Genomic DNA, 57671 nt, shown 5'->3' on the forward strand with positions numbered 1-57671 from the left:
GGTAGCGCCGGGGCCGGACGTTACGAGGCAAACGCCGACCTTGCCTGTGGCGCGGGCATACCCGTCGGCGGCATGAATGGCGCCCTGTTCATGGCGCACGAGGATGTGCTTGATGTCGTTATGACGAGACAACTCATCGTAGATGTCCATGACGGCCCCGCCCGGATAACCGAAAATGGTATCCACGTTTTCCTGTTCCAATATCTTGAAAAGTACCTGCGATCCTGTCAGCATGTGAAGTTCTCCCTTATAATTCTCTGTGTAAAAACAAAAAAGCCGCAAACATACTTGCGGCTTTCCTAAAGCAAAAGAGCCGCGGGTTAACGGGGCCCGCGGCTCTTGGTTTCTTGTCTAAATCCGGCAAAGAAACGGAGCGGCGGTCCCCCTTCGTACCGCTACTACGGCGATCCCGCTCTTTACAACCAGCTTGTTGTTCTCTTTGCTTTGCGAATCCATAATCTCAGCCCACTACTTTCAAACTTATCCCAACTTTTGGAGCATGCTATATATTTTTTTTGTCGTTGTCAATAGCATTTTATTCGGCTATTGAGGTCAGGCAGGCTGATAAAACCCGCAAGGCCCGGCGGTAAACTTAACTAATAAATCCAAAAGTCAATCGCAATTCCCCATTTCTTTCCTTTCGGAATTACACGGGCAACCTTTCCCTTCACAGATATCATCCCCCGATTCTCCAAGTTAATAGCTATGTTAACTGATTCACCCACAGTAAAAGATTTTTTTGAAAGAAAAAACACGCCACCTAACGAGTAGTCCACTAAACGCATGGGCATGTCTTCAACAAGGCATTCTACCTGAGCCGCATCACCTCCGGTTTGGTTTACATCAAAACGCTCATATTTGCGGTTTCCTCTCATTTTATGGAACCCCTTCCCTATAAAAATACTCTTTTAAGATGCTATTTTACGATTCGCGATACAATAAAAAATACAACTATAAGAAAGCCGATGCCTATGAGCATGATGAGAACCCCATACTGGTACATTAGCTCCAAGCCACCATACCAAGCCATGACCTGATCAAAATATTGATAGTATAGATCCTTGATTTTCTCCATCATCTCATCTTTTGGATAGAATTGTTATGATAACTGTTTAAGGCCATTTGCCGGATATGGATAGCAGAATTTACGATCATGTCAAGGAGTATCTGGATTTTTTAATGAAATTATTGCCTTGACAATATGAGTCGCCTTAGGCGAAAATATCACCAAAGGAGAACGGTGATGAGAAAACTTATCTTCCTGTTTTTGATGCTTGCCTTATATATGATCTTTCCTGCGCCCGCCCGGAGTGAGTTCTACGTCATCCGGCTAAAAAATGGCGGCTCTCTGGCGACTCCCATGCACTGGTCCGATGGCGGGCTGATCTATTTTTTCTACGTCGGCGGAACAGTGGGCGTGGAAAAACAGATTATCGAAAGAGTGGAAAAATATAAGGGAGAAAGAAACTTTTCGGTGAGTTCCACCACACCTGATACCAAAGAAACGAAGGGATTGCCCACCTTGTCTTCGGCAGCAGAAAAACTCCCTGCAGAAGCTGACCAGAAGGCTGAAAAAAACCTTTCACCCCAAATACCTCCCGTAAAAATTGATTTGAAGGCTTACCAGGATAAAATGGCCAAGCTCAAGGCTGACATAAACAAGACTCTGACCCGCATCAGGAAAGCCGACACAAGCAAGGATCTGATTGCAAAGGATGAAGCAACAGCAGATAACCGCCATATCTCTGCCGAGATGTGGAAGCTCACTGAAGAACTACAGGAAAAGAACAACGGCAAGCTGCCCGCCGATTGGTGGGAAGGAGTAGGAAGGGAGGAACCTGAAATACCGTAAAACGTGAAAAACCAAGCTGTTAAAACCATTAGAAAACATCTCGCCAAGCCGTTTGTTTAGTCGTATTGAGTGAATTGATATTGGCGAGATTTGCAATGGCTGCGGAACTGTAATTTAGGTCGACGCCACCGGACAGGTCTATAAGCTTGGCCGAATGGCCGATCGTTATGAGCGAACCGAAGAGATTGGCTGTACCGGTACCGAAAACCCTGCCGGTCCCCCTCAGTATGATAATCCCCTCGAATTCGAAGGTACCATTAAGATTAAGCGAGCCGCCATCATCAACGATAATGATGCCCGCCCCGTTTCCATTACCATTCAGCGTGGTTCCGTTCGGAACAAGCGTGATGGCAGGAGCGGCCCGCGTGCCGAGGGTAGACTGGTAAAGGTTGTTTGTTAGAACATAGTTTACGAGGTCCTGATATGCCGTTTCATGGCTGGTTCCTATCGCTTGCGTTGGAGTCCCCGTAAGATGAGCACCAACATTTCCTGAGAGGGTCGGCGCCATGGTGGTGAACAGACCCGCCGTGGCAGGTAGTGCGGTCGCCGTCGTCGCGCAGGCAGAGCCATTGCAGGTTGGGCTGGCGGGCACAGGATAATCACGACCGTCCACGGCATAGCCGCCACCGACGCCCGTTTTAAATTGCACCGCAGGGCCGCCGCCATACATAGCCACCGCACCATCCGTGCCTGCGGGTACTTTGGTTGTATATCCAATATGGGCCTCAATAGTCTTTGAAGCATTATTGGCCCCCGTGCCGGTCATTTGAAACTTGTATTTGTTCGGCGCAACATAGTAAATCACCACCGAGGTGTTAAAGTTGAAGCCTGTCGGACAGCTTACCGTAATCGTCGTTGTGGGAGTGCTGGTAGTGGGATAGGTCACCGTATTCGCACGCAAGTACGCAATGACCTGCCCCACCCCCGCCTCGGCATTGAACAGGGCCTTCTGGCCCTCCCGATAATTGGCGGCAATCTTCATGTCCGTGGTCACGGTCATGACAGCGGTCGTTCCCAGGAGAACCAGAACGGCAATCATTATCAGCGTGACGACCAGAACCATTCCCTTTTCATTCCCAATAATACTTTTATGACCGATTTGCCTTGGCATACAGTACCTCGCGTTTCATAATCTTACTTCCGCTGTATTAGAAATGTGCAACCCTGCACACGCCGTTTAAGGGCTCAACGCCAAATTCCGCGGAAAGGCAAAGGCGGAAAGGGTATAACGGCGATAGTGATCCCCATAAGTCGGATCGGTATAGTTCGGATCCACATTGGCGGCGCGGGTGACAATCGTAATTTTGACCATCCGGATATTTGCCAAAATGGCCGTGGTGGCTGGTGGTGTGGCACCGTCATAGTATTCGAAAAGCAGGGAGTGTACGTATTCCACCACAGGTTGATATGAACTGCCAGATTTCGTGTATTTGCTGTTTCGCCTTAGAGACATAATACTCATTGACAGGTTTATATCGTATGCTACGTTCTCATTATCATTGTCGCCAGTAGTTGGGTCATCGGGCGTAATGCTTCCGCTGCCGTCTCTATCCGCCGTGAATTTAATGGTGTCGCCTCCAGCATAAGTAATTCCAACACAGCTAGTCCCAGCTGTGACCAAGGCATTGGTACAGCGGGGTACCTCGGGAGTGGCCGCGGCAATGGTAGCCGCATTTCTCTGGTTGTATCCAGCCATGCTGATCTCGCGGACCATCATGTCCATGGCCACCCGGGCGTTTTGATGAAGCTCGGCAAGCTGCTCCTGATTGGCAAGATGCTTGCTTTGCACGGTAAATAACGCGTAGACAGCGCCTAGGACAACCAGCCCGACGGTCATGGCAATCATCAATTCAACGAGCGTAAAGCCTCTATCGTTTGTATTCATCTCTAATCACTCGCCCTGATGGTTTGCAAAACTACTGGCTGATTAGGAGGCCGGGTCACGGTAACGGTTATTGTCTTCGTACTCGTTCCCGGCGCAGTCCACGACCGGGTGTAATATGAACCGGCGGCAGACGCCTGGACCGTACCATTGGCGGCCGCGTAATCCGTCCCTGTCCACATGGAGGCGGCCTGTGTAGCAGTGGTATAAGGAGCGGCCTTGAGTTCCTCCATCTTATCCTTGGCCAGGGTTGTGGCCGTAGTCAATGTTTGACTGAAAGAGTTACTCTTGATAACCGACGTGGTCACCGACGCCGCACCGACAAGGGCGACGGTCAATAAAAATGCCGCTATCAAAACTTCAAGCAGGGTAAACCCCTTCTGACCAGACATGGATTTCTTCTCCATAGCTTTAATTCATCCTGATTCGACCATTGCTGCTCATCGTAATGCTTTTCGATCCCGTTGATCCTGTAAGAGAAAGGGTTCCTGTGCTTCCCGTCCCGTTGCTATAGAAGGTGATAATCGTTCCCGCAGACGTCGAAAAGGCAACGTCGTAGTAAGTGGGATGGATATCTCTCGTCGTGATCAATTCTCCTGTATCTGCGGTCCCATTTTTATTATCGTCGTGAAACATGGCGTACTGATGATTATTGCCTATTTTCAAGGCAACCCATTTGTTCAGAGTGATCGCCTGCGTACGTGTGGCGGCCAGATCACCGTATAGCACTCTTGCCGCACCATTCAATCGCCTCTGGGCCATATAGGTATTAAAGTTCGGCGTTGCGATGGCCGCCAATATTCCTATGATCGCAATAACGGTCATAAGTTCTATGAGGGTAAAACCTTTATGCGAGGTAATTTTCATTGAGTAATCTCCACGCATGAGAGATGCAAAGTGCATGCCACAAACACGGTCAATTTCTTTTACAACAAAAAAACAGTAATTAATAATTGATTCAATGTATCGCACCGGTCTTGGCAGCATAAATAAGAAAGAATTGAAAAAATCCGGCTCTTTTTCTGGCGAAAACCCGGTAATTTTCCCGTTGCCCTTGTTATTTTCGCCATCTTATCACCATTCATCTCCGCAGGTTCGATCGGGGAAATCCATTTTGCCCGACTCTTTTTTAAAGAACTCCGCTTCTCGCAGTATGATAAGAGCAAGGCAGGCCTATTGTCAATAGATAACTTTGGGTTCGCGTGAACTGCTTCACACTTTCCGTGTGATTTTCTTCACATAGTAATTTATCTTGCCTATCGGATAAAGATGGGAAAAAATACGGGGACACCACACCAGTTATTATAGAAACCAGTATGATGTCCCCCGATTTGCTTTGATTAGCTTTTCTTTAACATCTTATCCAGCAGCGGTTCCACGGATGGGCATTGCCGGCAGGCAACCAGCCCTTCCTTGTCTATTAGAGTGAAGTTGGGCACGCCCTGGACATCGTAGTTGCTGGCCACTGCCGCCGTTTCATCGAGCAGCACCCGGTACGGAAGCTTGTGCTTGTCCGCGAAGCGCGCCACCTTGGCCCGTGATTCCTGGATGTCAATATTGACGATTGCAACGCCCTGGGGGGCGTACTTGGCGAAAATATCCTTCAAACGCGGAATTTCCTGCACACAGTAGGGGCACCAGGTAGCGCCAAACATCAGCAGCACGGGCTTCCCCCGGTTCTCACTCAACTTGAAGGTGCGACCCTGTAAATCCTTCAAGGTAAAATCCGGCGCCCGGTCTATAATTGCCTCACCGGCCGTTCCCATTCCACGATTATTCTTTACTTCATTCCGCTCTTTCTGCAAGTCCTCGCAGGCAGCCAAGGAGATGAACAGCAAACTCAACACCCCCCAGAGAGTGTTTTCCCATTTTTTCGTCATCACATCTCCTTCAAAACCACAGCATCCCGGCATTGATCAGTAGATACTCGCCCATCGCCAGCAATATCCATCCCGCCAGACGACTGATTCTTTCCATCCACGGCCCCGACCGGGGCAAAGAAGAAAGCAGCCCGGCGAAAGTACCCATTAAGATGAGCAAAGTCCCCATCCCCAGGGAAAAAACAAACAGCAGGCTCATACCCAAAATCATATTCTGGCGCGAGGCAACGTAGGACAGCAGTATCGCCAGCACGGGCGCCGTACAGGGACCAACCACGAGCCCGGACATGACGCCGACCAGAAAACTTCCCAGGACGTCGGTTGTTTTTCCCCGGCGTTGCATGTTAGCCAAACACCGCGGCGTCTGCCAGGGCAATGATAAGGCGCCCAACTGGAACAATCCAATCAGGATGCAGACGTTGGCCAGCAAAAAATAGGTCCAGGGATTTGTTTGGATCTGCACGAATATCTTGCCCGAGAGGGCAGCAATGCCGCCCAGCAAAGTGTAGGTGACAGCCATGCCCAGCACATAGATCAGAGAGAGCCTGAAGCCCTTCCACCGGGAGCCGGCGCTGTGCGCGCCGATAAAGCCGATGGTGATCGGCGCCACGGGATAGACGCAAGGCGTGAAACTAATCAGGAGGCCGCCCACATAAACCGCCGGAAAAGCCAGCCAGGAGGCCTCGGCAATATATAAGGAGAAGCTCGGGAGCAAATTTTCCATCATTATATCAGTTATCAGTGGCCGGGGGGACCGACGGGGCGTCCTTTTTCCCCGCGCAGGGGAGGCAGTAAAAAACTTGCGACCCAGCCTCCACCAAGCGGGTGGCCATGGTCATTTCTCCGCACCGGGCACAGGCCGCCGAAGGCGCCAGCGGCGCATAAGGCTGTTCCGGCGGCGGTATTTCTTCCGTGGCAAAGACGGCGGAAAAATCCTTGTTTAAAAGATCATGGGCTTTCATCTGCCGGTACCGGGTATTTTCCTCCGGAGTGGCAGTTTTGGCTGCAATCTTTTTCCCGAGCAGCTCAAACTCGGCCCCATCTTCCCCGCCATAACCATACTCGGTCTTGCGGGAAAAGCGAAACGCCCGGCGCGCTTTCCGTTTTAAAACAGTATAAGCATTTTTCCCGTAATCCCGAAAGATCAGATTCCCTTTGCCAGCCGTCGTCCCCAGCATAACCTGGAGGGCATCCACGGCGCAGGAGTCGTTTTCCGGAAAGGCCACCACCTCCTCATCCTCGGAACGGCCAAGAGCCAGCAGCCGGACCGCCTCTCTGGCCACCAGATAACCATAAACCAGGCCAGGACAGAGATGTCCATGAAATTCAATACAGCGCCTGAGGTCGTCAGGCAGCGCTATCGTTTTATCATCCAAGTTACCCACCCCCCTTTTCATCCATCGAGAAAACTTTGTTTACACAACAATTATCATTATTGGCATGTTTAGCGGCGGTAGATTTCCTTTGCGGTTGAAGTCTTGGCCAGCTCAATCACGCCTCCGGCGCCGAAGCGGTTGATTTTGAGGCCGCCGCCCAAGCGCGGGAAGTCCGGGAGCACCAATAGCTCGTCCGGAAGCTTGTAGGGGGCGATCTTCCCGTCCAGGAAGGCCCTCAGGTCCGCCAGCGTCAGTTGGGGAGCTCCTGCGTTTGTTTTTACACAGACGCAGATTGATTCGCCGAGAACCGGGTTGGGGGTGCCCACGACGCAAGCTTCGGCGACGCAGGGATGCCTGACGACCAGCCCCTCCAACTCGGAAGGTATAACCTTGAAACCGCCGCGGTTGATGCACTCCTTCATACGCCCAAGGATCTGGACGGGGCCATTTCCCTCGCGCACCACCAGGTCTCCCGTGTAAAGCCAGCCATTTTTCAACTGATTGGCGGTCTCCGCGGGGTTGTCCCAGTAGCCGCTCATCACGTGCCAGCCGGACAAGAGTAGTTCGCCTGGCTCTCCGCTCCGGCGGTCCTCCCCCGTCTCCGGGGCGATAATTCTTATCCGGGTGCCATAGATCGGGTAGCCGATATAACGCTCCCTGGTGGCCATGTCGGTGCCGTAGGGCAGAATGATCGAGAGTCCGGGGCCGACCTCGGAGGCGCCCAGGAAAGAGGAGATGTAGATCCCCATCTCCTCTTGTACGCGGGAAATCAGGCCTTCCGGCGCGATCTGCCCGGCGATGAGGCCCGCCCGTACCGAGGAGAGGTCGTATTCACCCCTCTGGGGATCGTTTAGCTCCATTATGTAGTGGGCCGGGGCTGCCAGTTGGATCGTAACCTTTTCCTCCTGGATCAGGCGGAAGGCTTCCCTGGGGTTGAACGCCTCCATGAGTACCAGCGTCGCGCCCAGGAGCAGCGGCTGTACGAGCAGCGCACCACAGCCATAGGAGTGGGCCATGGGCAGAAAGGCCAGGAATATGTCATCCTCGGTTGCATCGGTTCCCAGGGAGTAGGAAAAACCGGCGCGGACCACCTGGGATTGGCTGAGCATTGCTCCCTTCGGTTTTCCGGTGGTGCCCGAGGTGTAGATGAGCATCGAGAGGTCGTGGGGCTCTAGTGCGGGGGGAGGCACCGTTGCTCCAACAGGAGTCAGCTCCTCGAATCTTCTTATCCCCTCCAGACCAGCACCGGCTTTGGCTTCCATACCCGCGACCACCACCAGCTCAAGTTTTGGCAGTTCCGGTTTGAGGGTGGAAATCGCCTCCAGGTAGTCGAAGCCCTGCCACTTTTCAAAGATGAACACCGCACGCGCGCCGGAATTTTGTATAATAAAGCGCGCCTCCGATTCCCGGTAGCTGGCGTTTAGCCAGGCCACAACTACTCCCAGCCTCTGGAGCGCGTAGAAAAGCTCCACGAATTCGATGGAGTTTTTCATGTACATCGCAACGTGGTCGCCCTTATTCAGCCCCGCCTCGGTCAGCGCGGTGGAGAGCGCCTCCACGTCTTGGGCCAGTTCCGCGTAGGTGAGGCGCCGCCCACCCTGGACAAGGGCAAGTTTATGCGGCAGGCGTTGCGAGCTTTCCGCTATGATTTGCCAGACAGTGTAACCGCTCAAGCGACCGTATAACTCTTGAACTTTAGAAGCATCCATGGCTACTCGTCATTTCACTATTATTTCATTTTTCTTCTTGAGTTACATATAGCATCAGAGAGTGACCTCGTCAATAGCCCGGAATTTAATCCACAATAACAGTGCCAGTGGCAATTTCTCTTGACACACAAGCCGCTTTTTCTTAGAGTCGCAATGGAAAAATCAGCTCTTAGCAGTTAAACACGACCCTAAGGCGCTGAGGGGGGACATTCAGCGAAAGTTGTGTGACGAACAATTGTAACCCCGCCAAGCGGGATAAGTGCGTTAACGTAATTGTTTCCCGCAGGGAAACAATTACTAACTTACTAATGCGTTAACGTAATTGTTTCCCGCAGGGAAACAATTACTAACTTACCAAGGAGGTCCACGAGAAAAATGGCGAAAGACGTGAAGGAGATATTTACCGACTGTACGCTCTGTTACCACAGTTGCGGGACAGTCGTCACGGTGGAAGACGGTAAAGCCGTAAAGATCGAGGGACTGAAATCGCACCCCTTGAACAAAGGGAAACTGTGCCCGAAAGGAGAAGCAGCCCTCGAACACATCTATGCCCCGCACCGGCTGAAATATCCGCTAAAAAAGGTCAATGGAAATTGGGAGCGGGTGAGCTGGGATCAGGCCCTCGACGAGATAGCAGGGAAGCTCTTGCAGTTGAAAAAGGAATTCGGCCCCTCGGTGCTGGGCGTCTTCAGCGGCTCGATCGGCGTGGAAAATCTCGAGATGGCCGGTCTGACCCAGAGGTTTAAAGCTGCCTTCGGTTCGCCGAACTTTTTTTCCGTAGAGAGCATCTGCTATCGCATGAGAATCCGCACCCGGCAGATTACCTTCGGCAAGTATCCCACGGAGGAACTTGATTCCAATCTCTACATCCTCTGGGGTCACAACCCCGATGAGTCGGACTTTCCTTTACAGCTCGCCCTCGAGGAGAATTTGAAAAAGGGGGCCAAGCTGGTCGTTATTGATCCCAAGAAGATTCCCCTGGCCGATCGCGCCGACATGTATCTCCGGATCAGGCCGGGCACCGATGGCGCCATGGCGCTTGCCATGATAAACGTCATTATCAACGAGAATCTTTACGATCGTGATTTCATCGAGAAGTACACGATCGGATTTGACAAGCTTGTTCCGCACATACAAAAATATACGCCCGAGTGGGCGGAGAAGATCACCTGGGTCGCCGCCGCAGATATCCGCAAACTGGCCCGCCTTTTTGCCAAGACCCGAGGAGCGGGCATATATCAGGGAACAAACACCCAGGACCAAACGGCAAATGGCACGCAGAACAGCCGCGCGTTCTCCATTCTCCAGATCATCACGGGGAATATCAATATCCCGGGGGGCTGGGTGGTCAGCCCGCGCCTGGCCTTGGGCAATGTGGGTTTGAGCGTGACCGGAGAACCCCTGGGGGCCGACCAATATCCGCTCTTCTATGAAGTATGGGGCAGAAAGAGCCCCTACGGTATCGTGACCTGCGTTCCAGAAAGTGTACCGGACAAGATCAAGGCCTTCATGGTAATCGGTGGAGATCCCGCAATCTCGATGGCCGATTCGAATGCCTTCAAGGATGCGTTCAAGAGGCTGGAGCTCCTGGTCGTCCACGATCTCTTCCTGACGGAGACGGCAGCACTGGCCCATTATGTCCTTCCGGCCTGTTCCCACCTCGAGAAATGGGGGGTGGCTTATACCTATAATGTCTGCCACTGTCTGCCCTATCTCATGTTGAGGAAAAAGGCCATCGAACCGCTTCATGAGTGCTGGTCGGAATGGAAATTATACACCGAACTGGCAAAAAAGCTGGGGATGGGAGATCAATTCCCCTGGCAGTCGGAGGAAGAGCTGGTCACCTTTGAGTTGGGACCATCGGGAATTACCTTCAACCAACTTCTGCAGGAAAAACCGGAAGGCGCCTTTTATCAGCAGAAGGCCTACGGGATGAAAGAGACGTCTTTCTCAACCCCGACCAAACATATTGAGATCTACAGCGATGCCCTGGCAAACGTGGGTTTTGATCCCCTGCCCACCTACCTGGAGCCGCACCGCAGTCCTTTAAGTACCCCTGAATTATTGGAAAAGTATCCCCTCATTCTTTCCACGGGGAATAGAAATCGCTACTATACGCACGGACAATTCAGGAAGGTAAAATCCCTGCAAGAGGAAAACCCTCAACCGCTGGCGGAAATAGGCCCGCAAACAGCCCGGCGCTTCGGGATCAGCGACGGGGATAACATCACGATTGAAACAAACAAGGGCGTGGTCCGCATGAAAGCCAAGGTTGAGGAACGGGTGGCGGAAGGCGTGGTCCTCATACCCCACGGGTGGCCCGGGGAGGCCAACGCCAATCTGCTTACGGACACGGAGTGCCGGGAGCCCATTATGGGTTACCCCGACATGAAATCGCTCCTGTGTGCCATCAAGATCGCATAGAATGATGATCGAATTGCATAAGAACCAGGGCATACTGCTTGTGAACGGCAAGGAGACCGTCCATTATTCAGAAGGAATAACGCCGGCGGATGTGCAGAGAATAATCCCTTCCTTTCGGGGGACGGAACGGATGCTCAGGAAAAAAGAGGCCCGGAGGGCCACGATGGCCTTCGGCATCCTCGCCGCGCATCAGCAGGGAACGGAGGGCAAAGGTCTGAGAATCCGTTTCGACGCCCTGGCTTCCCACGACATTACCTATGTCGGCATTGTTCAGACGGCGCGAGCCAGCGGGTTGAAGAACTTCCCCGTTCCCTACGCGCTGACCAATTGCCACAACAGCCTCTGTGCGGTCGGCGGCACCATCAACGAGGATGATCACCTCTTCGGCCTCTCGGCGGCGCAGAAGTACGGCGGGATCTATGTCCCGGCCCACCAGGCGGTTATCCACCAGTACGTGCGGGAACGGATGGCCGGCTGTGGCAAGATGATCATGGGTTCGGACAGCCACACCCGCTACGGCGCGCTGGGCGCCATGGGGATCGGCGAGGGCGGTCCGGAGCTCGTGAAACAGGTTATCGGCCGGACCTACGACACGGTCTGGCCGGAGGTGGTCGCCGTCTTTCTGGAAGGTAAGCCCCGTGACGGCGTGGGACCACAGGATGTGGCGCTCGCAATTATCCGGGCCGTCTTCAGGAACGGCTTCGTGCAGAACAGGGTCATGGAATTCGTCGGCCCGGGGATCGGGAATCTTTCCGTTGACTTCCGTAACGGCATAGACGTTATGACCACGGAGACGACCTGCCTTTCCACGATCTGGCGCACCGATGAAAAAGTGGCGGACTACTACCGCACGCATGGCCGGGAAGAAGAGTACCGGAAACTCGATCCGGGGGGCGTGGCCTATTACGACGGACTAATCTGGGTGGACCTCTCCCGGATGGAGCCGATGATCGCCCTCCCGTTTCACCCGAGCAATGCCTTCGCCATCCGGGAGCTGAAGACGGACCTGACGGACATCCTGCGGGAAACTGAAAAGCAGGCGCTGAAACAGCTCGAAAACCGGGATCTGAAATATTGTCTCACCGACAAGGTCGTCGCAGGAAAACTCAAGGTGGATCAGGGGGTTATAGCCGGCTGCGCGGGAGGAACCTTCGAAAACATCGTTTACGCCGCGGCCCTCTTGCAGGGCCATTCCATCGGTAATGAGGAATTCTCCCTGAGCTTTTATCCGGCGAGTCAGCCGATCCTGATCGAGCTGACGCGCAAAGGGATGCTGACCTCCCTTCTGGAAAGCGGGGCCACCATGCGGACGGCCTTCTGCGGCCCCTGTTTCGGCGCGGGGGATGTGCCGCCGAACCAGGGTCTCAGCATTCGTCACACGACGCGCAACTTCCCGAACCGCGAGGGATCCAGCCCCCAGGATGGCCAAATCGCCTCCGTCGCATTGATGGACGCCCGCTCCATCGCGGCAACCGCGCTGAACCGGGGCTTTCTGACCGGCGCCGATGAAATCTCCTTTCATCCCCGCCGCACGCGCTACCATTTTTTGGCAGGCGTTTACGAAAACCGGGTCTATCAGGGCTACGGCAAAGCGAAACCTGATATCCCCCTGCGCTTTGGGCCAAATATCGTGGATTGGCCCGCCATGTCCGCCCTGCCGGATCAACTCTGCCTGATCGTCGCCGCCGTGATTACGGATCCGGTAACCACGACGGACGAGCTGATCCCGTCGGGGGAGACCTCCTCCTACCGGTCCAACCCGCTGAAGCTGGCCTCCTTCACGCTCTCCCGGAAGGATCCGCAGTATGTGAGGCGCGCCGGTGAAGCCCACGCGTTGGAGAAAATGAGGCTCTCTTTCCTGAAAGACGGCAAGACGGATGCCCGGTTGCTTACGGCCGTCAAACCCTGGGCAACCGCATTCGCCCCCGGAATCTCCTCCAAGGAGTTCCTCCGGACAACTGGCCTCGGCAGCCTCGTCTTCATGCGGAAACCGGGGGACGGTTCGGCGCGGGAGCAGGCGGCCTCCTGTCAGAAGGTTTTGGGAGGCTGGGTCAATATCGCCAACGCGTACGCCACCAAGAGGTACCGGAGCAACCTTATCAACTGGGGGATGCTGCCGTTCACCACGGCGGAGAACGGCGCAGAAAAGCTGGCGGTCCAGGATGCGGTGTTTTTTCCATCTCTGCGCAAGGCGGTTCAGGACGGGGCGGAAATTATCGCAGCGCTGATTCTGAAGGAGGACGGCCGGATCATCCCGCTGGCCCTGGAGCTCAAGAAACTGCCCCAGGTGGATCGGGAAATCCTGCTGGCCGGCAGTCTGATCAATTTTTATAAACTCTTTCCTGACTGGTCATAAAACGCTGGTCATCGAACATATCAAATCCTCCGGCAGCCGGGGCCGCTCAGGCTGCTGCGGCCGCCTGCCTCGGGAATGACCTGTATCTGGGCGCCGATACGTTCCTTCAGCGCCGCGACGTGAGAGATGACGCCGATCAACTTGCCGTCCTGACGTAGTCCCGCCAGGGTCTCAAGTGCCGTTTCCAGGGAGTCTTCATCGAGGGTGCCGAATCCTTCATCGAGAAAGAGGGAGTCAACCCGGACATTCCGGCTGGCCATCTGAGACAGGCCGAGGGCCAGGGCGAGACTCACGATAAAACTCTCGCCGCCCGAGAGATTCTTCGTGGAACGGATCTCCCCGGCCTGATAATTGTCAATTACATTCAGTTCCAAGGGCTGCACGGCGTCACGGATGAGGAGATAGCGATCCGTCATCTTCCGGAGCTGCCGGTTGGCATGCGCGGTCATCATCTCAAAGGTCAGCCCCTGGGCAAAATTCCGGAACTTCTTGCCGTCGGCAGAACCGATGAGTTGATGCAGGTTATCCCAGCGAAGGCATTCTTTTTTCTGGACGGCGATGTTCTTCAGGCGCTCCTCCTGGTTTTTCCTTTGCCTTTCATTGTCGGACAAGCCCTTGATGATGCCGCCAATATCCAGTCCGAGTTCTTTCAGAGCGGCGTCACCCCTGCCGATGTTTTCCTTCAGCGTCTCAGCGGATTGATCCGTCAAGTTTCTCTCCCGCTCCCCGGCAAGGGACTGCGACCTGTCCTGACGGCGGGCGTCAAGTTCCGTTTTTTCCTTGAGGAGGGCTTGTTCCTTTTCAGTGAGCAACTCCCGCTCTTCTTCACCCAAGCGTAATGACAGGTAGTCGGCCTCATCGGCAAATCCAGCCCCTTTGGTCCGCTCCCTCCATTGCTGTTCCGCCTGCGCCAGTTCCTTGGCCCGCAGATCCGTTTTTACTTGCCCGGAAGCGATCTTCTCCTTCAAGGCGCTGATTTCTTTTTCAACTTGCCCATAGTCTTCGCGGGCCTTTTCCAAGGCATTGCCGGCCTTGTCCACCTCTTCCGCCAGCCGCCTCTCCTCCCCGTCGGCGTTCTTCTCTCCGAAAAGCTCCTGTCGGGAACCGCTCAGGGATTCATACTCCCCTTTTAGCCCGTCACGCTCTTTGCACCTTGCCGCCAGATCCTTCTCCAGACTGCCCAGCAGGGCCTGATGCTTCTCAAGCGCGGCTTTCAGTTCATCGCTCTGTTTATCCCGATTGGTTTTTTCAGCCTCTTTTGCTAACCAGATATCTTTGCGCCCGGTCAGGTCTTTCAAGAGGGGGTCGAGGCTTTCCAACTGAATTTGGCTGATCCCGAAAAGTTCAACATCCGCCAGGACAGCGGCGCGGGCCTTTTCAGTCTCCTCCGCCAGCGCGTCGCTATCTTTTCCCAGCCGCTCATAATCGCGACCGGCCGTCGCCAGGTTGTGTCTGGCCTCCTGTAAAGCCTTCCCGGCATTGTCAAAGGTCTTTCTTGTTTTTTCCAGGGCTGTCTGCATCGCCTTTTCCTGTTTACCCTTCTTTTCGGCCAGCGTGACGATAGCTGTTGTTGCGGCAATTTTTGCCTGAACGCCGCTAATCTCTTCACGAACCTTTCCGGCACGTGCGGAGGCAGATTTAAAATCTGTCCCCCATGCTATGCCCAATCTCAATTGGGCGTCGGCGCACTGTTTTTCGTCAGCATCCAGCGCCGCCCGCTTTTCTGCCTGCTCTTTTTCAGTATGCCGGATTTCGGCTGCGGTCCGTACCCGGTCGGCTTCCAGCTTGTTGAGACGATCCGACGTCTTTTTAAATTCAGCCTTTGTTTTCTTAAGCTCCGCCTCCGCCTCGCTCAAGACGGGAACATTCCCCCTGGCATAGGGATGCTCCGCCGCGCCGCACAACGGGCAGGGTTGGCCATCCTCCAGGCGTTTTCTTTCTTCCTCGAGGTCGCGGATACGGCTCAGGAGCGATACCTGCGTTTCCCGTGAGACCATCTCCTTTTCCAGAAGAGTTTTTTGATCGGCGCCGGATTTGATCTCTCCCAAGATCCTGCTGCTACCGGTGTTTAATGCTTCCCGTCTCGTTTTCAGGCCGTTCAGGGCCGTGGCTGTCCGGTCCATCCGCTCATAAGTTTCGCCTGTCTGAACCAGAAGACGTTCGCGCTCCTTGAGCGTATCCGTCTCGTTACGCCACTGGCTGATGTCGCGTCCCTGCAGGATCAATTTGATGGCGTCCGTCAGGTCATTCGAATCATGCTGATTCTTTTCAAATGACTGACGAATTTTTTCATGATCGGCCTCTCTTTTGGCGCACTCGGCATGGGTGGATTCTTTTTTCTCGGCCGCAGTGGAAAGCGTTTTCATCGCCTTTACACGCCTTGCCTCTGTATCACGAAGCAAGGCAAATTCCCTCTCGATGACGCTGAGGTTGGTCATCAACGCGGCATCAACGGCGTGCTCGGCCTGGTATGCACGGATAGCTTCCAGAGCGGCATGAGCCTTCTTTTGTTCCTGTTCACCGCTTGTGACAGAGCTTCGGTAGCCTTCTCCCTGTTCCTCGATCTCCCCAATCGCCTTGTCCTTCTCTGCGAGCTGCTTCTTCTGCTCACCCAACCGGGCATCGAGGTCACGCACCTTTTTGATGACCTCTCCTTCCGACATCTGCCCGGCTCGCACTTTACTCAGCAGGGCCTCTGTGGTTTGTCTTACGGCAAGCGCCTCTGCACCGGCCTTCTCCTTTTCAGGCAAAGTTGCAACGGCGCTCTGTAGTTCCCTGATCTCACTTGTCTGCAAATCCCGTAAAGCCGTTACCCCCCTGTAATCGCCATCCAGACCGAGGGCCTTGCGGGATTTTTCCAGCCTTTGAGATTCCGGCGCAAAGGCCTGACAGCGCTGCTCAAAATCCTGCTGCTGCTTAGCCAGTTCACCCAGTTCTTTCTCCAAGGCAACCATACCCGCAAGCCAGGCCAGGGCCTTGCCCATTTCCTTAACTTTCCCGGCAAGTTCCATTTCCTGTTGCTGTTTTTTTGTTAAACTGGCCCGCAAATCCCGTTCTTCATCTTCACCAAGTAACTGAATGCCTTGCAGTTCGGCCTGCAATATCTCCAGCCTGCTGTTCTCTCCGGTGCGACGCTCGTGAACTTTCATGGAGATCCGGCTGTAGATGTCGGTACCGGTAATCTGCTCCAGAATGGGCGCCCGATCGTTGGGAGAAGACTGGAGAAAGACCGCGAAGCCCCCCTGAGCAAGCAGCATCGAACGGGTAAAGCGCTCGAAGTTCATGCCTGTAACCTTCTCGATGAATTCACCAACCTGGTTGATTTTTGATTCCAGAACCCTATCGGAATCGGCGTCTGCTATTTCATGCCTGGCCTGCTGCAACTCGCCTTCTTGCCTTTTTCGGGCGCGGTGCTGACTCCAGTGGCAACGGTACCGGCCCTTACCGGTCTCGAAGGTCACCTCGGCGAAGCATTCCCCTGTCTGGCGCGACATGATTTCATTGCTGCTTTTCGTGACCTTGTCCAGGCGGGGCGTGCTGCCGTAAAGCGCGAGGCAGACGGCATCCATGACGGTCGTTTTGCCCGCTCCCGTGGGGCCGGTGATGGCAAAGATGCCGTCCGATGCGTAGGCCGGGTGGGTAAAATCAACCTGCCATTCGCCTACAAGTGAATTCAGGTTCTTGAATCGAACGCCGAGGATCCTCATTCCGCCTTCTCCTATTCAGCCATTGCGTCCGCTTCGTTCAGGGATACGATTATTTCACTATAGGCGCTCAACAGCGCCGGGCGCTGATCATCGGGGATTTCATGCGCTGCGAGGCAGCGCTGGAACACGTCTGCCGGGTCGAGGTCATCGAGTGTTTCATCTGTATCCATGCTGCTCATGGCGTGTTCCAGCGCCCGGTTGTTCTTGACGCGCAGAATCGAAAGGCCGCTCCCTGCAACGGCCTCATCCAGGCGCGTGCTCAAATCGCCAGCAATCTCGTCTCCTTCATAGATGATCTCCAGCCAGGCACTGCTTCCTCGGGACTTCAGCCTGTCAATGTCCCGGGCAATAATTGTCCAATTTCCCCGCAAGGTTTTCAACTCCTGGAAACAGGGCACGGGAATATTGGCAACTCTGGGCGCCGGGACCGAGAAATCAACGATAATCACGCTTTTTTCCTGCGCAGCTTCCCCAAAGCCGATCGGCAGAGGCGAACCGGAATAGCGGATGAAATCCGAACCGCCCACCGTCTGAGCAATATGGAGATGCCCCAAGGCAAGGTAGTCAATACAATCAGGGAATACATCCGTTCCAACGTGCAGAAGGGAGCCGATATACAACTCACGCACCCCGTCGCCGTCGGCGGTCTGGCCGCCTTCGGTGAACAGATGTCCCATAGCAACGATGGGCACAGGCTGTTTCAGACCGGCAAGTTTCCCTTGGGCCGCGTCGTACACCAGCCGGTAATGAGTTCTGATTCCCTCTATTATCTTCCGCTCCTTGTCCTCGACACTCTCCCCCACTTCGGCGGTACGGATGTCACGGTCCCGGAGGTAGGGGATGGCGCAGACGATCAGCCGTGGTTCGTCATCCGGCCCGGCAATCATGATCACTTCATTTTCAGGAGATTCGGACGCACATCCCACAACATGGATGTTGATAAATTTCAGGAGTTCCCGGGGGGCGTTCAAAAAAGAGGCCGAATCATGATTCCCTGCCGTAACCACCACGTGGCGGTTTGGCGAGGCCGCCAAGCGGTAAAGGAACCGGTAATACAGTTCCTGGGCATGGTTGCTGGGCGTGCTGTTGTCAAACACATCCCCCGCCACAAGCAGCACCGTGATGTCTTCACGCTCGATGAGCGCCGCCAGCCAGCTCAGAAAGGCTTCGAATTCTTCGTATCGCTTGCGACCATACAGGGCGCGGCCAAGATGCCAGTCGGAGGTGTGGAGAATCTTCATGTCATCCCATTTCTGGAGAGGGATTATTAATTACTGTGTGCGCCGGAGAAAGGCGTTTTCCTTCCCGCTCATGGACTCTATGACAATCCTTATGACAGCGGTCTTCTTGATGTTCTGGTCTTTCCTAGGGGAGATAGCATAACTGGAGGGCACATATCTCTGCACCATTTTTTTCGGGATTATTCCCTTTTCAATCTTTTCATGAAATGGCGCGCCAGAAGAGATCCATAATGCCGAATGGCATCAACCCCAGATAGAGGATGAGGACATTAAATACATAACAAAGCGCCTTTTGATGAAAAACCAGCTCTATGGCGCCCTGCCCTTCCTCCGCGTCGCGGGAATAACTCATCCGTACCAGGTTCAGGTAATAAAACATGGAGATTACCGCATTGACGGCGCCGACGAGGACGATGCTAAGATAGCCGGCCCGGAAGGCGCTGACGAAAAGGAAAAGTTTGCCCGTAAAGCCGCCGCTGGGCGGGATGCCGGCGAGCGAGAAGGCCGCCACCGCCAAGGTAAAGGCCAGCAGGGGTGATCTCTTGGCCAGGCCGGTCAAATCTCCTACGGAAACATTGCTCCCGTTGCGGGAAAGAAGGATAATCACGTAGAAACAGGCCAGATTCATGAAAAGATAGACCGTCATATAATAGATGGCCGCCGCGCCGCCATCCGCGCTCAGCGGGATAATGCCCATCATCAGGTAGCCGGCGTGGGCAATACCCGAATAGGCCAGCAAGCGCTTTATGTCCTTCTGGACCAGACCGACGAGATTGCCCAGCGTCATGGAAAATGCCGCCAGCAGCAGCAGGAACAGGGCCAATTCGGAAGGAACGTTGGAGGCCAGCATGGTAAGCCTGATCAGTAGAGCCGTGGCCGCGATCTTGGGCACGGTCGCAATAAAGGCGGTGGTCACGTTGGAGGCGCCTTCATAGATATCGGGCGCCCAGAAATGCAACGGGAACAGTGAAAGCTTGAAGAAGAAAGCAATCAAGGTCAAGGCCAAGGCCAGGATTCCCATGGGCTGGGTAAGAAATTGGGGTAATCTGGCCATGATGTCGGACAGATAAGTGGAGTGGGCCAAGCCGTAAATATAGCCCATGCCGTAGAGCATGATGCCGGTAGCAATCGCGCCGAAGAAAAGGTATTTCACGGCCGCCTCGAGATGGAGCCGCGAGTGGGCTTTCCGTAAAGGAACAATGACGTAGAGGCTGAATGACGAAATCTCCAGACTGATAACGATGGAAATGAGCTCCACCGAACTTACCAGCATCAGCAGGCCCAGGGTGGAAAATCCCAGAAACATGAAGAATTCAGGTAGAAAATCATCTTCTATGTCGTCATTTTTTTCCAGCATGAAAACGACGAGGCAGAGGCCCGTAACCAGCAGACACTTGAATACCTGGGAAAATAAATCCACCCGGTAGGCGCCGGAGAAAAACTCTCCGCTGGCGCCCGCACTGAGAAAGGTTACGACCAGACCGATCAGGGCCAGCAGCCGTGCCAGGGGAAAAATGGATGCCTTTTTCTCACATAACGAAAGGAGAAGGAAAAATACTGAAAACATCAACATGAAAAGCTCGGGAAAAAGCATCATACCGTCAACCCCTTAATGGGATAAATTTGTTAGTTGCATCTGCAAGTTCGTCAGAGTGGCTTGCATAACGCTGACGAAGGGCCGCGGGAAAAGCCCCACCCAGAAGACGAACACACCCAGCGGCGCCAGATAAATGATTTCTCTTACATTCATATCTTTGATGTCGCGCTTGTCTTCCCGGCCCCAGACGATCTGTTTCAGCAGCCTCAACATGTAGGCAGCCGCCAGGACGGCCCCGATAACGGCGCCGAAACCGGCCAGCTTATGCTGGAAAAAGGCACCGATCAGGACATAGAGCTCGCCCACAAAACTGTTCGTCCCGGGGAAAGCAAAGGATGAAAGGGCAAAAAGACCGAAGAATGTTACATAGAGAGGCGCAATCTTGCCGAGACCGGCGTTGTCGTATATCTGGCGGCTGTGGGTACGTTCGTAAACAATCCCGACCATGAGAAAGAGGCCGCCCGTGGTAATGCCGTGGTTCAACATCTGGAGCATCGCCCCGGCCAGACCATAGAGCGTGAAGGTAAAGATGCCCAGCGTGACAAAGCCCATGTGCGCCACGCTGGAATAAGCGATCAGCTTCTTCATGTCCGTCTGGCTCAGGCAAACAAAACCTCCATAGATAATACCGATCACGGAAAGAGCAATCATGAACGGGGCAAAGTAAGCGCTGGCCTGCGGCGCTATGGGCAGACAAAACCTCAGGAAGCCATAGGTGCCCATCTTCAAAAGGATGCTCGCCAGAAAGACGCTGCCCGCCGTCGGCGCTTCCGTGTGGGCGGCCGGCAACCAGGTATGGAACGGGAACATGGGTACCTTGATGGCAAAGGCAATGGCAAAAGCCATAAAGACCCAGATCTGAAATTGGAAGCTGTAGCCCCTGAACATCGCCTCGGGAATACTGAACGTGCCGTTCGTGATAGCAAGGGCGATAATCGCCACCAGGAGGAACACGCTGCCGAAGAGGGTGTAGATGAAAAACTTGATCGAGGCGTAATCTTTCTGCGGCCCTCCCCAAATCGCAATGAGCAGGTACATGGGGATGAGCATGGCCTCCCAGAAGATGTAGAAAAGGATGAAGTCCAAGGAACAGAAGACGCCGATCATGGCCGTTTCCATGAGCAGGATACAGATCATGAACTCCTTGACCCGCTTTTCAATGGCTTTCCAGGAACATAGTACACAGATGGGCGCAATCAGGGCGGTTAGCACAATCAGCATAATCGTAATCCCGTCCACCCCCAGCGCATACGCTATACTATAAGATGGTATCCAGGGCCGATATTCGCCAAACTGGAAAAGAGGGGTCTGGAGATTAAAGTTGCCCAAAAGTACGAGCGATATGACCAGGGTTGCCAGCGTCGCCGTCAAGGCCAACATCTTGATCAGCGCTTCATTCCTCATGAACAGGATAACGAGCGCCCCCACCAGGGGCATAAAGATGACAATGGAAAGGATGGGAAATCCCAGGGGATTTATAGTAAAATATGACGGCATGTTTGTTATTCCTTTAAACCTTCATATACGCGCAAGTTACAAAACAAACCAAAGAATCGCAAAAAACAAAAAGAGCGACAGGCCGACGTAACTCTGTATCCGGCCTGTCTGGAGCTTTTTGGCGACGGCGCCAAAACCCATAACGGAATGAGCCGTGCCGTCCACAATGCCGTCAATTACCTTCCGGTCGAAACCGTAGGAAAGCTCGGCATTTTTAAATAACGCCGTGAGACCCAGGGTGCGGTACAGTTCGCCCCAGAATGCATCTATTGGGCAAATGACCTTTTCGTCGAGTTTCATGAATAATAACGAACCCTTGCGGTAGAAATAATCAACATCGAGATTCAGCTTTGCCTCGGGGGTAAGTTTTTTCAGCATCAGCCAGAAGACGAGCCCCGTAAAGGCAAGTATCTGCAGCATTTCCGACAGATGGTGAATATTATAGGGATGGTATTCTACCGGGAACGGCAAGAGCACATACAGGCAATCGGGATAGACGCCGATAATGAAACAGGCCAGGGCCGTCAACCCCATCGCCCACAGCATGTTTCGGGGTGGCTCCTTAGCGGCGGCGAGGTTCGGCTCCGACTCCTTGCCGAAGAAGGCAAAGTAGGTGACCTTCAAACCCACGGAGAGGAAGGTACCAATCCCGGCCAGGTTCATAAGACACATGAGCCAGAGCTGGCCTTTTTCGTGGGCCGCCGCTACAATCATGGATTTACTGACAAAACCGCTGAAAAGCGGAAATCCGGAAATGGAAATGGCGCCGACCACGTAAAAAATCATCGTTAAAGGCATGTATTTGTAGAGGCCTCCCAGGCGGTTGAGCTTGGCCGTGCCGGTTGCGTAAAGCACCGCTCCGGCGCCCATAAAGAGCAGGGCCTTGTAAAGGATATGGGCAAAAGCATGGGCGGTGGCGCCATTGAGCGCCAGATGCGAGCCGATTCCCACCCCGGCCACCATGTAGCCGACCTGGCTGATAATGTGATAGGCCAGCACGCGGCGGATGTCGTTTTCAATCACCGCATAACAAACCCCAAAGACCGTCATCGCCGTGCCCAGTATGGCAAGGATCTCGAAGCCCGCAAAGCCCCTGGCCAAGACGTAAACCGCCGTTTTCGTGGTGAAGGCGCATAAAAAGACGGCTCCTTCGATAGTGGCCTCGGGGTAGGCATCGGGCAGCCAGGCGTGCAGCGGCAGCACCGCCGCGTTCAGCGCAAAGCCGGCCAGAATAAGGTATTGCGGCCAGGAGGCGTTTACGGGCAGGATGCCGTTAAAGGCCATGCTCCCGGTCTGGTAATAATTCAGCAGCAGGCCACTGAAGAGCAAAAGCCCACCGAAGATATGGAACAACAGATAACGGAAACCGGCCTCAAGGGACTTTTGGTCTTTGCGATACCAGATGAGAAATACGGACGAAAAGGCCATGATCTCCCAGAAGATGAACAGGGTCAGGTAATCACCCGCAAAGACCGATCCGAGAGCGCCGCCAACGTAGCAGAAACCGGCGATATGATGGCCGTCTTCTTCCCTTTTCAGGGCATAGAGGGCGCCCAGGAAAGACATAATGACAAAGACCCAGGCAAACACCATGCTGAGCCGGTCCACCCGCCCGAAGAGACAGAGGATATTGAGAAAGCGGTATTCCCCGTAATTTCCGTACTGGGTCAGGGCGACGGAAATAATCGCGAGAATCGGGATAAGCAGGATAAATCCCTTCTTCGCCTTCCCCCGGAAGAGGGGTAAAAGCAGACTGCCCAGGAAAAAAAACAGCGCCGGATGCACCCACCTATCCATAATAATCCTCGTCTTTGGCCAGAAACAGATGCGCGATGCCCTTGCTTACCTTAATGAGCAGAAAGCAGCCCACCAAGGCAAAAAAAGTCCAGAAGGCATAAATCTTGTCCACAAAATAATGGGAATTTTCCCGGGGGATAAAAATGTCCAAAACCACCAGCAGGACGAGGCCGATAAAAAATACCGTTTTCAGCCCGGCGGCATTCTTTTTGATATACTCTATCGTATGAACAATATTCATGGTTTAAAACAGCCTCCCGATCAGACCGACAAAAAAGCCCGGAAATACGCCCAACCCCACCGAAATAAGGGCCGCCAGCACCAAAGGTATGACCATGGTCAGCGGCGCCTCCTTAATATCCTTTCTGCTCCAGCGGTCTTTCCGGCCTTCGAAAAACGCGCGGATGGTGATGGGCACAAAATAAGCGGCATTCAGAATCGTGCTGGTCATCAGCACTACCACAAGCGGCATATTGCTTATTTTCAGGGAACCTTGCAACAGGTACCATTTGGTGACAAATCCGGCGACGGGCGGCGCGCCGATCATACTGAGCGAGGCCAAGGCAAAGGCCCCCATGGTAAAGGGCATGGCATAACCAATCCCTGCCATATCGCTGATCTTCTTCTTATGGTGCGCCACATAGATAGCGCCTGCGCAGAAGAACAGGGTAATCTTGCTGAAGCCGTGGTTGACGATATGGAGGATCCCGCCCAGCACGCCACTATTATCCAAAAGCGCCACCCCGAGGACGATGTAGGAAAGCTGACTCACGGTGGAATAGGCGAGCCGGGCCTTCAGGTCGTCCTTAGTCAGGGCGATAATGGAGGCCGCCAGGATCGTGAAGGAGACGAAATAGGCGGTGAGGATGCCGAGCCCGAAACTCTGCAACAGGTCCGTTCCGAAGGTGGAAAGCATGACCCGGGAGATGCAGAAGACACCGGCCTTGACAACTGCCACGGCATGCAGCAACGCGCTGACCGGCGTGGGCGCCACCATGGCCGAGGGCAGCCAGTTGTGAAAAGGCATGATCGCGGCTTTGGCAAAGCCGGCGATAAAGAGGATATAGGTGACGGTGATCCACAGGTGATTGGCCGTCGCCGGGAAAATGCCGGTGCGGATATTGTCGGCAAAATCAAGCGTCCCCGTCATGACATACGTCAGAATCAGGGCCGGCAGAAGAAAACCCTTGGAAGTTCCCATGAGATAGACAAGGTATTTCTTGGCCCCGGCATACCCCTCCGCATCCTGATGGTGGGCGACCAGGGGATAGGTAAAAAGGGTAATAACCTCATAAAAAAGATAGAGCGAAAAAAGACCGCCCGAATAGGAAACACCCTGCGCCCCCAGAATGGCGATGGCAAAGCACATATAGTAGCGCGTCTGGGCATGCTCGTTGAGGCTCCTCATGTAGCCGATATTGTAAACGGAGGCAAAGATCCACAGAAACGAAGACACGATACCGAAGATCAGCGAAAGGGCGTCCACCCGGAAGTTCAGGTTGATGCCGGGAGCAATGGCGGAAAGTGTATAGACGATCGTCTGCCCGCTCCAGATGGCGGGAACCATGCACAGCACGGAAATAAAGGTCAGCACCGCGCCGCCGATAGACCAGAATTCCCGCAGATTCGGGCGCTTGTCGGAAGCCAGGATCAGGATGGAGACGGCCAGAACAATGGCGATCGGTAAAAGGGGTTGTGCGCTTTCCATAACCATAGGTCAGTCCTTCATCTCCTGCAGATTTTCTCCCTCAATATGCTGGTATTTCCGGTATATGAGGATAATGATGGAGAGCGCCACCGCCGCTTCCGCCGCCGCAATGCCCATAATGACAAGCGTAAAGGATAATCCGTAAGCATTCTCGGGACAAAGAAACCTGTTGATGGCGACCAGATTCAGCCCCGCGCCATTCATGATCAATTCCATGGACACGAACATCCCGATCAGCGTGCGCCGGTAAATTACCCCGACAATCCCGCAGAAAAGCAGGAAAAGAGAAATAAATAGATAGACATACAAATAATTATGCAGCAAGGCTCTCATCTCTTCCCCCTGGAGAAAAGGGACAGCATGATGGCTCCCAGAATACCCACCACGACCAGAAGTGATATAAGTTCAAAGGGCAGCAGCAGGTCATTAAAAAATATCTGACCAATCTCTCTGGCGCCCTGATTGAAGCTCGGCGCGCCGAGCTGGGGAAAGGTAACTTTAACGAACCTCACGAAGATCACCAGTGTAATCAGGGCCGTCGCCAGAGCCGCCCCAAATTTCCCGAGCGTCGTCCATTCCTGCGGTCGGCGGTAAAGCGGCCCGGCTAACATAATGGCAAAGGCAATCAGCACGGTGATGGCCCCCACATAAATAAGCATCTGCATCATGGCCAGAAATGGGCTGTTCAGGTATATGTAGAGTCCCGCGACGCCCAGCATGGCCGTAACCAATCCCACCATGGCATAGATGATGGAGCCCGATAAAACGGCGGTCGCCCCGCCGGCCATAGTCGCCAGAATAACAAGAAGGAATATGATTTCCGAAAGATTCATCATACCTGCTTCCTCTTTTCAAATTCCTGGACCAGATCGAAATGAAAATCTTCGCGCTTGACGCCCACCAGATTGAAATCGGCCGAAAAAGCCAGGCAATCGGAGGGGCAGCTCTCCACGCAGATGCCGCACTGGCTGCACGTGGTGTAGTCCAGCAGATAAGTGGTGGCGGTCTTCTTCTTTTCCCCTTCCCTTTTCTCGCCTTCGACGCTCTTGATGGAGCCGGAAGGGCAGTTCCGGGCACAGATACCGCAGGCGATGCAGCCATTTTTATCCGGGCTTTCCGTAGAGGCGAGAAGCTTGGTATGGCCGCGGAAACGGGGACTTATCTTCAATAACTGGCGCGGGTACTGGGAGGTAACCACTGGCTGGAAGAAGCACTTGATGGTAACCCCCAAGCCCGTGAGCAACGAACCGGCGCCCTTGAAGAATGTGTTCACTGAGGACATCATAGCTTCAAAAGTCCTCCCGTAATGAGCAGATTGATAAATGTCAGCGGTATCAGCACCTTCCAGGAAAAGTTCAGCAACTGGTCAAACCGGACGCGCGGATAGGTCCACCTGAGCCACATGATGACGAATACCAGGGCATAAGACTTGATCAGGAACCACAGAATCCCCGGCAGGAACGGCCCCTGGTAGCCCCCCAGGAAGAAGGTCGTGGCCACGGCGCTCACGATAAAGATATTCGTATATTCGGCCAGGAAAAATAGCGCAAACCGCATGCCGGAATATTCGGTATGGTAGCCGGCCACGAGTTCACTTTCCGCCTCCGGCAGGTCAAAGGGAGTCCGGTTCGTTTCGGCGACGGCGGCCGTAAAATAAATCAAAAAAGCGAGCGGCTGATAGCAGACAAACCAGATATTACCCTGCGCCTCCACGATGGTCTTCAGGGAGAGGGAATTCGTCATCATGACGATGGGCAAAAGCGAAAGCAAAAGCGGTATCTCATAGGCGATGTTCTGGGCAATGCTGCGGATCGCACCGATCAGGGCATACTTGTTGTTCGAACCCCAACCGGCAAAGAGAATGGAAAGCACGGAAAGGGAGGAAAAGGCCAGGATGACCAGGATGCCTACGTTGATGTCCTTGACCTGCAGCGCCGCATCGAAGGGAATGACCACAAAAGATACTAGCACGGGAATAAAAACAATGATGGGCGCCAGGAAGTAAAGGGGTCGTTCCACATTGCGCGGCGTCAGGATTTCCTTCCCCAAAAGCTTCAGGGCATCGGCGAGCGGCTGGATGAGTCCGTAGGGGCCAACCTCCTTGGGGCCAATGCGCAACTGCATGTGGCCGGCCACTTTTCGTTCCGCCCAGGTCAAGATCAGGGCGTTTACAACGACGAAAGCCAGCACGCCGACGAGGCCGAAAATCATCATGGCTGCTTCCCTGCCGATTATATTAAATATGAATTCCATTACCTTAGCACCAGTATCAACGATCCATTTCGGGTATGACCAGATCGAGGCTGCCCAGAATAGCCACGGCATCGGCCAGCATGTTTCCCTTAGCCAATTCCGGAAAAATAATCATATTGGAAAGCGAGGGTACCCGCCACTTCATCCGGTAAGGACGATCGCTTTCATCACTGACGATATAAATACCCAGTTCACCGCGCGGCGTCTCGACCACGTGATAAATATCCCCCGGCGGCGGTTTTAGTTTTTTGGGGACCTTCTCCGCCATAAAAGGACCTTCCGGCAGCCTGTTCAGGGCCTGCTCGATAATTTTCACGCTGTTTTCCATCTCCCGGATACGGACATGATATATGTCCAGGGCATCGCCGCGCGTTCCCGTGGGAATGTCAAAATCCAATTCCCCATAGATGGAGTAGGGTTCCGCTTTTCTCATGTCCATGGGTATCCCGGTTCCGCGCAGCACCGGCCCGGAGACGCCGTATTTTCTGGCTCTTTCGGGTGTAATGACACCGACACCTCTGGTGCGGTTGATGAAAATGACGTTATTGGTTATCAGCTTGTCATACATGCTGAAACGGCTCCGCATCCTGGCAAGAAAGGCCCTGGTTCCGGTGATAAAGTCATCATCCACGTCGTTATAGAGCCCGCCGAAACGGAAGTAGCAATAGGTAAGCCGGGAACCAGTAATCCCCTCCAGGATGTCGTTTATCTGTTCCCGATCATCGAATACATACAGGAAGGGCGTGAGAGCCCCCAGATCGGCCAGATAGGCGCCCACCCATAACAGGTGGCTGGAGAGGCGGTTCAGCTCCGTGGCCATGACCCGCACGCATTCGGCACGGGGCGGCACGGGGATGCCGCAGAGCCTCTCCACGGCGGTTACATATCCCAGGTTGAAGGACATCGCGCCCAGATAATCCATGCGTCCGGTGTTGGGAAGAAACTGGAGGTAGCTCCTGTTTTCCGCCATCTTTTCGTGCATGCGATGGAGATAGCCCAGCACGGGCTCCGCTCTTTCAATGTATTCGCCATCCATTTCCAGCACAACCCGCAAAACACCGTGGGTGCTGGGATGCTGCGGCCCGAGGTTGACGAAAAATTTGCCGTCTTCTTCCTCGGGCTTAAAAGAAGCGAGCAATACCCGATCGGCCTCGGAAACGGGCGTCCGCTCCTTGCGCAGGGGGTAGGTGTCAATCCCGTCGTGGAGGAATAAATACGTCAAGTTGGGATGACCGTCAAAGTAAACACCGTAAAACTCGTGGATTTCCCTTTCATACCAGGCCGCACTGTCAAAAACATTGGAGATGGTGGGCGCCAGCGGTTGGCGGGGATCTAACTTGACTGTCACCTTGACCCGGCAGAGTGATTGATGACCGCTGAAGAAGTACACCAGTTCCAGATACTCGATATAGTCCACACAAACGATGGTGGGTAAATAGAAGCCCCGGGCATCAAAAAAACCGGCGACAGAAAGCAGGTCCGAGGAGGCAACGGCGAAAGAAAGATGGTAACCCTTCTCCCTATAGGGTGCCTCTTTGATCTCCAAATCTTTATAAGTGGCGGTCAGCTCCGCCTTGATTTTTTCTACCATCGCTTATCCGGTCCCGGGAATCTTCTGGTCCCTGTGATCTTTTCCTCTAACCTTAAAAAACCTTCCAGCAGGCCTTCGGGCCGGGGTGGACATCCCGGCACATAGACATCTACCGGAACGAGGAGGTCAACCCCTTCAATAACATTATATTGCCCTTCAAAGACAAACGGTCCGCCTGATATGGCGCAGTTCCCCATGGCAATGACCCATTTGGGGGAAGGCATCTGGTCGTAAAGGGTCATCAGCACGGGCGCCATCTTCTTGGTAACAGTGCCCGTAACGATCATCAAATCAGCTTGTCGGGGCGACGCCCGGAAAACGCCCGCCCCGAACCGGTCCAGGTCAAAGCGGGACATGGCGGAGGACATCATCTCGATGGCGCAACAGGCCAAACCGAAGGTCAGGGGCCAGATGGAATTGGCCCGGGCCAGGTTCAGCACTTTTTCTACGACGGCAAATTTTACCGGGAGAGCTTCCTTTTCCAGGTGAACACTCCTTTCCCCCAGGCATAAATAATGGCCAGGGCGAGGATGAGGACAAAAGACAACAAAGCGTAAAACTCATACACTCTTTCCCCTCTGGCATAGCTTAGGGCCACGGGAAAAAGGTAGAGCACATCAACATCGAAGGCAATAAAAATCAAGGCATATATATAATAACTGAGACTGTAGCGTATCCAGGCGCTGCCGTAGGGTTCGATGCCGCACTCGTAGGTGTTCAGGGTCTTTTCCCCCTTCGTCCGGGGCGCAAGGATATAGGCAATAAAAACGGGAACAAGGGTAAACAGTACAGATACAACGAGAAAGATGGCAACGGGGGCAAATTCTGCTAAGTTATTCATGGTGGACACTCAATCCAGAACTTAAAAACCGGAACTCAAATAAATGTAAAACTTCATCACAATGAAGCTATATTGTATCTACCCAAACAATGTTTGTCTGTCAAGCTTTTTTCTCTATAAAAATGCTTTTTTCTATTTCCAGCCATAATTCTTCTTTTCCCGCACCCGTCCGGGCAGAAAAAAGAACCGCCGGGACGGAAGGGTGTGAGAAGAACGCCAGAATGGCCTGCCGGCTAAGCATGGTCTGTTGTTTCGAGAGCTTGTCTATCTTGGTGAGTACCAGCAGGTACGGAATCCGGTAAAATTCCAGCCAGCGATACATGGCCAGATCATTTTCACCTGGATCTCGCCTGATATCAAGGATAAAGAGAACCAGACGCAATGCGGACCTTTCTTTGAAATAAGCCTCTATCATGGGCCCCCATTTGTTTTTCACGGTCAGAGGCACCTTCGCATAGCCGTAACCAGGTAAATCAACTAGGGAAAGTTCGTTGTTTACGGTAAAAAAATTTATCATCTGCGTGCAGCCCGGGGAATTGCTCGTCTTGGCCAGACCCTTCCTCCGGACCAAGACATTTATCAGAGAGGACTTACCCACGTTGGATTTGCCGGCAAAGGCGATCTCCGGCAAAGACGCCGGGGGATAGTGGGGGGGCGCCGCGGCGCTTTTGACAAAATTTGCAGAAATAATTTTCACCTGAAAATACACCTCAAATCCCCCTTAATCCCCCTTTTCTAAAGGGGGACATTATCTATTCCCCTCTTTGGCAAAGAGGGGTCAGGGGAGTATGCAGGGTGCTTTGGCGAAGCGTAACGCACCGAATATTGGTGGGTTACGGCAAAAACCCGCCTAACCCACCCCGCATGATTAATGCCATATTGATGGCTAATTGGAACAATAATATGAATGGAAGAAGGCGTCCGAGCAGACCATAAGCCGGGTTCTGTAACGCCCCCGGTTGCCCGTAGGGCGCCGATGATCATTCCTCTGGGACAACAGTTGCCTGCTGCCTCAAGCGACGCTACCCGAGAACGTCGGGCGGGCCGCCCTTAATGTTCTCCTATTTGGTCTTGCACCGGATGGGGTTTACCATGCTTTCCCGGTCACCCGGAAAACGGTGAGCTCTTACCTCGCCTTTTCACCCTTACCCCGGCAAGCCGGGGCGGTATATTTTCTGTGGCACTTTCCTTAGGGTCGCCCCCAGTCGCCGTTAGCGACCATCCTGCCCTGTGGAGCCCGGACTTTCCTCCAGTCTTCCGGGGACACGAAACGGATTGCCAAGCAATCCTATATAATGTCCCCACGCGGACCAGCGATCATCTGTTCTACTCGGGCGCCTTTTCCATCACTTCTCTGACTTTCTTCTATTTCTTTGCTTCATTTTGATCGTACCAGTAAATTATGCGGTTGCAGTTCGGGCATGTATGCAACTCGGTAGATTTCTGTAATTCAATATAAAGTTGCGGGGGAAGGTTCATATAGCACCCACCGCACACCTCTTTCCAGACTGCCACCACAGCCAGAGTGTTGTGCAATGTTTTTATGGCCTCATACTTCTTCAGAAGCTCTGCGGGGATCTTGCCCCTGAGCTTCTCACTCTTACGCCGGCAAGTCTGGAGCAGATCACCCAGGGAGTGCAGCTCCGCTTCCATTTTCTTTTTTGCCTCTCCATGGCGCTGCTGATAGGACTCCATCTCTTTTTCTTTGATCTTAAACTCTGCTTTCGCCTTATCAACCGCCTCCAGGAGCGCAATGATTTGATCTTCCGCTTCGCTATTCTTCTGCTCGAAAGCTTCAATTTCCTTTAAAACAGCCTGATATTCCTTATTTGTTTTAACTTCATTTAAACGCTCTTTGGTTTTTTTAAACGACTCCTGCCCCTTTTTCAGCTTTTCATCTTTCTCACGGTGGGCTTTCTGAGTATCCTCGAATTTCTTCCTATCCTCCTCCAAGCCGGCTTCAAAAACACTGAACGCCTCTTCCAACTTTGCTATCTCCTCCGGCAAACTTTTGCACTTGATATTAATTTTATTGATCTCAGACTCGGCTTTTTGCAGCTCAATCAAAAGCGATAACTGTTCTTTCAAGAATCCATCCCCTTTCCGGCAGCTGAAATAAAAAATGCACCATCTGCTGGTGCATTTTCAAAGAAAGGCTCGGCCTCCATCTCCGCGGTCGGTCGGATGTACTGCCGCCCCGCCGGACCAGGAGTGTGTTTTATAACATAACACTTTTTCACGCAGAAGCCGTACCTCCAATCTTTCCACTTCCTGATAATGGGCCCACCTGGGTTCGAACCAGGGACCGACCGGTTATGAGCCGGTGGCTCTTCCAGCTGAGCTATGGGCCCGCATTGTAGCCGAAAGCAATAAGCTGAAAGCTCAAAGGACCGTAGCTGCTTTCAGCTTTGAGCTTCATTCTTTGAGCTTTGACGATACAATTCAACCCACAAGCACCTCAAAGAAAAGCAGCTCCGTAATCCGCACCTGCTATACTCATTCCCACGAGTTTTTGCAATATTTTATTTTAGAGATGGTTTCAATATCTTTCTGCGTGAGGGATTCCTCAGTTTCCTCAGGGCGTTAGCTTCTAACTGCCTGTTTCTTGCTATATCTGTCATTTCCAGAGGCTCTGCAAAGGAAAAATCACCTCTCTCGCTGATGCCGAAGCGCATCCTCAGCACCTTTTCCTCCCGCGGCGTTAACGTAGAAAGAATCTTTCTCGTCTGCTCGGCCAAATCCATATTGATGGTGGCCTCGGAGGGGGATATGATTTTTTTATCCTCAATAAAATCACCAAGATGGCTATCTTCCCCTTCACCGATCGGCGTTTCCAGCGAGATAGGCTCTTTGGCAATCTTTAAAACTTTCCGCACCTTTTCGAGAGGATATTCCATCTTGTTGGCAATCTCTTCCGGGGTGGGTTCTCTCCCCAGCTCCTGAACCAGATAGCGGGAAATGCGAATCAGCTTGTTGATGGTCTCAATCATGTGGACCGGAATCCTGATAGTCCGGGCCTGATCGGCAATGGCCCTGGTAATGGCCTGCCTGATCCACCAGGTGGCATAGGTGGAAAACTTATAGCCGCGCTGGTATTCAAATTTATCAACGGCCTTCATCAGACCGATGTTGCCCTCCTGGATCAAATCCAGAAACTGCAAACCTCTGCTGGTGTATTTTTTGGCAATGCTGACCACGAGCCGGAGATTGGCCTCGACCAGCTTTCTTTTGGCCGTTTCCGCCTTCTCTTCGCCCAGCTCTATCGTAGCCACCACTTTTTTCAGGACGGCATGAGAAAGTCCTGTCTCCTTTTTTATTTCTTTGAGCCTCCGGTCGGCATTTTTAACGATAGTCTCACATTCTCTGATTTTGGCGGCCGAAACGCCACAGGCGGCAACAATCTGCTTTTCCCGCCCGGGCTGAGCTTTCAAACGCTGCCAGACCTTTTCCATCTCTGTCAGCGACAGTCCCGTTTCTTTCCGGCACCTGTTGATGGCCGTTTCCATCTTTTCCATGGCCAGGACGTGGTTTTTCAGCAGGCCAACGATCCGGGCGATCTGCTTTCTGCTGAACTTGACCTTACGGCAATGAGTAACAATACTTTTCCTGTTCTTTTCCACCTTCACTTTCAGAAGGCCTTTTTCCGCCTCGTCAAGTCCCCTGCCTTTAAGCTTGTTCTTGAATTCGTCATTCTTCCTGTAAAGTTCCGTAACCTTGTCCGTAAGCTTGATGACCCGCTCCATATGCTTATCTTCTTCGACGTAACCTTCTTCATCCTCGAGGTTATCCAGCACATTCTTTATCCGCAGCGTCCCTTCCTGCAAGTTTTTCCCGATATTCACGACCTCTCTTATACAAAGGTCAACGGAAAAAACCGCGTCCAATCCCTCCCGCGCGCCCTCTTCTATCTTCTTGGCAATCTCCACTTCGCCTTCTCTGCTCAGCAGGGAAACAAACCCCATCTCACGGAGGTACATTTTGACCGGATCTCCCGTCTTGCCGGCGGTTGACATAAAATCAAGCGCTTCCTCCCCCTTGACATACCCCACCTCATCCACCGCTTTCTTGACCACTAATTTTTCACCCTTATCGGTATCAATGATATCAATATTTTTTTCACCAAAAAGCATAATTATATCATCTATTTGATCAGAAGATACGATATCCGTCGGCAGCAGGTCGTTCACATCATCATAGGTCAGAAAACCCTTCTCCTCGCCCAGAGAAATAAGCTTCTTGAATTCTTCCGATTGCGGTTCTTTTGCCATGTAGGTTTCCCCCTGTTTGTTTTTTACTTTTATTGCCATAAGTCGTAACCCCGCTAACTTGCTAACGCCGTTATAGTTGTTTTTCTTCCTGCATGAGCTTTTCTTTTTCCCGCAAGAGGCGGTTTTGCCAATCACTATCGCGTTGTTCCTGGGCTTTTTTCAGCTCCAGGCTCAGATTCTTCTTCCTGCCCCCATACCACTTGCGTTTTACCTTTTTTATATTATCGGTAACGTAGCGTTCCCACACCTTTTCATCATCGGTCCGCCCCTCAAGCATAGACTTGAAGATTAGTTGCTTCAGGGGACCGTTGGGAAGGCCATCCAGAAAAAGAGAGGTCGTGAGGTTTTCTGAGCTGTTTTCCCTGCTTCTTGCGATCATCTGCTCCCCCAGACTCTTCAATTCACCAGCGGTGAAGCATTCCATTACCCCGCTTTCTCCCACCTGCGGAATACTTGCCGTATGCTGCAGCATGAAAAGGATGAGGCTTAACTCTACCTTATCCAGGACACTTGATGTCTTTTCCCTGACGCGGCCCGGCGGCTCGGAAGACGGCTCCCGGGTCCGGAGGGCTTCTTTCTTCAGCACCTCCTGATCTATGCCTGATTTCTCGGAAATTCTCTTTAAAAAAAGATTCCGTTCAATGGCATCACCAAAACCGGCAACGAAGTGCAAGGCCTCTCGCACGGCATCCCGTTTTTCCTCTAAAGAAACTTTTTCTCCCACCAAGTGATCAATATAGTAATCAATGACGGAAGGGGCCTCCTCGATTATCTGCTCCAGCTTTTCTCTCCCGAACTGCCTCACATAATCGTCGGGATCATATTTCTCCGGCAACACTACCGCCCTGGCATGAACTCCTCCGGACAGGAATAATTGCACGCTCCGCTGCAGTGCCTTCCGGCCCGCTTCATCCGCATCAAAAAGGACCGCCACGTTACCCGTGTAACGTCTCAGGAGCTCAACCTGCTCCGCTGTCAGCGCCGTGCCCATACTGGCCAGCACGTTGGTCAGACCCGCGTTCCAGAGGGAAATTAGATCGAAGTAACCTTCCACGAGGATGGCATAGCCGCTTTTGCGGATGCCGTCTTTGGCTCTCATTAAACCGTAGAGGTTTCTACCCTTGCTGAATACCGGCGTCTCCGGGGAATTAAGATATTTGGGCTCCCCGCTCGCGATTATTCGGCCGCCGAAGGCCATCACGCGGCCGCCGGCATCCTCGATGGGAAAAATCAGGCGCCCGCGGAAACGATCATAGTAAGCCCCCTCCCCGGCCTCGGCGTCTTCCTCTTTCGCGACGATCAGCCCGGCCTGGGCAACCATCGGCAGGGCAACATTTTTTTGCTCAAAATAGCTTTTCAGCGTTCGCCAACCCTCGTCGGCGTAACCCAGGCGAAATTCCCTGACGACATCCTCCCGGATGCCCCTCTTTTTCAGATATTCTCTTGCCGGCAGGCCAGTCTCAGAAAAAAGGCGACTCGTAAATAATTTTGCCGCCGCCTCATTGATGCGATAGATTTGCTCGCGGATGCCGTATTGCTCCCTTTCCTGATCGTTCAGCACCGGGTCAGGGATAATGACCCCCGTCTTTTTGGCCAGATGCCTGGCCGCCTCCGGAAAAGTCATATTGCTTACCTTCATCAGGAAGGTAAGCGCATGCCCTCCCTCTCCGCAACCGAAACAATAGAACATCTGTTTATCACGGCTAACCGTGAAGGAAGGCGTTTTTTCCTTGTGGAAGGGGCAGAGGCCGAGGAAATTTCTGCCCGCCTTTTTCAGGGTCACATATTCCGATACGAGCTGAACAATATCAGCGCGTTGCTTTATTTCTTCAATCTTGTCGGCGGGAATGTGACCTTTCACCTGAAAATGCACCTCAAATCCCCCTTCATCCCCCTTTGCTAAAGGGGGAATTTATGGTTTCACCCCTTTGCTAAAGGGGGAAATTATGATTCCACTCTTTGTCAAAGAGGCAACCTTCTACTTCCCCTCTTTGCCAAAGAGGGGTTAGGGGAGATTTTCATTGTCCGCAGAAAATAATTCCTAACTCACTAATGCGCATCAGCCCGGATTGCATCCCGGTTTTTTCCCGCCCAGGACGTGCAGATGGAGATGGAAAACCACCTGTCCGCCTTCCAGATTACAGTTCAGCATCACCCGGAAACCTCTCTCGTCAATACCCTTGAGCTTGGCAATCTTGGGCACCGCCGCCATCATGGCGTGCAAGTATTCAATTTGACTATCATTGACATCCATCAGGGTCGGGATGTGCTGTTTGGGAATAACAACCACATGCACTGGCGCCGCCGGTTTTATATCGTCGAACGCCAGCACCAGGTCGTCTTCATATACCTTGCTGCCCGGTATCTCGCCTCTGATGATCTTGCAGAATATGCAATCATCCATTTTCTCCTCCCTTTGCCGCCCGGAGAGCCTCTGCCAGCGACAGGGCGCCGGAATACAGTGCCTTGCCGACAATGACGCCGGCCACACCGAATTTTTCGATATCCATAAGCCCGGTGATATCTGCCGCCCCCGCAACCCCGCCCGAAGCGATCACGGGAATATCAACTGCCTGAGCCAGCGCCCGGGTGGCCTCGATATTGACGCCGGTACCCACGCCATCTCTCTTGATATCCGTATAAATGATGGCGGCCAGGCCCGCATCGGCATATCTTTGGGCCAACGACACGGGGGAAGCGGAGGTATTTTCCGTCCACCCCTGCACGGCAACCTTGCCGTCGCCCGCATCAATACCGAGGATGATCCGGCCCTCGTAAGCACGGCAGACTTCCCGCACGAAAGGCTCATCCCGCAAGGCCGCCGTCCCCAGAATAACCCAACTGAGCCCCATGGTCAGGTAAGCCTCTATGGTCTCACGGCTTCTAATACCGCCGCCCACCTGCACGGGAATAGAAACTGCCCGCAGAATGCCGTTAATCTGGTCTCTGTTTTTCGGCGCTCCGGCCAGGGAGCCATCGAGGTCAACGAGATGCAGGCGCTTGGCCCCCTGTTCCTGCCAGTTAACGGCCATCGCCACGGGGTCGTCGGCATAAACGGTAACGCGGGCAAAATCGCCCTGTACCAGGCGCACACACTTGCCGTCTTTCAAATCAATTGCCGGAATGACGATCATCGGTCAATGCCTCAGAATTTATCAATTTATTCCCGGAAAGGTTTTCAGGATCTCAGTCAGGCCATCCTCCGCAAGTTCCTTCGCCGTCACCCATTTCCCACCCCGGCTGAAGAAGGAGGACGCCTGCAAAATATTCTCCATGAGCGAACGTTGCGTCTTGTCAAAGGCGCCGCGCCAGACGATTACGCCATCCTGGACTCTGACCAGATGCAGATCAAAGGCGACCGAAGCCGGTTTCTCGACAGAATAAGGATAGCCTTTCCGCTCCCGGTAGCGGAAAACATAGCCGACCAGAATCGCATCCACATTCAATCCCTTGCCCGTCTTCTGCAGGATTTCCGCCAGAGACGCAGGGCTGGAAGCCGCGGTACGCGCATAAACCTCAGCGGTCTTATCGGGTTCAATAACGGTAATTTGCTTGTATTCCCTGAGGCTTGTCAGAACCATGTCGAAAACCACCTTCTCGGCCGCAGGCGCCAGTTTCTCAGTCTGGAATATCGCCCCGCACAGGGGGCAGGATACCATTCTGACAGCCGGATCTTCAGGTGCGAGGTCCTGAAAAGGCAGGACGGCCAGGCGGGATAGAGTGATTTGCCCAACCGGCAGTCCGCTGGTATAGATGCCTTGCGTAGCCTGGCAGCCAAAGACCACCGGCAGGAAAAAGGATAAAACGGCAAGGGAGAAAATCCGGTGGGAAAACAATATTATATCCCCTTCATGGCTTATGTTTCACATCTCAAAGCACACCCTTGGTGGACAACACACCCCTCACGGCGCCGTCAATCTTAACCGCATTTTTAAGCGCGTGCGCCAGGGCTTTAAAAATCGCCTCCGCGATGTGATGGCTATTCATACCGTAGAGTAGGTTGATATGCAAGTTCATACCGCTATGGTCGGAAAAAGCTTTAAAGAATTCCCTGAGCAGCGCCGGGTCAAAACTCCCGATTGGCTTCGTCTCAAACTCTACGTTATAAACAAGATAGGGCCGGCCGGAAATATCCAAAGTCACCGTGCAGAGGCATTCGTCCATGGGCACCGTGGCCTCCCCGTAACGGGCAATGCCTTCTTTGTTTCCCAGCGCCTTCCGGAGGGCCTCTCCCAGGCAAATCCCCAGATCCTCCGCCAGATGGTGATCGTCAACTTCCGTATCACCGGCGCTTTTAACTTGCAGATCAAAAAAACCATGCCTGGCCAAAAGCAATAGCATGTGATCGAGGAAAGGGATGGTCGTTCCGATTTGACCCTGCCCCTGACCATCCAGATCAATAACCACGGAGACATCCGTTTCCGTGGTCTTCCGCTCAATTTTTGCGCTGCGCCCCATGTCCAGCCCTCCCGTTATGGCCTCAGATGACCTTGTTCAAGGCATATTCGATGATTCCCTCGGCCCCGGCTTCCTGCAGTGCCGGGATTAAATCTCTCACCATGCTGCTGCTGACAACCGTTTCCACGGCAAACCACTCCTCGGAATACAATCCCGAGATGGTGGGCGCCTTCAAGGAAGGAAGCATCCCTGTCACAACACTGAGCTTCTCCCTGGAGACATTCATTTTAAGTCCCACCTTGCCCATCGCCTGGAGCGAACCGTTGAGAAGAACCTTTATCTGCTCAATTTTTTTCCTTTTCCAGGAATCTTTCCATGCCTCATGGTTGGCAATCAACTGGGTGTTGGTGCGCATCAGTTCATGAACGATGCGCAATTTATTCGCCCGGATCGTCGTACCCGTTTCCGTCACCTCCACGATGGCGTCCACCAGACCCTCGACTACCTTGGCCTCCGTGGCGCCCCAGGAAAACTCTACATGGACATTGATATGGCGCTCGGCAAAATATTTCCTGGTAAAATTCACGAGTTCAGTTGATATATGCTTGCCCTCCATGTCGGCAACGGCCCTGATGGGGGAATCCTCCTGCACTACCAGCACCCACCTGGCCTCCTTGGGAGACGTTTTGGAATACACGAGGTCCTGAACCACCTGAACGTCCGATTCATTCTCCATGATCCAGTCCTTGCCCGTGAGCCCCAGATCCAGGTTTCCATCGGCCACATAGCGGGACATTTCCTGCGCCCGGACGAGGGAGCAGGAAATGTCATCGTCATTAATATCAGGGGAATAGCTACGATCATCGTAGGTAATGCGCCAGCCGGCCCGCTTGAAAAGATCAATCGTATTTGCTTCCAGGCTGCCCTTGGGTATGCCCAGTTTCAGCTTGCTCATTTATAAACTTCCTCCGGATTGAATATTCTTTCTTCCTTAATCTCCACTTCCCCATCCGTCAACTGCCGGTAAAAACAGGACCGATAGCCGGTGTGACAGGCCGCACCGCCCACCTGATCCACTTTCAAAAGCACCGTATCTTCGTCGCAATCAATGTAAATTTCCTGGACATGCTGAACGTGACCGGAAGATTCGCCCTTGAGCCAAAGTGCTTTCCTGGATCTGCTCCAATAGGTAGCCTTGCCGGTAGCCAGGGTAGCAAGCCAGGACTCGCGATTCATATAAGCCAGCATCAGCACCTCGCTGGTGCGGCAGTCCTGGGCAATAACCGGCACCAACCCGTCGCCCTTCGCAAAATTCGGTTCCAACATCTTGATCCCTTAACCTGAAAATGTCTTCAAATCCCCCTCAATCCCCCTTTGCTAAAGGGGGAAGTAAGTTTGTGCCCCTTTGCTAAAGGGGGGCTCTACTATTCCCCCTCTTTGGCAAAGAGGGGTTAGGGGAGATTTTTATTGTCCCTTGTGACGGCGTGCCGTCATAAGAGTTTCACCAATTAATGCTAAGTGTTGAATGCTAAATTAAGAACCCGAATTTATCAAGGATTATTTTTCGATTTAGAGAAATGGCAGCGGTTTTTCCATCCGATAGACAAGCGCCTGACAGGTGGCGATAAACTTGCCACTGTCTTCGGTCACCTTTATCTCGTACAGAGCGGTCTTTTTGGTCCGGTTTATTTCCCTGGCTTCCGCCGTCAAGGTTGCCCCCAGGGTGGGGGAGGACAGATAGCTGATGTTCATGTTCAGGGCCACGGCAATTGTGCCGTGGGAATTTCCTGCCGTTTCAAAGGCCTCGTCAATCAGCGCAAACACCGCTCCGCCATGGGCCTTGCCGAAGATGTTTTCCATCTCCGGCGTAAACACCATGGAAACTTTGGAATATCCGTCCTCCAAACCGATCAACTGCAGGTTGAATTTCCGGGCAAAAGGTTCTTGTTCCACCTGTTTGAAGATTGCCGCCCTGACCTTGTCGTCCATGATGCAAACTCCTATAAAATTAAAAGGGCTCCCCGGCAACGGGAAGCCCTTGAATTGTTTACAGAGGCGTTTTCAGGGCATCAACCAGTTCGGCAGCAACGTGACAATGCCCGGGAACAGATAAACACAAACGGCGCCAACAACCAAGCTGAGCAAGAATGGGTACACGCCCGAATAGACGACTCCGAGCGGCGTCTTGGAGATTTTGCTGACGACAAAAACGACCGTGGCGACCGGCGGAATGACAATACCCACCATAATGGTGATGCAAATCAGTATCCCGAACCAGAGCGGATCATAACCCAGACGGAGAATGGCCGGGTAGAAGATCGGCGTAGCGAGGATCATGAAAGCCAGGTCGTCAATAAAAGACCCGCCGACAAGATAAATCACAGAGATGAGGAGAATGGTACCCCAGGTGGGTAAGCCCAGACCAACGAGCCAGTCTGCGGTGATCATGGGAATCTTGGTAACGGCAATAAAATGGCCCAAAATCGTGGAGCCGAGCAGGAGGGTTAGAACCATGACGGCCGTGCCGATAGAATCCGACGCGGAGGTGAAGTATCCTTTAATATTAATTTCTCTTTTTGCAAAGCAAAGTATTAAAACCAGGAAGGTACCGACGCTGCCGGCTTCGGTAGGGGTAAAAAAGCCATAAAGAATCCCCCCGATCATCAGAACAAAGACAACCGCGACATATATGACATCCGGTAGCGATCTGAAGCGCTCGCCCCAGGTATATTTTTCACTGGACGGGCCGATATTCGGATTTATTTTACACCAGATGTAAATAACACCTACAAAGAGAAAGGCAATGAGCAAGCCCGGAAGGATGCCCGCCAGAAAGAGCCGGCCGATGGACACATCCGTGATGATACCGTAGATAATCAGGGTAACGCTCGGCGGCAGGATGATGCCGAGGGTGCCGACGGTCGCGACAATGCCCGTGGAAAGCTTCCGGCCATATCCATAGCGGTCCATTTCCGGGATGGCCACGGAGGAAAAGGTCGCCGCCGTAGCGGGCGAGGAACCGCAGATAGCCTTAAAAGCCGTAGCGCCGACCACCGTGGACATGGCCAGGCCTCCCGGGATGTGGCCGACAAATTTATGGGCCGAGTCAAAAAGCCTTTTGGCAACACCGGAGTTGTATGCCACCTGGCCCATGAGGACAAAGAGGGGGATGACGGTGAAGCTATAGGAGCTGAAAACGTTATAAACGTCTTTAGCGAGCAGATTGAGGGCCGCAGGCCAGGAGGTAAGGTAACCGAAGCCCAGGAAACCTACGGCAATCATGGCAAAGGCCAGCTCGATGCCGGTCAGAAACATGACAAGAATAGTCACCATCCCTAAAATACCAATTGTTACTTCACTCATATTTGCCTCCCATGACCTTGACGATGTCGGTGAAGAGCACAAGAACCTCAATAAAGCAGGCAAAGCCCATGGCAAATACGACCGGGTAGAACGGAAGCTGCGTGGTGGGACTCACCTCGCCGGATATGACGAGATCTGTCGCAAAACGGAACAGGTTGTAGCCGATGAGGACAAATATGGCGATGCTGATAACCCGGGTCAGAATGTTCATGGTGTTTTTTGCCCAGCCCGGGAATGTGTTGACAAAGAAATCAACAAAGATCAGACCCCTTTTCCAAGAGGTAAACGGAATACCGAAGGTGATCACCACCGCGCCTGCCAATTGAACAATCTCGAATGTCCCGATGATGGGATGTCTAAAAATCCTCAGGATAACATCCGTAACGGTCAGCAGCATAATAAAGGTCAAGGCGGCATAAGCGATGACATTCATCAATCTGCTGATTTTTTCTGTAAACCAAAGAACGCCGGTCATAACACCTCCTGAATTTAAGGCTCTACAGGCATAATCGTTTAACCTGAACCGTAATCGCGCGGCCCCGCATTTCCATAGGATTTGGTGGGAATGAAGGGGGGCACCGTGCCCCCCCTCATCTGTCTATCCTTTGGACATTATGTATGTTCCAGTCTTTTATTTTTTCTGATGAGTCTTAATGTAATCCTGACAGAATTTGAGCGACTCCTCACCGGGCAAGTTTTTGGCTTTCATTTCAGTCACATACCCACTCAGAAGGGGTTTCACGGCCTCGGCCCATCTGGCGTCTTCCTCTTTTGAGAGCGCAATCATCTTGACCCCTTTTTCAGTGATGAACTGTACCCCGATTTTATCGGTCGAATCCCAGAGGGCGCCGGTCTTCTCGAGATATTCCGCGCTCACCGTCTCGAATATCTTCTGGATATCAGGAGGCAGAGAGTTCCACTTGCTTTTGTTCATCGCAACGAAAAACCCGGTCGAGTAGCTGGAACCATAGTTCAGGATGGTATATTTGATGACTTCTCCCCAACGGAAACCCTTGAGCGCCTGGATAGGAGCCATCGCGCCTTCGGCAACGCCGGTTCGGAGCGCATCATAGGTCTCGGGCATGGTGGTGCCGACAGGCGCCGCACCCAGGGCCAGAACGATCTTGGAGGCCAGCCCCGTGGACCGGATCTTCATGCCCTTGAGGTCTTCGAGGGTATGTACTTCCTTTTTGGTCATATGCACCAGCCCGGGACCATGGGCATGCACATAGAGCATCTTTACTTCGTCCAGTTCCTTGGGCATAAACTTCTTTACATAGGCATTAGCCATCCGCGTGGCCGTGACGCCGTCCTGGAGACCCAGGGGGAGGTCAATGACTGAGGTGAGGGGGAACTTGCCGCGCGTATAGGTAAAACAGCTCATACCGATGTCGGCGATCCCTTTCACCACTGCATCATAGATCTGGTCTGCCGGAGCCAAGCCGCCCGAGTGGAAGAAGGTAAATTTTACCCTGCCATTCGTCTGTTTCTCAATTTCCTTGCCCCAAGCCTCGATATTGCCGCTGTGCGGTTCAGGCGCCGGGAAAAAATTCGCATAGTTAAGTTTGATTACCTCTGGAGCCGCGTGGCCGGAAACGGGCAAAAAGATCACCCAACCGGTCAGAAAAGCGAACAGAAAAAAACCAAGTACCAAATGTTTCCTCATAAAAAGCCCCCTTTGTTAAAATGTGTGCGATGCAATAAATACCCTCTTTTTACTTTTCTTACTGTCCAACGTCTAAATAGACTATAATGTAATCTCAATGACCTTGCAAGCGGAAAAGTTACCCGGAATGCTAAAGAACCCCCGGGTAATTTCCGGGGGTTCTTTGAGTTAAGATTGTTGCCGTGAATTAGAATGCGTAGATGAATCTAAGCAAAAGCTTGTAAGCATTGTCGGCATCAAAAGTGGCTGTCTTGAAGTAATCACCAATCTGCGCATAGGAGGCAACGCCGGAAATGGTCATGTTTGCATTAAATAGATACTTCAACTGGGCGTTATATTCCGCGCCCATGCCCTTGCCTTTCCTGGTCGTAAGATTCTGCTTGTCTGCCGAAGCATAGCCTGCCACGGCCTTCGCATTGAGTTTCGGGGTAATATTATAGTCATAAGCGAGATAGCCCAGTTGCACGCCATCACCGTTATTGTTCACAGTGGGGACCATGAACGTGCTATTGGTGATGCCATCAGTATTGTTGATCAGGATTACCAAATCGGTTTGGTATAGCGGCATGGACTGGGCGCCCGCATACATATCGCCCGGTATAAATCCGTTGTATTTGTCTGTACTGGTTGAGTCACCACCCTGCACATAAAGCAGGTTCCCCCGCAGATTGCCGCCGCCTACTTTCACATCAACCTTCGCATTAGCTGCAAAAGCGGAAATCTTCACATCGTCTGTCCTATCAAGAACATCGGGCACGAGATAGGTGCGGGCATTCTTAAAGTTGCCGAAGTTGTAGGCGCCCATCAGATAGTAGCTTATATTGCCCGCCTTGCCGCCATAGTTTAAACCGGCATAATAAATCTGCGCACTTTCGTAGGCAGCCTTTAGTAATGTTGTTCCTGCGGTGGAGGTATCTGTAGTCGTCAGTGGTCGCGTTCCGCGATCGTTATATCCAGGAAAGGCGGTGTTTATGACGGCCACGTTTGTGGTGTTTTGACTATAATAGGGTACATAATTCGAATTATCCTGGATCATGTAGAGGAACAGCGACGCAGTGCCGCTGCCTAACTGCTGCTTCACCGTCAGGGGGACGAAATAGACGCCATCGGTTTTCGACTGGGTAGGATCCCAAAAGGTGAACACACCCGTTGCAAAGGAGGAGGTCTTGGACAGGGCATAGTCGGCCCGGAACCCGGCCATATCGCCGCCGCCGATAAAGATGCCGGAAATATCATCCGCCCAAGTCTGGATGCCGGCCTTCACCCTCAGAGCACCGGCCTGGAACCACATAAAGGATTCCTTGAGCTCTAAATTGGTGCTGTCGGCCCCCAGACCGCCGCCCGCACCCCGCCATGCGATACTGGAATAGGAAGTCTGGCCCCAACGGGAATCTATTTCCAGATGCACCGTGCCGCCGACGTTCTCATCGGATTTTACGTTGAAGATCAGCCTGGCCCGCTGTTCAACCCAGTAATTCTGAACGGCTGGTTTTCCTGTTCCACTAGTAGGTAACCCTTGATTAGCTAAACTACCAACCCCGGGAAGATAATCCGGGATCGTGCCCGATGGTGAATAACCCATGTTAGTCATTTCCGGATACACCCGGAACGAGCCCTTCAGTTCCATTGTGGTCGCAGCCGAAGCGACGCCGCTCATTAAAAATACCGCTAATACTACCAATATTAACTTTTTCATCAATGCCCTCCTTCTCCTTCGTCCTTAGTTAAGCAGTTAATGTTCCTTGGGGCCGGGCTTTTTACCGCCTCAGACCATCACCCCACCCTTGGCCAAGACGTTTTATGTTTCTTTGACGGCTCCATATCAGATAGAATATCCATTTGTCAATAAAAATTTATTTCCCGCCGCCGGGCGCGTTCTGCCCGTTACTATAGATAAAAATTTTGCCTTCCTTATTTTCCGTCACCGCGGTTACATAAATTTTCCCGTTCTTCTTATCCACGGCTACATCCGACAAGTACCCATCCATCATCTCTGACAGGGCAGCTTCCCGGTAATTTGTTTCGTCAAATTTCAGATAAGCCACTTGCCCCCGTTCAAAGTTTCTGTAACGGGAAAACAGTCGGCTCCCTTCGTTTTTCAGCACCAGGATGGCATCCGTATCCCCGTCTTCAACCCTGATGATGCGCTGGTAAAGGGGGAAAGATATTTTTTCCATCAAGCTGTCGAGGCCCTTTTGAATGGCCCGCACCGAACCGCCATAGCGCTCCACCAGACGCTCCACCACCTTGCCTTTTTCGTCCATAATTTTCAGGTAATCGCCTTCGTCAAAAAAGGCGAGCCTATTATTATTGCCGCGATACTTGATGGGCTGGATCTGATACAGGTTGAGGAAGGCCTTAAATTCAAACGGGGACTTGGCGGTCAGGCCCGCCATCTTGCTGTATCCCAGGCGATAAATATCGCCGTCAAAAGCCTTGTCCATGCCCATTTTCTGCCCCAGCAGCAGTTCGCCTTCGACGGGATGGTTTATGGCCCGGACATACCAGTCGGCTTCAGTCTGCCGCTGGAGCTGGCCGCCGGCCGTCCCCGCGAGAACAACCGTCACGGCATCATCGGCACGCAGGGCCGTCGCATATATTTCATCCTGGCCGTTTTTATCAAAATCGCCGCAGTTGAGGGATAATATATCGTAGCTTTTCAGGAGGAAAGTGCTGAGCAGCGTCAGCCGGACGTCGTCAATCCGGTAAACATACAGGGTGTTATTGCCTCCTGTCACGAGTTCTTTTTTCCCGTCGCCGTCAATATCGGCGAGGCAAATACCCGCTGTCGGCGGAAAATGGATCCCAACGGCCTTCAGCATCTGGAAGGCCTTGGCGCCGCCGACTTTCGTGGCTACAGGGGCCGGTAGATCCTTGCCGACCGGGGCATCAACACCCGCCGCTTGCGGTTTGGCTTCCGCCCCACTAATGATCGCCGCTACCTGTTTGGAAAGCTCTTCCACGGCCGAGAAAAGCTTGCTTTCCTTATCCATGGACACGTAGATTGCCTTAAAATCGGCGGCGCCTTTTTTCAAAATCTTGACATCTACGGAAAAGGCCTCGCCCATCTTGGTGTAAGCGCCCGTGACGAGGTATTGATAATCAGTCGTTTCCATGATTTTTCTCGCCTGGGCGAGCTCATCCTTGTTTTCCAGGCCTTTTAACGCCTCCCGGAAGGCATCCTTCCCCACAATCTCTTTGGCAGCGTATGGGAGGCGGCTGTAGAGCATTTGCGGCAACGCATCTTTCATGTACTGGAGTTCCGGGGGGCCAAACACTGTAAAAGGCGCGATGCCGATTTTATCCTGCGCGAGGGCAGGAGAAACCAGGACGGGGGAAAAAAGAGCGGCGGCAAGCAGGCAAAGGGCGGCCAGAAAAAGTTGTCGGCATTTACCGCTGCCGACTGCCCGGACACCCGTCGCCAATATTTTTCCCCCCTCTAAACACTTATTGACCATTCTCAACCCCCCTTTTTCTTAAATTCCTTCTCCAATTCCTCTTGTGCGGGTTTTACATACATGTCTCTCAATTTTGGTTTTTCGATCTTTCCCGCCGGGTTGCGCGGTATGGTCGTATAGATCATCTTCTCCGGCCACTTGTATTTGGCCATATCCGTTTCCTTGACAAAATTGACAACTTCTTCATCGGTAACGGCCTGGCCTTCCCTTAGCTGAATAATGGCCATGACGATCTCTCCCAATCTGGCATGCGGATAACCAAGCACTGCCACATCCTGGATCTTGGGATGTTTGCGCAACGCATCTTCTATCTCGGCGGGGAAGATATTTTCGCCGCCCCTGATGATGAGGTCTTTTGCCCTGTCCGCGAAGAAGAAGTAACCTTCTTCATCCTTGTAAGCCAGGTCGCCGGTATGCAGCCAGCCGTCGGTTATCGTTTTGGCGGTCAATTCCGGATTAAAGGCATATTCCTTCATCAGACGCGCCCCCTTCAGGAGAAACTCGCCAACATCTCCCGGAGGCAACTCTTCCCCTTTATCATTCACGACCTTGGCCTCCATCATCACGGTAGCTTTGCCGATGGAACCGGGCTTTCTCAGGATGTCTTCGTCATAACAATTCATGGTGCCGCCGCCGCCGCCTTCAGTAATGCCATAGATGTTGCTGATGCGCAGATTCGGGAAGATCTTCTTCGAATCCGCAAGGATGATGTAAGGAACAGGCTGGGCGCCGATTTCTATGTGCTGCAGAGCGGAAAGATCATAGTTTTTCAAATCCACCTGACCTGACTTTATGGCATTAAGAACGTCCGACCACGTCGGGACCGTATTCCAGCCGCCGGTGCATTTTTCATCCGCCATGGTCCTCAGATAGAATTCTGGTTTTAGTTCCATAGCCATGAGTATCTTGCCGGCGGCTATGTAACTGGGAAATGACAGAAAGAGGGAACCACTGTGATAAAACGGATGCGGCGCGAGATAGACGCTATTGTAACCCTCATTATAGGTGAGGGCATTCCCGATGCCGATGTTGAGCAATGTCTTGTGGGCGTGGCAAACAGGTTTTGGCGCCCCGGTAGTGCCGGAGGTAAACATGAGCTCCGCCATATCGTCATCGGCCGTTTCCACACAGATTTCCTGCGGGTTGCCCGTTTCCACAATCTCCTGATACGACTTCATACCGGCCGGTACATTATCGCCGAGGCAGATATAATGCTTGCAATAATCCATTTCTTTCATAATAGGCTGCACTTTTGGTACAAAACCCTCGCCAAGGATCAGAACCTTGCATTTTGAGACATCCGCGGCATATTTGATATCGCCGCTGGCAAAGCGGAAGTTAAGCGGCGTTACCGCCGCGCCTGTTTTTAAAATCGCCATGAAGCTGGGATGCCACTCCATGCAATTCATCATGAGATGGACAACGATGTCTCCCTTCTTCACGCCGCATTCCTTTATCAAATAATTTGCCAGTTTATTTGCCTGATCATTATACTGCTCCCACGTAAGGCTCCGCCGCAATCCTTTGGACGGATAACTCTCAATGATAAACTCTCTCTTGGGATATTTACTTGCGTTAAGCCCGGAAAACATTGCAAAATTCATAAAACAGCCTCCTTCTACTTTTATTATTTAGAGCATTGATTTCAAACACGGCTCATGATAAACGAAATATATTTCTATGTCAACATTAAACTATCCCAGCGAAGATTTCCTAAAGAAGAGAGCTTTAAATTTCTACCTTATGTTTTCACCCCGGCGAACGCCGGGGTCCAGAAGGTATTGGAAAACTGGATACCGGCTTTCGCCGGTATGACGATTTTTCGAGTTTCGGCAGAAATTCAAACCAGGTCTCTCTTATACGAAAGGCTATTCTTAAAAAACATTTCAGTTGAACGGTTACTCGGAGAGCAGGGCCCGGTCGTTTTCAAAGCCGTGATGACGAAGTTCATGAAACTTTTGGACCAGCTTTTCGACCGTCAGCTCCTGTTTGGCGTCACCGGACACATCAAAAATAATCCCCCCCTGGTCCATCATCAGCAGACGGTTGCCGTACTCGATGGCGTGGCTCATGTTGTGGGTGATCATCATGGATGTGAGATGGTATTCTTTGACAAAGGTGTTCGTTAGTTCCAGCACGATCCCTGCATTTTTGGGGTCCAGCGCGGCGGTGTGCTCATCCAGCAATATCAGTGAGGGCTTCGATAAAACCATCATTAGCAGGGTCAACGCCTGACGCTGCCCCCCCGAAAACATGAGCAGATTTTCCTTCATGCGGTTCTCCAGCCCCATCTTCAGTTGAACCAGTTCTGACTGGAAGTACTCCTTCATCTTGTTATTCAGACTCCGTTTCAGCCACTTGAACCCCTTGCGGTAGGTGATCATCATGTTGTCTGCCAGACTCATGTTGGAGGCGGTGCCGAGAAGCGGGTTTTGAAAGATCCTGCCGATATATTGAGCCCGTTTGTATTCCGGTTCGCGGGTTATGTTGCGCCCCTTCAGATGGATGGTGCCGACTGTAGGGGTAATCGTTCCGGCGATCAGGTTGAAAAGGGTTGATTTTCCTGCGCCGTTACTGCCGATGATGGTGATGAAATCGCCTTCCTTGACGTTCAGGTTGATGTCCTGTAAAGCCTTGTTTTCGTTCACCGTGCCTTGATTGAAAATAACGGAAGCATCCTTGATCGCTATCATTTCCGCACCATCGCTTTGAGCGTCGCCATATTGAGCTTTCTGGACTGGGTCACAATAAGCAGGATAATAATCAGCAGACCCTTGATCAGATTGAGGTCATTGGGGGTCATATGAATGACGTATCCGTAATAACGCCCCACGTACATGACGGCATGGAACAGGATGGAACCGGCCAGCGCACAGAGTGTCAGTACGGCGATGCGGTTGCTTTTCATGATCAGAAACTCGCCGATCATGACTGAAGCCAGACCGGAGATGATGATCCCCTGGCCGAGTCCCACGTCGGCAAAGCCGAGATACTGTGCTGCAAAGGCGCCCGATACGGCAACCAGGCCGTTGGAGAGTCCGAGACCAATAGTTTTCAAGGTTTTGGGGTTTATCCCTTGGCAGATAATCATCTGCTCATTGTTCCCCATCGCCCCTATGGTCATGCCGAGGTCAGTGCGGAAAAAGAGATCAATCAGCAGCTTGACCACCAGAGCCACAATAACGAAAAAGAGCATCAGGATATATTCATCCGGAATAGTGCCTGATAACCGGCTGGAAATATCCGACAGGATGGTTTTCTGATCAATTATCGGAACATTGGCGCGGTTACCGAGAATACGGATATTGATTGAGTACAGCATGGTCATGGTCAGGATGCCGGCCAGCAGATTGGGAACCTTGAGGTGGTTATGGATCAGCGCGGTGACGATGCCGGCAATCACGCCGCCGATAAAGGCTACCAGCAACGCCAGCCATCCATTAACGCCGAGCAGAAGGCACTGCACCATCAGTGCCGCCCCGAGCGGGAATGAGCCATCAACGGTCAGATCGGGGAAATCCAGCACCCTGAAGGTGATAAACACCCCCAGTACCATAATCCCGTAGATCAGGCCTTCGACCAGAATTCCTTCAATCATGATAAAACCGTTTCACCCTGCCAGGGGTGGGAGTAGTTCCCGGCAACCACCGCCGTTGCCGGGCGATGGAGACTATTTATTTATTGATCAGCTTGCTGTTTTCTATAATTTTGTTGGCACTCTTCACAATATCCTTCGGGATCGTCAAGCCGAGCTTTTTGGCAACATCCAGATTGATCAGCAGATCTACATCCGATGTTTTGGTCATAAAACGGGTCGGCATTTGTTCCGCTTTTTTGCCGTCGAGAATTTCGATAATCATTTCTCCGGTAACCCGGCCCATTTTGTAATAATCAAAGCCCCAAGCGGCCAGTATCGGGTATTTCTCCGCTGAACTTGGATCAGCTGACATGATCGGAACCCTGTTTTTGTTGGCGACTTCCGCAATGGCACTTAAAGCTGATACTACGGTGTTGTCGGTGCTGATATAGAGTGCATCCACCCGCTTGATAATTGCCTGAACAGCCTGCTTTACCTCGGCCGATTTGGAAACGGTTGTCTCGACATATTCAAGTCCCAACTCCTTGCAGGCCTGCTTGACGACACCGGCCAGCACGACAGCGTTTTCCTCGGAACTGGTGTAGATATGGCCAAGGCGTTTGATCTTCTTGATCTTGAGCAGCAGTTCAATCTGCTGTTTCACGGGGGTCATATCGGATACGCCGGTGACCGGTTTGGTGGCGCCTTTCAGTGACGGTACCAGACCGGCTTTTACCGGATCGGTTACCGCCGAGAACACGATCGGGATTCCTTTCAGGGTGTTGACCAGCGACTGGGAAGTCGGCGTGGCAATACCAACGGCAAGGGTCACCTTTTCCGACTGGAACTTGTTGGCGATCGAGGCGGCTGTGCCGATATCGCCATTGGCGTTCTGCAGATCAAAAGTGGCGTTAATTCTTGCGGCCGCCAACTGGTCCTGGATACCTTTTTCAACGGCGTCCAGAGCCGGATGGGCAACGATTTTGGATACGCCGATAACGATCGGTTGGGATGGGGTGGCTGCGAATACCGATGCAACCGGCACTATGGCACTCAATACCAACGCGATAACCATACTCAATTTGCTCATCTGAAGCCTCCAGGTTAATTTATTTTGACAAAACATTGTTTTTGACGCCCGGAGTGTAAGCATAACGGACTTGTGTGTCAAGGAGATATTGGACAGCGAATTGCCTCAAATAAAATGTTACCGAAAGAGTGACTAAAAAAGACAGTAAACAACCTCCCGAATTGCCATAAATTAAATATTACCCAAAGAGTGCTTAAGTGACTAACAAGCAGCCATTTTCCTTGAGCCATTTTTCCCTTTTTCGGTAATCAGGCAAAATCTCGGCAACCTTGTCCCAAAATGCCGGGGAATGATTCAACTGACCGATGTGAGCCAGTTCGTGAACAATTACATAATCAATAACCGAAAGCGGCGCCATGATCAATCGCCAACTGAAGTTAAGCGTTCCTCTTGATCCGCAGGACCCCCAGCGCTTCCTGGCCTCCGTGATTTTTATAGCAGCGGGTTTGTACCCCGTAGCATCCGCATACCATTGGCAGCGCTGACCGATTATCTTCAAGGCGGCGGCTTTGTACCAGCGCCGGATTACGTAGCGAGCGAGCGGCTTTACCCTGGCGGAAAGGCACAGCTTGTCCGTGAGTTCAATATCTCTACCGGCCTGCTCAACAAGGCAAAGTTTATAGGTACGGCCAAGATACCAGAACTCTTCGCCGTCCACATATTCTTTGGCCCGTGGTTTAGGTCGCTGTGATACTTCGAAAAGTTTTTGCCTGATCCAGGCGCTCTTTTTCCTGACCACGCTTTCGATGTAGGAAATTGAGGCGCGCAAGGGGGCCCGCACCACCAGGGTGGCATCTTGCGTGACAACCAGAGTAATGGTCCGACGCCGGGAACGCACTATTTTGTGAATTGTAATTTCTTCCATTTTTTTCTTTAATTCTACTCCGCTGCCAACTGGCAGCGAAACAAAAAAGGGCCACGACTTATCGTCGTAACCCCTTGTAATCATTGGTAGGCGGTGCTGGGATTGAACCAGCGACTTCTACCGTGTGAAGGTAGCACTCTCCCGCTGAGTTAACCGCCCGTGGCCGGGGTTTGTATATCCCAAAGAAATGCCTTTTTCAAGCTAAAAAAGCTGCCCTAAACCACCTCGAAAGGTTTGAGAAGATCGTCATAGCAATCAACCCTTCGATCTGCGAAAAGGTGGTTGTAACTATTAAGATTTTTATTATCTGCGGTCCGAACATCAATATCTACAATGCAAACTTCTTCCGTAGCGCTGCCGGCCTGGCAAAAAATCGTTCCGTTGGGGCCCGTAATCTGACTTTTCCCGGTAAAAAGAAGGTCTCTGCCGCCCCGCTTTTCCCTGCCCGTTCGATTGGACGTGACGGCAAAGACTTGATTCTCCAGGCACCGGGTGACCATGCCGGCCTGGCAAAAGGGAAGCACCAGATTGGCGCTGTGGCAGATTATCTGGGCACCCTGCAGGGCCAGGAGGCGCGCCGCCTCCGGGAAAAACCAGTCAAAGCAAATCATCATCCCGATCCGGCACTGGCCAATATCAAAAACCTTAAAGCCTTCTTCTCCAGGCTCAAACCAGAGTTTTTCCTCGCTAAAAAGGTGTACCTTGCGGTATGTGCCCCGCCACCCCTCCGGCGAGATCAGCACCGCCGAGTTGAACAAACGGTCGCCCTCTTTTTCACATATACCGGCGACAATATGGATATTTTTCCGGCGGGCGATGCGGCTGAGAAACTCGACCGTTTGGCCTCCCGGGATCTCCTCCGCCAGATTGAAGGTTTCCTCCCGCGAGGTAAAGACGTAGCCGCTATTGAACAATTCCGGCAAGACAATAAGCTCCGCATCCGCGTCCGCGAGCAGGCGTGCCACCTTGTCATGGTTGACAGCGAGCTGGCCAAAAACAGGCTCAAACTGTACAAAACCCACTTTCATCTAAAACCCCATATAACAAATTTTACAGGTGTATACAGACAGAGCCGCTATCGTGTCAATGAGAATCGCAGACCCGTTTTGGCATGGCACATTCCGGGCTTGACCCGAAAATTGTCATCTGTTCGACAATATCTTCGTATATTTATGGCAAAAAAAAAGGTGATTCCATCTGTTTCCGTCTATTCTATCTGTTCCCGTACTTTTCCTTTGCTTCTATCACAATTTGATCACACCTCCACTACGGAGTGCTAGTCCGATGCTCCTTTAAGCGGCAAGGGTCTTTTATGAGCTGCTTATTGTCGTATTCTCCATTATCTTCCCATTATTCAGCAACAAGCTGCTTACCCAGTTCGAACGCATCCTGCATTACTTTCTCATTGTCTCTGATCTGGCCGGCATCCATAGCGCTCCCATAGACCATGCCAACGAGATTTGCCTCCGTGTATTTATAGATATCCTGGAAAGTCCTTAAGGCATTAACGCATCCAGAATCAAAGGGATCTTCGCCACCATAAGCCATTGCGATAGCAATCCGTTTGTCCTTGAAAGGATCATTCTGGTAGGCTGGCAACGCAAAGCACCTATCAATAAAGATCTTGGTCTGAGCCGACATGGTGAACCAGTAAACCGGGCTGGCAATTACCCAAGCGTCAGAAGCGATGAGTTTGGGGTAAAGCTCCTGCATGTCATCCGGGATGGAACAGCCCTTGCTGCCTTTCTTCTGGCAGGTCATACAGGCTTTGCAGGGCGCAATGTTCTTCCCATGCAGATAGATCGTTTCTACCTTGGCTTTGGCTGATTTTGCCCCTTTGGTTATTTGATCTGCCAAAATGGCACTATTGCCTTTTCTTCTCGGACTTCCCAAAAGTACCAGAACTTTCTTTGCCATTATGATGCCTCCAATTTATTGACTATTATGAAGTAGGGAGCAACTGACTTTTGCTTTTGTAGCAGCCCCAATAATGCGCGGATCATTCCTTCTTTGGAGTTTTGGGGATAAAGTCATTCTTCGGTACATTGCAGATTGGGCAACGCCATTTCTCGGGAAGATCCTCAAAACGAATATTCTGTGGTTTCTTTTCATATTGATGGCCACAGGTCGGACACTCATGCTCCTCCATATCAACTCCTTAAATGATATTCTCCCCAGCTGCTTTACCTGGGGCTTCACAATGACCATGATTTTATGGGCCATTTTAACCTCACTTTATACAAGATTGGTTAGGAAAAGCAAGAATAACAGCTATGGCATGGATGATGTGGCGGTTTTTCAATAAAATCTTTGCATTGATCGCTTCTTCTTTATTGAAGTCAATAATCGAGGATGTTTTGATTTTGTAGCAGCTTATAACCCGTAATGCTCATCCAAAAAGCCACGTCAGCTTATTTTCTTCACCTACGAGTCAATAGATTCATGAAGCTGGAAAAGCTGAAGATTGCCAATTGAATGAGAGTAACGCCTGAATGAGCCGCAACTGTAGTCGGCTCCATCCGTTTGCTACTTCAAGTCATTCATATCCTCCTTATGGTATCTACATCGCGGCAAACCTGATTCCCTCATTCGGATTATCTTTGAGCTTCAAACTGGATCACTTTCCGGAGGCGGGTCAATGGGTCCCCTTATTTTATATAGAGAGACCATACGCAATATTGATGCTTCCAATCAGAAGAACGTAAACGTCGTTCGTTATGGCCAATAGTCAATGCAGCACCAGCTTTACAAGAAAATGATATAGTATTTGATTTTGGAGAACAAGTCGAAGATGGAAGAGATGCAGTTATCGTGTGCCTTCCAGGTTGTAGTAAGAGTCGTTCGGCTTTAGCTAATTCAGGTTTCGTAAGAGCGTCTATATCATCTACATTTATAAATGATATCCCGAATAACGACTGCATACCTAAAGCAAATGGAGTACTTACAATACAGAGCTTTTCGTTTGGTAAGTCGGGTCCTTCATAAAGTCTTACAGAAGCACATGAAGCCATAACAATTGTTATTATACCGAGAAAAAGGGCCTTGAACCAAACATCACCTGAAATAATATTCATCTTTATTTCTCCTGCCTCGTGTCTTGGCTCTACCCGTGTTATATTTCGCGAAGCTAATTCTACACCGACATATAATTGAGTATGCTCAGATCGCCATCAGCAATAATCGCCTCCTGGCTAACCGGGATGGCAATGTTTCTTTTCACTGGCGGTAGTCAGGTTGCATCAAAAGAAAACACCAGCCAGGAGACTTGGCAGGAACAGTTGCTCAGGATCTGCGGGATCGACGTCACTGCCTGCCCCGTCTGTCAAACAGGTCTCATGTTCCTGGTTGCGCTTCTGAACCCACTTAGATGCAACAGCCCACCGGTACTATTGATATGATGATCGTTTACAATGAAAAAAGCTGTCCCCACCTTCCTGCGAAAAAATCACTCTTTTTCGCCATGCTATACTATTGCCTAAAATCGTACTGCCCGATACTTCCCGACCATTAACAGGTCAACCTCTCTTGTTGTCGGGCCATATGAATGACCACCTTCAGCACCATAGGGGCTGTAATGCTCCTGCCTCATCCGTTGTACGATAAGGAAAAGACAAAAAAGTAGATTGAAACCCCATAGCCAGTGGCACGCGGCTTAGTTATTCAAGCATCAAGCTGCAACTCCGCTGAAGATTGACACTTATTGGAAAAATTAACGCAATTATTGTTGTCACCTTTGCTTTGTCCATTTTATCGCCTAGTTAACACAAAACCCCTCACTCTTTTGAGATAATGGATTTCAATAATCTGAAAGGTGGAACAGGCAAAAAAGGGGACTCCAGATTTCTTGAAAGCCCTTTCATCTACCATCCACAATAATAATTCGTCATTCCGACATCCCCGTTAGCTGGAATGAAGCCCAGTAGTAGGGGTGCGGATATTTTTCCTTGGTCTCAAGCGCTGCTGTTCTCAATGCTTCTCTTTTATCGGTACCCTGCATCTCTTTATAGAAACGCATCATTAGTTGCGAAGTTGCAAGGTCATCCACCTTCCAGAGACTTGCTACAATGGAACTGCTGCCAGCATACAGGAATCCCCTAGTCAATCCTACCAGATCATCACCATTGGCAATCTTGCTTAATCCTGTATCACATGCACTAAGTGTTACTAAATCAGCATCCAATTGCATAGAATATAGTTTATCAGCGGAGATCACGCCATCGTATTGAGAGTCTGGAGATAGTCGAAGCGCGGATTTCAAGGGCGTTTCAGCATAAAACTGACCATGTGTGGCAAAATGAATATAGTTATAACTACTGCCGTATTTGCGTAAAGCTTCCTCAGAGGCCTCTTTTCTTAAAAACACTTTTGAATTGGGAGATGTTTTAATTACCTCGATCGCTTCTTTTTGTGCATATGCCAGATCATACTTGGGATCACCAAGATCAGGGTTGCCGAAAGCCAATATGCCAGCTTTATTAGTTGATTTCTTTCCAGTCAAGTATCTCAAAGCATCAGCGCTGGGCATCATGCGAATGCTATAACGATCTATCAAATAATTTCCCCCGTCATGAAGAGCATTTATTGGTAAGTAATGCAAAACACTATGAGGTACTATAGTCAGTCTTCGTTTGTCTATGGCATGCTCAATTGGCTGAAACAATCGCTGGTACAGTTTCAAAGAAATGTCTAAGAAGTGAGCCGAGTTAAGCATTTCAATAGATTTACGAAATGCGATGACGTCCTCCGCTAAATTATCACCATTTAGTTTTATGGCGGTAAGTGTTTTTGAGGAAAGGATGAAAGCATACAAGTCTTTATCTCTGTAGTAATATTCCAAAAGAATTTCGTCTTGTGGCAGGATATTCTGAAGCTCTGTTACAGGTTTTGATGTTACTGTAACTAAAGATGCTAATTCAGGTGCTTTATTTATTATTTCATCCTTTACCTTTATACTTACACCCCGTGTATTTGATTTATCTATCGCTGTATCCTGATTAATTGCTTCTACTTCTATTGCATCATTCTTTGCCATCATGGAGCGGATTTCTTGTGCATCTCCTACCTTTACCGCAAAATCCTTCTTAGCCGCAAGCAAATCAACAAGAGCCCTTGATTTAGCTCTTTCAACATATTCGAATGCCTTGTCATATTCTTTTCGGCTATATAAAACCCGGATGAGGTGGTGGTAAACATCCTGTTTGTCACCGACAAAGCCTATCTTATTCACTTCAGTGTTGATGGTCGAGCGCTGTTGCTCAATAACTTCAATTGCCCT

53 protein-coding genes, 2 tRNA genes, 1 other RNA gene and 2 pseudogenes (2 of these 58 cut by a window edge) are annotated in these 57671 nt (G+C 51.8%); 3 read left to right on the plus strand and 55 right to left on the minus strand.

Annotated features, from left to right (window positions below; genetic code table 11):
* On the minus strand, positions 1-234 hold the 5' end (the start) of the coding sequence (gene ilvB, locus NT140_03995; protein ID MCX5831042.1) for a biosynthetic-type acetolactate synthase large subunit. The gene continues 1470 nt to the left of window position 1, outside the view; the window shows 234 of its 1704 coding nt (coding positions 1-234); it begins with the start codon at positions 232-234; its stop codon lies off the left edge, out of view.
* 362 nt (positions 235-596) lie between these two features.
* Positions 597-875, minus strand: coding sequence for a PilZ domain-containing protein (locus tag NT140_04000; GenBank protein MCX5831043.1), 279 nt, complete (start codon positions 873-875; stop codon positions 597-599).
* A 368-nt stretch (positions 876-1243) separates the two neighbouring features.
* Between NT140_04000 and NT140_04005 the strand changes: the two genes are divergently transcribed.
* Positions 1244-1852, plus strand: a complete 609-nt coding sequence (locus tag NT140_04005) for a hypothetical protein (GenBank protein ID MCX5831044.1) — start codon at positions 1244-1246, stop codon at positions 1850-1852.
* Between the two features lie 28 nt (positions 1853-1880).
* Here the strand turns inward: NT140_04005 and NT140_04010 are convergent, their stop codons facing one another.
* From NT140_04010 to NT140_04050, 9 genes and pseudogenes are all read right to left on the minus strand, one after another.
* Positions 1881-2963 (minus strand): pilus assembly PilX N-terminal domain-containing protein, encoded by a 1083-nt coding sequence (locus tag NT140_04010; protein MCX5831045.1) that lies wholly within the window; start codon positions 2961-2963, stop codon positions 1881-1883.
* Positions 2964-3029: 66 nt separating this feature from the next.
* The gene (locus NT140_04015) at positions 3030-3737 is read right to left on the minus strand and encodes a prepilin-type N-terminal cleavage/methylation domain-containing protein (protein MCX5831046.1); all 708 of its coding nucleotides are present in this window, start codon (positions 3735-3737) and stop codon (positions 3030-3032) included.
* A gap of 2 nt (positions 3738-3739) precedes the next feature.
* Positions 3740-4141 carry a prepilin-type N-terminal cleavage/methylation domain-containing protein gene (locus tag NT140_04020; GenBank protein ID MCX5831047.1) on the minus strand — a complete coding sequence of 134 codons (402 nt, stop codon included), beginning with the start codon at positions 4139-4141 and terminating at the stop codon, positions 3740-3742.
* A 4-nt stretch (positions 4142-4145) separates the two neighbouring features.
* Positions 4146-4496, minus strand: a complete 351-nt coding sequence (locus NT140_04025) for a GspH/FimT family protein (protein MCX5831048.1) — start codon at positions 4494-4496, stop codon at positions 4146-4148.
* Positions 4470-4595: pseudogene (locus NT140_04030) on the minus strand (prepilin-type N-terminal cleavage/methylation domain-containing protein). The gene NT140_04025 and the pseudogene NT140_04030 overlap by 27 nt, the downstream one beginning before the upstream one ends.
* Positions 4596-5074: 479 nt before the next feature.
* Positions 5075-5614 carry a TlpA disulfide reductase family protein gene (locus NT140_04035; GenBank protein MCX5831049.1) on the minus strand — a complete coding sequence of 180 codons (540 nt, stop codon included), beginning with the start codon at positions 5612-5614 and terminating at the stop codon, positions 5075-5077.
* A 10-nt stretch (positions 5615-5624) separates the two neighbouring features.
* Positions 5625-6341: a sulfite exporter TauE/SafE family protein gene (locus tag NT140_04040; protein ID MCX5831050.1), complete on the minus strand. Its 717-nt coding sequence runs from the start codon at positions 6339-6341 to the stop codon at positions 5625-5627.
* A gap of 4 nt (positions 6342-6345) precedes the next feature.
* The gene (locus NT140_04045; protein MCX5831051.1) at positions 6346-6990 is read right to left on the minus strand and encodes an FmdE family protein; all 645 of its coding nucleotides are present in this window, start codon (positions 6988-6990) and stop codon (positions 6346-6348) included.
* Between the two features lie 68 nt (positions 6991-7058).
* Entirely contained in the window at positions 7059-8699 is a 1641-nt protein-coding gene (locus NT140_04050; GenBank protein ID MCX5831052.1) for a class I adenylate-forming enzyme family protein, read from the minus strand.
* A gap of 375 nt (positions 8700-9074) precedes the next feature.
* Between NT140_04050 and NT140_04055 the strand changes: the two genes are divergently transcribed.
* A complete protein-coding gene (locus tag NT140_04055; protein MCX5831053.1) occupies positions 9075-11123 on the plus strand; it encodes a molybdopterin-dependent oxidoreductase in 2049 nt (682 codons plus the stop codon).
* A gap of 4 nt (positions 11124-11127) precedes the next feature.
* Positions 11128-13479 carry a hydratase gene (locus tag NT140_04060; GenBank protein ID MCX5831054.1) on the plus strand — a complete coding sequence of 784 codons (2352 nt, stop codon included), beginning with the start codon at positions 11128-11130 and terminating at the stop codon, positions 13477-13479.
* 20 nt (positions 13480-13499) lie between these two features.
* Here NT140_04060 and NT140_04065 read toward each other — a convergent pair whose 3' ends face one another.
* The 44 genes and pseudogenes from NT140_04065 to NT140_04280 form a co-directional block, all read right to left on the minus strand.
* Positions 13500-17186, minus strand: coding sequence for an AAA family ATPase (locus NT140_04065; GenBank protein ID MCX5831055.1), 3687 nt, complete (start codon positions 17184-17186; stop codon positions 13500-13502).
* An 11-nt stretch (positions 17187-17197) separates the two neighbouring features.
* Entirely contained in the window at positions 17198-18427 is a 1230-nt protein-coding gene (locus NT140_04070; GenBank protein ID MCX5831056.1) for an exonuclease SbcCD subunit D C-terminal domain-containing protein, read from the minus strand.
* A gap of 199 nt (positions 18428-18626) precedes the next feature.
* Entirely contained in the window at positions 18627-20024 is a 1398-nt protein-coding gene (locus NT140_04075; GenBank protein MCX5831057.1) for an NADH-quinone oxidoreductase subunit N, read from the minus strand.
* A gap of 12 nt (positions 20025-20036) precedes the next feature.
* Entirely contained in the window at positions 20037-21521 is a 1485-nt protein-coding gene (locus NT140_04080; GenBank protein MCX5831058.1) for an NADH-quinone oxidoreductase subunit M, read from the minus strand.
* Positions 21522-21557: 36 nt separating this feature from the next.
* Entirely contained in the window at positions 21558-23318 is a 1761-nt protein-coding gene (locus NT140_04085; protein ID MCX5831059.1) for a Na(+)/H(+) antiporter subunit D, read from the minus strand.
* Positions 23311-23559 carry a hypothetical protein gene (locus tag NT140_04090; GenBank protein MCX5831060.1) on the minus strand — a complete coding sequence of 83 codons (249 nt, stop codon included), beginning with the start codon at positions 23557-23559 and terminating at the stop codon, positions 23311-23313. Before NT140_04090 ends, NT140_04085 begins: the two co-directional genes overlap by 8 nt.
* A 3-nt stretch (positions 23560-23562) precedes the next feature.
* Positions 23563-25032: a monovalent cation/H+ antiporter subunit D family protein gene (locus tag NT140_04095; protein MCX5831061.1), complete on the minus strand. Its 1470-nt coding sequence runs from the start codon at positions 25030-25032 to the stop codon at positions 23563-23565.
* A gap of 3 nt (positions 25033-25035) precedes the next feature.
* Complete coding sequence (nuoK, locus tag NT140_04100; protein MCX5831062.1) at positions 25036-25359, minus strand: NADH-quinone oxidoreductase subunit NuoK; 324 nt, start codon at positions 25357-25359, stop codon at positions 25036-25038.
* Positions 25356-25862, minus strand: a complete 507-nt coding sequence (locus NT140_04105; GenBank protein ID MCX5831063.1) for an NADH-quinone oxidoreductase subunit J — start codon at positions 25860-25862, stop codon at positions 25356-25358. Before NT140_04105 ends, nuoK begins: the two co-directional genes overlap by 4 nt.
* Entirely contained in the window at positions 25859-26311 is a 453-nt protein-coding gene (locus NT140_04110; protein ID MCX5831064.1) for a 4Fe-4S binding protein, read from the minus strand. Before NT140_04110 ends, NT140_04105 begins: the two co-directional genes overlap by 4 nt.
* Positions 26308-27279 (minus strand): NADH-quinone oxidoreductase subunit NuoH, encoded by a 972-nt coding sequence (gene nuoH / locus NT140_04115; GenBank protein ID MCX5831065.1) that lies wholly within the window; start codon positions 27277-27279, stop codon positions 26308-26310. Before nuoH ends, NT140_04110 begins: the two co-directional genes overlap by 4 nt.
* A gap of 16 nt (positions 27280-27295) precedes the next feature.
* The gene (locus tag NT140_04120) at positions 27296-28417 is read right to left on the minus strand and encodes an NADH-quinone oxidoreductase subunit D (protein ID MCX5831066.1); all 1122 of its coding nucleotides are present in this window, start codon (positions 28415-28417) and stop codon (positions 27296-27298) included.
* Positions 28418-28456: 39 nt separating this feature from the next.
* Positions 28457-28870, minus strand: a pseudogene (locus tag NT140_04125) (NADH-quinone oxidoreductase subunit C).
* Complete coding sequence (locus NT140_04130) at positions 28864-29376, minus strand: NADH-quinone oxidoreductase subunit B (protein ID MCX5831067.1); 513 nt, start codon at positions 29374-29376, stop codon at positions 28864-28866. The pseudogene NT140_04125 and the gene NT140_04130 overlap by 7 nt, the downstream one beginning before the upstream one ends.
* Positions 29331-29711 carry an NADH-quinone oxidoreductase subunit A gene (locus tag NT140_04135; protein MCX5831068.1) on the minus strand — a complete coding sequence of 127 codons (381 nt, stop codon included), beginning with the start codon at positions 29709-29711 and terminating at the stop codon, positions 29331-29333. The genes NT140_04130 and NT140_04135 overlap by 46 nt, the downstream gene beginning before the upstream one ends.
* A 100-nt stretch (positions 29712-29811) precedes the next feature.
* Positions 29812-30408, minus strand: a complete 597-nt coding sequence (gene yihA / locus NT140_04140; GenBank protein MCX5831069.1) for a ribosome biogenesis GTP-binding protein YihA/YsxC — start codon at positions 30406-30408, stop codon at positions 29812-29814.
* Positions 30409-30629: 221 nt separating this feature from the next.
* Positions 30630-31044, minus strand: an RNA gene (gene rnpB / locus NT140_04145) — RNase P RNA component class A.
* 32 nt (positions 31045-31076) lie between these two features.
* Complete coding sequence (locus NT140_04150) at positions 31077-31799, minus strand: C4-type zinc ribbon domain-containing protein (protein MCX5831070.1); 723 nt, start codon at positions 31797-31799, stop codon at positions 31077-31079.
* Positions 31800-31989: 190 nt separating this feature from the next.
* Positions 31990-32062: transfer RNA gene (locus NT140_04155), tRNA-Ile, on the minus strand.
* Positions 32063-32233: 171 nt separating this feature from the next.
* Complete coding sequence (rpoD, locus tag NT140_04160) at positions 32234-34018, minus strand: RNA polymerase sigma factor RpoD (GenBank protein MCX5831071.1); 1785 nt, start codon at positions 34016-34018, stop codon at positions 32234-32236.
* Positions 34019-34049: 31 nt separating this feature from the next.
* A complete protein-coding gene (gene dnaG / locus NT140_04165; GenBank protein MCX5831072.1) occupies positions 34050-35840 on the minus strand; it encodes a DNA primase in 1791 nt (596 codons plus the stop codon).
* 198 nt (positions 35841-36038) lie between these two features.
* Positions 36039-36383, minus strand: a complete 345-nt coding sequence (locus tag NT140_04170) for a histidine triad nucleotide-binding protein (protein MCX5831073.1) — start codon at positions 36381-36383, stop codon at positions 36039-36041.
* Positions 36376-37113 (minus strand): 1-(5-phosphoribosyl)-5-[(5-phosphoribosylamino)methylideneamino]imidazole-4-carboxamide isomerase, encoded by a 738-nt coding sequence (gene hisA / locus NT140_04175; GenBank protein ID MCX5831074.1) that lies wholly within the window; start codon positions 37111-37113, stop codon positions 36376-36378. The genes NT140_04170 and hisA overlap by 8 nt, the downstream gene beginning before the upstream one ends.
* 21 nt (positions 37114-37134) lie before the next feature.
* Complete coding sequence (locus NT140_04180) at positions 37135-37815, minus strand: hypothetical protein (GenBank protein ID MCX5831075.1); 681 nt, start codon at positions 37813-37815, stop codon at positions 37135-37137.
* 34 nt (positions 37816-37849) lie between these two features.
* On the minus strand, positions 37850-38437 hold the full coding sequence (hisB, locus tag NT140_04185; GenBank protein MCX5831076.1) for an imidazoleglycerol-phosphate dehydratase HisB: 588 nt from the start codon (positions 38435-38437) through the stop codon (positions 37850-37852).
* A gap of 22 nt (positions 38438-38459) precedes the next feature.
* Positions 38460-39332: an ATP phosphoribosyltransferase gene (hisG, locus tag NT140_04190; GenBank protein MCX5831077.1), complete on the minus strand. Its 873-nt coding sequence runs from the start codon at positions 39330-39332 to the stop codon at positions 38460-38462.
* Entirely contained in the window at positions 39329-39703 is a 375-nt protein-coding gene (gene hisI, locus NT140_04195; GenBank protein ID MCX5831078.1) for a phosphoribosyl-AMP cyclohydrolase, read from the minus strand. Before hisI ends, hisG begins: the two co-directional genes overlap by 4 nt.
* A gap of 243 nt (positions 39704-39946) precedes the next feature.
* Positions 39947-40366: a PaaI family thioesterase gene (locus tag NT140_04200; protein MCX5831079.1), complete on the minus strand. Its 420-nt coding sequence runs from the start codon at positions 40364-40366 to the stop codon at positions 39947-39949.
* A gap of 72 nt (positions 40367-40438) precedes the next feature.
* Positions 40439-41740, minus strand: a complete 1302-nt coding sequence (locus tag NT140_04205) for a TRAP transporter large permease (GenBank protein ID MCX5831080.1) — start codon at positions 41738-41740, stop codon at positions 40439-40441.
* Positions 41733-42215 carry a TRAP transporter small permease gene (locus NT140_04210; GenBank protein ID MCX5831081.1) on the minus strand — a complete coding sequence of 161 codons (483 nt, stop codon included), beginning with the start codon at positions 42213-42215 and terminating at the stop codon, positions 41733-41735. Before NT140_04210 ends, NT140_04205 begins: the two co-directional genes overlap by 8 nt.
* A 156-nt stretch (positions 42216-42371) precedes the next feature.
* On the minus strand, positions 42372-43406 hold the full coding sequence (locus NT140_04215; GenBank protein ID MCX5831082.1) for a TRAP transporter substrate-binding protein: 1035 nt from the start codon (positions 43404-43406) through the stop codon (positions 42372-42374).
* 187 nt (positions 43407-43593) lie between these two features.
* Positions 43594-45102: a hypothetical protein gene (locus NT140_04220; GenBank protein MCX5831083.1), complete on the minus strand. Its 1509-nt coding sequence runs from the start codon at positions 45100-45102 to the stop codon at positions 43594-43596.
* A gap of 157 nt (positions 45103-45259) precedes the next feature.
* Positions 45260-46864: a VCBS repeat-containing protein gene (locus NT140_04225; GenBank protein MCX5831084.1), complete on the minus strand. Its 1605-nt coding sequence runs from the start codon at positions 46862-46864 to the stop codon at positions 45260-45262.
* A 2-nt stretch (positions 46865-46866) separates the two neighbouring features.
* Positions 46867-48468 (minus strand): class I adenylate-forming enzyme family protein, encoded by a 1602-nt coding sequence (locus NT140_04230; GenBank protein ID MCX5831085.1) that lies wholly within the window; start codon positions 48466-48468, stop codon positions 46867-46869.
* A gap of 294 nt (positions 48469-48762) precedes the next feature.
* On the minus strand, positions 48763-49557 hold the full coding sequence (locus NT140_04235) for an ATP-binding cassette domain-containing protein (GenBank protein ID MCX5831086.1): 795 nt from the start codon (positions 49555-49557) through the stop codon (positions 48763-48765).
* A complete protein-coding gene (locus NT140_04240; protein MCX5831087.1) occupies positions 49554-50462 on the minus strand; it encodes an ABC transporter permease in 909 nt (302 codons plus the stop codon). Before NT140_04240 ends, NT140_04235 begins: the two co-directional genes overlap by 4 nt.
* A 76-nt stretch (positions 50463-50538) precedes the next feature.
* The gene (locus tag NT140_04245) at positions 50539-51531 is read right to left on the minus strand and encodes an ABC transporter substrate-binding protein (protein ID MCX5831088.1); all 993 of its coding nucleotides are present in this window, start codon (positions 51529-51531) and stop codon (positions 50539-50541) included.
* A gap of 193 nt (positions 51532-51724) precedes the next feature.
* Positions 51725-52396: a SprT family zinc-dependent metalloprotease gene (locus NT140_04250; GenBank protein ID MCX5831089.1), complete on the minus strand. Its 672-nt coding sequence runs from the start codon at positions 52394-52396 to the stop codon at positions 51725-51727.
* An 84-nt stretch (positions 52397-52480) separates the two neighbouring features.
* Positions 52481-52555 (minus strand) — tRNA-Val (locus NT140_04255).
* Between the two features lie 56 nt (positions 52556-52611).
* On the minus strand, positions 52612-53424 hold the full coding sequence (locus tag NT140_04260; GenBank protein MCX5831090.1) for an acyltransferase: 813 nt from the start codon (positions 53422-53424) through the stop codon (positions 52612-52614).
* Between the two features lie 322 nt (positions 53425-53746).
* Entirely contained in the window at positions 53747-54313 is a 567-nt protein-coding gene (locus tag NT140_04265; GenBank protein MCX5831091.1) for a flavodoxin family protein, read from the minus strand.
* An 82-nt stretch (positions 54314-54395) separates the two neighbouring features.
* A complete protein-coding gene (locus NT140_04270; protein MCX5831092.1) occupies positions 54396-54545 on the minus strand; it encodes a rubredoxin in 150 nt (49 codons plus the stop codon).
* 499 nt (positions 54546-55044) lie between these two features.
* Positions 55045-55470, minus strand: a complete 426-nt coding sequence (locus tag NT140_04275) for a hypothetical protein (GenBank protein ID MCX5831093.1) — start codon at positions 55468-55470, stop codon at positions 55045-55047.
* An 809-nt stretch (positions 55471-56279) separates the two neighbouring features.
* Positions 56280-57671 carry the 3' portion of a CHAT domain-containing protein gene (locus NT140_04280; protein ID MCX5831094.1) on the minus strand. It continues 951 nt past the right edge of the window, so 1392 of the gene's 2343 nt are visible here — the last part of the coding sequence; the start codon falls outside the window, past its right edge; it ends in the stop codon at positions 56280-56282.

This window comes from Deltaproteobacteria bacterium (genome assembly GCA_026388415.1).
GTDB lineage: Bacteria > Desulfobacterota > Syntrophia > Syntrophales > JACQWR01 > JAPLJV01.

What these genes read in the sequence shown, in the direction of transcription:
- NT140_04000 (MCX5831043.1), bottom strand. Translation starts at nt 875, where the DNA reads ATGAGAGGAAACCGCAAATATGAGCGTTTTGATGTAAACCAAACCGGA.
- NT140_04005 (MCX5831044.1), top strand. Translation starts at nt 1,244, where the DNA reads ATGAGAAAACTTATCTTCCTGTTTTTGATGCTTGCCTTATATATGATC.
- NT140_04010 (MCX5831045.1), bottom strand. Translation starts at nt 2,963, where the DNA reads ATGCCAAGGCAAATCGGTCATAAAAGTATTATTGGGAATGAAAAGGGA.
- NT140_04015 (MCX5831046.1), bottom strand. Translation starts at nt 3,737, where the DNA reads ATGAATACAAACGATAGAGGCTTTACGCTCGTTGAATTGATGATTGCC.
- NT140_04020 (MCX5831047.1), bottom strand. Translation starts at nt 4,141, where the DNA reads ATGGAGAAGAAATCCATGTCTGGTCAGAAGGGGTTTACCCTGCTTGAA.
- NT140_04025 (MCX5831048.1), bottom strand. Translation starts at nt 4,496, where the DNA reads ATGGCCCAGAGGCGATTGAATGGTGCGGCAAGAGTGCTATACGGTGAT.
- NT140_04035 (MCX5831049.1), bottom strand. Translation starts at nt 5,614, where the DNA reads ATGACGAAAAAATGGGAAAACACTCTCTGGGGGGTGTTGAGTTTGCTG.
- NT140_04040 (MCX5831050.1), bottom strand. Translation starts at nt 6,341, where the DNA reads ATGATGGAAAATTTGCTCCCGAGCTTCTCCTTATATATTGCCGAGGCC.
- NT140_04050 (MCX5831052.1), bottom strand. Translation starts at nt 8,699, where the DNA reads ATGGATGCTTCTAAAGTTCAAGAGTTATACGGTCGCTTGAGCGGTTAC.
- NT140_04055 (MCX5831053.1), top strand. Translation starts at nt 9,075, where the DNA reads ATGGCGAAAGACGTGAAGGAGATATTTACCGACTGTACGCTCTGTTAC.
- NT140_04060 (MCX5831054.1), top strand. Translation starts at nt 11,128, where the DNA reads ATGATCGAATTGCATAAGAACCAGGGCATACTGCTTGTGAACGGCAAG.
- NT140_04065 (MCX5831055.1), bottom strand. Translation starts at nt 17,186, where the DNA reads ATGAGGATCCTCGGCGTTCGATTCAAGAACCTGAATTCACTTGTAGGC.
- NT140_04070 (MCX5831056.1), bottom strand. Translation starts at nt 18,427, where the DNA reads ATGAAGATTCTCCACACCTCCGACTGGCATCTTGGCCGCGCCCTGTAT.
- NT140_04075 (MCX5831057.1), bottom strand. Translation starts at nt 20,024, where the DNA reads ATGATGCTTTTTCCCGAGCTTTTCATGTTGATGTTTTCAGTATTTTTC.
- NT140_04080 (MCX5831058.1), bottom strand. Translation starts at nt 21,521, where the DNA reads ATGCCGTCATATTTTACTATAAATCCCCTGGGATTTCCCATCCTTTCC.
- NT140_04085 (MCX5831059.1), bottom strand. Translation starts at nt 23,318, where the DNA reads ATGGATAGGTGGGTGCATCCGGCGCTGTTTTTTTTCCTGGGCAGTCTG.
- NT140_04090 (MCX5831060.1), bottom strand. Translation starts at nt 23,559, where the DNA reads ATGAATATTGTTCATACGATAGAGTATATCAAAAAGAATGCCGCCGGG.
- NT140_04095 (MCX5831061.1), bottom strand. Translation starts at nt 25,032, where the DNA reads ATGGTTATGGAAAGCGCACAACCCCTTTTACCGATCGCCATTGTTCTG.
- nuoK (MCX5831062.1), bottom strand. Translation starts at nt 25,359, where the DNA reads ATGAGAGCCTTGCTGCATAATTATTTGTATGTCTATCTATTTATTTCT.
- NT140_04105 (MCX5831063.1), bottom strand. Translation starts at nt 25,862, where the DNA reads ATGATGAATCTTTCGGAAATCATATTCCTTCTTGTTATTCTGGCGACT.
- NT140_04110 (MCX5831064.1), bottom strand. Translation starts at nt 26,311, where the DNA reads ATGATGTCCTCAGTGAACACATTCTTCAAGGGCGCCGGTTCGTTGCTC.
- nuoH (MCX5831065.1), bottom strand. Translation starts at nt 27,279, where the DNA reads ATGGAATTCATATTTAATATAATCGGCAGGGAAGCAGCCATGATGATT.
- NT140_04135 (MCX5831068.1), bottom strand. Translation starts at nt 29,711, where the DNA reads ATGAATAACTTAGCAGAATTTGCCCCCGTTGCCATCTTTCTCGTTGTA.
- rpoD (MCX5831071.1), bottom strand. Translation starts at nt 34,018, where the DNA reads ATGGCAATAAAAGTAAAAAACAAACAGGGGGAAACCTACATGGCAAAA.
- NT140_04170 (MCX5831073.1), bottom strand. Translation starts at nt 36,383, where the DNA reads ATGGATGATTGCATATTCTGCAAGATCATCAGAGGCGAGATACCGGGC.
- hisA (MCX5831074.1), bottom strand. Translation starts at nt 37,113, where the DNA reads ATGATCGTCATTCCGGCAATTGATTTGAAAGACGGCAAGTGTGTGCGC.
- hisB (MCX5831076.1), bottom strand. Translation starts at nt 38,437, where the DNA reads ATGGGGCGCAGCGCAAAAATTGAGCGGAAGACCACGGAAACGGATGTC.
- hisG (MCX5831077.1), bottom strand. Translation starts at nt 39,332, where the DNA reads ATGAGCAAGCTGAAACTGGGCATACCCAAGGGCAGCCTGGAAGCAAAT.
- hisI (MCX5831078.1), bottom strand. Translation starts at nt 39,703, where the DNA reads ATGTTGGAACCGAATTTTGCGAAGGGCGACGGGTTGGTGCCGGTTATT.
- NT140_04200 (MCX5831079.1), bottom strand. Translation starts at nt 40,366, where the DNA reads ATGGACGACAAGGTCAGGGCGGCAATCTTCAAACAGGTGGAACAAGAA.
- NT140_04205 (MCX5831080.1), bottom strand. Translation starts at nt 41,740, where the DNA reads ATGAGTGAAGTAACAATTGGTATTTTAGGGATGGTGACTATTCTTGTC.
- NT140_04210 (MCX5831081.1), bottom strand. Translation starts at nt 42,215, where the DNA reads ATGACCGGCGTTCTTTGGTTTACAGAAAAAATCAGCAGATTGATGAAT.
- NT140_04215 (MCX5831082.1), bottom strand. Translation starts at nt 43,406, where the DNA reads ATGAGGAAACATTTGGTACTTGGTTTTTTTCTGTTCGCTTTTCTGACC.
- NT140_04220 (MCX5831083.1), bottom strand. Translation starts at nt 45,102, where the DNA reads ATGAAAAAGTTAATATTGGTAGTATTAGCGGTATTTTTAATGAGCGGC.
- NT140_04225 (MCX5831084.1), bottom strand. Translation starts at nt 46,864, where the DNA reads ATGGTCAATAAGTGTTTAGAGGGGGGAAAAATATTGGCGACGGGTGTC.
- NT140_04230 (MCX5831085.1), bottom strand. Translation starts at nt 48,468, where the DNA reads ATGAATTTTGCAATGTTTTCCGGGCTTAACGCAAGTAAATATCCCAAG.
- NT140_04235 (MCX5831086.1), bottom strand. Translation starts at nt 49,557, where the DNA reads ATGATAGCGATCAAGGATGCTTCCGTTATTTTCAATCAAGGCACGGTG.
- NT140_04240 (MCX5831087.1), bottom strand. Translation starts at nt 50,462, where the DNA reads ATGATTGAAGGAATTCTGGTCGAAGGCCTGATCTACGGGATTATGGTA.
- NT140_04245 (MCX5831088.1), bottom strand. Translation starts at nt 51,531, where the DNA reads ATGAGCAAATTGAGTATGGTTATCGCGTTGGTATTGAGTGCCATAGTG.
- NT140_04250 (MCX5831089.1), bottom strand. Translation starts at nt 52,396, where the DNA reads ATGGAAGAAATTACAATTCACAAAATAGTGCGTTCCCGGCGTCGGACC.
- NT140_04260 (MCX5831090.1), bottom strand. Translation starts at nt 53,424, where the DNA reads ATGAAAGTGGGTTTTGTACAGTTTGAGCCTGTTTTTGGCCAGCTCGCT.
- NT140_04265 (MCX5831091.1), bottom strand. Translation starts at nt 54,313, where the DNA reads ATGGCAAAGAAAGTTCTGGTACTTTTGGGAAGTCCGAGAAGAAAAGGC.
- NT140_04270 (MCX5831092.1), bottom strand. Translation starts at nt 54,545, where the DNA reads ATGGAGGAGCATGAGTGTCCGACCTGTGGCCATCAATATGAAAAGAAA.
- NT140_04275 (MCX5831093.1), bottom strand. Translation starts at nt 55,470, where the DNA reads ATGAATATTATTTCAGGTGATGTTTGGTTCAAGGCCCTTTTTCTCGGT.